The organism is Jiella sp. M17.18 (genome assembly GCF_041027365.1).
Taxonomy (GTDB): Bacteria; Pseudomonadota; Alphaproteobacteria; order Rhizobiales; family Rhizobiaceae; genus VKMB-3413.
Genome location: NZ_JBFTEH010000010.1, coordinates 57,115 through 111,261, shown reverse-complemented (window position 1 = coordinate 111,261; position 54,147 = coordinate 57,115). Strand labels below are relative to the sequence as shown.

58 protein-coding genes and 1 pseudogene (2 of these 59 cut by a window edge) are annotated in these 54,147 nt (G+C 68.6%); 14 read left to right on the top strand and 45 right to left on the bottom strand.

Annotated elements, in window-relative coordinates:
• Window positions 1–408: the beginning of a xanthine dehydrogenase accessory protein XdhC gene (gene xdhC / locus AB5S17_RS17910; protein ID WP_369241878.1), read on the bottom strand. Its footprint begins 486 nt before the window's first position; only the first 408 of its 894 coding nucleotides appear in the window; it begins with the start codon at window positions 406–408; the stop codon falls past the left edge of the window.
• A gap of 174 nt (window positions 409–582) precedes the next feature.
• On the opposite strand from xdhC, the gene AB5S17_RS17905 reads away from it, so the two are divergent.
• A complete protein-coding gene (locus tag AB5S17_RS17905) occupies window positions 583–1,527 on the top strand; it encodes a rhodanese-related sulfurtransferase (protein ID WP_369241876.1) in 945 nt (314 codons plus the stop codon).
• A gap of 16 nt (window positions 1,528–1,543) precedes the next feature.
• Here the strand turns inward: AB5S17_RS17905 and ald are convergent, their stop codons facing one another.
• Window positions 1,544–2,659, bottom strand: a complete 1,116-nt coding sequence (gene ald, locus AB5S17_RS17900) for an alanine dehydrogenase (RefSeq protein ID WP_369241874.1) — start codon at window positions 2,657–2,659, stop codon at window positions 1,544–1,546.
• 137 nt (window positions 2,660–2,796) lie between these two features.
• Between ald and AB5S17_RS17895 the strand changes: the two genes are divergently transcribed.
• Window positions 2,797–3,270 (top strand): Lrp/AsnC family transcriptional regulator, encoded by a 474-nt coding sequence (locus tag AB5S17_RS17895; RefSeq protein WP_369241872.1) that lies wholly within the window; start codon window positions 2,797–2,799, stop codon window positions 3,268–3,270.
• A 139-nt stretch (window positions 3,271–3,409) separates the two neighbouring features.
• Window positions 3,410–3,814 carry a DUF6496 domain-containing protein gene (locus AB5S17_RS17890; protein WP_369241870.1) on the top strand — a complete coding sequence of 135 codons (405 nt, stop codon included), beginning with the start codon at window positions 3,410–3,412 and terminating at the stop codon, window positions 3,812–3,814.
• 44 nt (window positions 3,815–3,858) lie between these two features.
• Here AB5S17_RS17890 and AB5S17_RS17885 read toward each other — a convergent pair whose 3' ends face one another.
• The 5 genes from AB5S17_RS17885 to AB5S17_RS17865 all read right to left on the bottom strand — a co-directional run bounded on the left by AB5S17_RS17885 (window position 3,859) and on the right by AB5S17_RS17865 (window position 8,134).
• Window positions 3,859–4,992 (bottom strand): diguanylate cyclase, encoded by a 1,134-nt coding sequence (locus AB5S17_RS17885; RefSeq protein WP_369241868.1) that lies wholly within the window; start codon window positions 4,990–4,992, stop codon window positions 3,859–3,861.
• 127 nt (window positions 4,993–5,119) lie between these two features.
• The gene (locus AB5S17_RS17880) at window positions 5,120–5,563 is read right to left on the bottom strand and encodes a DUF1810 domain-containing protein (protein ID WP_369241866.1); all 444 of its coding nucleotides are present in this window, start codon (window positions 5,561–5,563) and stop codon (window positions 5,120–5,122) included.
• A gap of 1 nt (window position 5,564) precedes the next feature.
• Window positions 5,565–6,398 carry an exodeoxyribonuclease III gene (xth, locus tag AB5S17_RS17875; protein WP_369241864.1) on the bottom strand — a complete coding sequence of 278 codons (834 nt, stop codon included), beginning with the start codon at window positions 6,396–6,398 and terminating at the stop codon, window positions 5,565–5,567.
• Entirely contained in the window at window positions 6,395–6,784 is a 390-nt protein-coding gene (locus AB5S17_RS17870) for a VOC family protein (RefSeq protein ID WP_369241862.1), read from the bottom strand. Before AB5S17_RS17870 ends, xth begins: the two co-directional genes overlap by 4 nt.
• A 111-nt stretch (window positions 6,785–6,895) precedes the next feature.
• A complete protein-coding gene (locus AB5S17_RS17865; protein WP_369241860.1) occupies window positions 6,896–8,134 on the bottom strand; it encodes an ROK family transcriptional regulator in 1,239 nt (412 codons plus the stop codon).
• 299 nt (window positions 8,135–8,433) lie between these two features.
• On the opposite strand from AB5S17_RS17865, the gene AB5S17_RS17860 reads away from it, so the two are divergent.
• The 3 genes from AB5S17_RS17860 to AB5S17_RS17850 all read left to right on the top strand — a co-directional run bounded on the left by AB5S17_RS17860 (window position 8,434) and on the right by AB5S17_RS17850 (window position 11,464).
• Complete coding sequence (locus AB5S17_RS17860; protein ID WP_369242032.1) at window positions 8,434–9,420, top strand: sugar ABC transporter substrate-binding protein; 987 nt, start codon at window positions 8,434–8,436, stop codon at window positions 9,418–9,420.
• Window positions 9,421–9,581: 161 nt separating this feature from the next.
• Window positions 9,582–10,679, top strand: a complete 1,098-nt coding sequence (locus AB5S17_RS17855; RefSeq protein WP_369241858.1) for an ABC transporter permease — start codon at window positions 9,582–9,584, stop codon at window positions 10,677–10,679.
• Entirely contained in the window at window positions 10,676–11,464 is a 789-nt protein-coding gene (locus AB5S17_RS17850; RefSeq protein ID WP_369241856.1) for an ATP-binding cassette domain-containing protein, read from the top strand. Before AB5S17_RS17855 ends, AB5S17_RS17850 begins: the two co-directional genes overlap by 4 nt.
• Before the next feature lie 111 nt (window positions 11,465–11,575).
• Here AB5S17_RS17850 and AB5S17_RS17845 read toward each other — a convergent pair whose 3' ends face one another.
• The 6 genes from AB5S17_RS17845 to AB5S17_RS17820 all read right to left on the bottom strand — a co-directional run bounded on the left by AB5S17_RS17845 (window position 11,576) and on the right by AB5S17_RS17820 (window position 18,940).
• Window positions 11,576–13,132, bottom strand: a complete 1,557-nt coding sequence (locus AB5S17_RS17845; protein ID WP_369241854.1) for a methyl-accepting chemotaxis protein — start codon at window positions 13,130–13,132, stop codon at window positions 11,576–11,578.
• A gap of 198 nt (window positions 13,133–13,330) precedes the next feature.
• Window positions 13,331–14,332 carry an ABC transporter ATP-binding protein gene (locus AB5S17_RS17840; RefSeq protein WP_369241852.1) on the bottom strand — a complete coding sequence of 334 codons (1,002 nt, stop codon included), beginning with the start codon at window positions 14,330–14,332 and terminating at the stop codon, window positions 13,331–13,333.
• Window positions 14,325–15,356: an ABC transporter ATP-binding protein gene (locus tag AB5S17_RS17835; RefSeq protein ID WP_369241850.1), complete on the bottom strand. Its 1,032-nt coding sequence runs from the start codon at window positions 15,354–15,356 to the stop codon at window positions 14,325–14,327. The genes AB5S17_RS17840 and AB5S17_RS17835 overlap by 8 nt, the downstream gene beginning before the upstream one ends.
• A 5-nt stretch (window positions 15,357–15,361) precedes the next feature.
• Window positions 15,362–16,291 carry an ABC transporter permease gene (locus tag AB5S17_RS17830; RefSeq protein ID WP_369241848.1) on the bottom strand — a complete coding sequence of 310 codons (930 nt, stop codon included), beginning with the start codon at window positions 16,289–16,291 and terminating at the stop codon, window positions 15,362–15,364.
• Window positions 16,288–17,211 carry an oligopeptide ABC transporter permease OppB gene (oppB, locus tag AB5S17_RS17825; RefSeq protein ID WP_369241846.1) on the bottom strand — a complete coding sequence of 308 codons (924 nt, stop codon included), beginning with the start codon at window positions 17,209–17,211 and terminating at the stop codon, window positions 16,288–16,290. The genes AB5S17_RS17830 and oppB overlap by 4 nt, the downstream gene beginning before the upstream one ends.
• Window positions 17,212–17,353: 142 nt before the next feature.
• Entirely contained in the window at window positions 17,354–18,940 is a 1,587-nt protein-coding gene (locus tag AB5S17_RS17820) for a peptide ABC transporter substrate-binding protein (RefSeq protein ID WP_369241844.1), read from the bottom strand.
• A gap of 371 nt (window positions 18,941–19,311) precedes the next feature.
• On the opposite strand from AB5S17_RS17820, the gene AB5S17_RS17815 reads away from it, so the two are divergent.
• Window positions 19,312–20,043 (top strand): glutathione S-transferase, encoded by a 732-nt coding sequence (locus AB5S17_RS17815; protein ID WP_369241842.1) that lies wholly within the window; start codon window positions 19,312–19,314, stop codon window positions 20,041–20,043.
• 97 nt (window positions 20,044–20,140) lie between these two features.
• Here AB5S17_RS17815 and AB5S17_RS17810 read toward each other — a convergent pair whose 3' ends face one another.
• The 4 genes and pseudogenes from AB5S17_RS17810 to AB5S17_RS17795 all read right to left on the bottom strand — a co-directional run.
• Window positions 20,141–20,968, bottom strand: a complete 828-nt coding sequence (locus AB5S17_RS17810) for a lytic transglycosylase domain-containing protein (protein WP_369241840.1) — start codon at window positions 20,966–20,968, stop codon at window positions 20,141–20,143.
• A gap of 211 nt (window positions 20,969–21,179) precedes the next feature.
• Window positions 21,180–21,530 (bottom strand): lipid-A-disaccharide synthase N-terminal domain-containing protein, encoded by a 351-nt coding sequence (locus AB5S17_RS17805; protein ID WP_369241838.1) that lies wholly within the window; start codon window positions 21,528–21,530, stop codon window positions 21,180–21,182.
• Window positions 21,527–22,243, bottom strand: coding sequence for a glycosyltransferase family 2 protein (locus AB5S17_RS17800; RefSeq protein ID WP_369242030.1), 717 nt, complete (start codon window positions 22,241–22,243; stop codon window positions 21,527–21,529). Before AB5S17_RS17800 ends, AB5S17_RS17805 begins: the two co-directional genes overlap by 4 nt.
• Before the next feature lie 267 nt (window positions 22,244–22,510).
• A pseudogene (locus tag AB5S17_RS17795) lies at window positions 22,511–23,182 on the bottom strand (phosphatase PAP2 family protein); the annotation flags it as partial.
• A gap of 188 nt (window positions 23,183–23,370) precedes the next feature.
• Between AB5S17_RS17795 and AB5S17_RS17790 the strand changes: the two are divergent.
• Window positions 23,371–24,825, top strand: a complete 1,455-nt coding sequence (locus AB5S17_RS17790; protein ID WP_369241836.1) for an ArnT family glycosyltransferase — start codon at window positions 23,371–23,373, stop codon at window positions 24,823–24,825.
• 284 nt (window positions 24,826–25,109) lie between these two features.
• On the opposite strand, the gene AB5S17_RS17785 is transcribed toward AB5S17_RS17790, so the two are convergent.
• From AB5S17_RS17785 to AB5S17_RS17710, 16 genes are all read right to left on the bottom strand, one after another.
• Window positions 25,110–25,499 carry a septal ring lytic transglycosylase RlpA family protein gene (locus tag AB5S17_RS17785; RefSeq protein ID WP_369241834.1) on the bottom strand — a complete coding sequence of 130 codons (390 nt, stop codon included), beginning with the start codon at window positions 25,497–25,499 and terminating at the stop codon, window positions 25,110–25,112.
• 276 nt (window positions 25,500–25,775) lie between these two features.
• Entirely contained in the window at window positions 25,776–27,233 is a 1,458-nt protein-coding gene (locus tag AB5S17_RS17780; RefSeq protein WP_369241832.1) for an alkaline phosphatase D family protein, read from the bottom strand.
• Between the two features lie 146 nt (window positions 27,234–27,379).
• Entirely contained in the window at window positions 27,380–28,273 is an 894-nt protein-coding gene (locus AB5S17_RS17775) for a cell wall hydrolase (RefSeq protein WP_369241830.1), read from the bottom strand.
• A 170-nt stretch (window positions 28,274–28,443) separates the two neighbouring features.
• Window positions 28,444–29,223 carry a succinate dehydrogenase iron-sulfur subunit gene (locus AB5S17_RS17770; protein WP_369241828.1) on the bottom strand — a complete coding sequence of 260 codons (780 nt, stop codon included), beginning with the start codon at window positions 29,221–29,223 and terminating at the stop codon, window positions 28,444–28,446.
• A gap of 154 nt (window positions 29,224–29,377) precedes the next feature.
• Window positions 29,378–30,157, bottom strand: coding sequence for a phosphatase domain-containing protein (locus AB5S17_RS17765; protein ID WP_369241826.1), 780 nt, complete (start codon window positions 30,155–30,157; stop codon window positions 29,378–29,380).
• A complete protein-coding gene (locus AB5S17_RS17760) occupies window positions 30,133–30,492 on the bottom strand; it encodes a hypothetical protein (protein WP_369241824.1) in 360 nt (119 codons plus the stop codon). The genes AB5S17_RS17765 and AB5S17_RS17760 overlap by 25 nt, the downstream gene beginning before the upstream one ends.
• An 89-nt stretch (window positions 30,493–30,581) precedes the next feature.
• Window positions 30,582–31,469 (bottom strand): hypothetical protein, encoded by an 888-nt coding sequence (locus tag AB5S17_RS17755; RefSeq protein WP_369241822.1) that lies wholly within the window; start codon window positions 31,467–31,469, stop codon window positions 30,582–30,584.
• Window positions 31,470–31,749: 280 nt separating this feature from the next.
• Window positions 31,750–31,899, bottom strand: coding sequence for a hypothetical protein (locus tag AB5S17_RS17750; RefSeq protein WP_369241820.1), 150 nt, complete (start codon window positions 31,897–31,899; stop codon window positions 31,750–31,752).
• A gap of 61 nt (window positions 31,900–31,960) precedes the next feature.
• A complete protein-coding gene (gene minE, locus AB5S17_RS17745; protein ID WP_369241818.1) occupies window positions 31,961–32,224 on the bottom strand; it encodes a cell division topological specificity factor MinE in 264 nt (87 codons plus the stop codon).
• A complete protein-coding gene (gene minD / locus AB5S17_RS17740; protein WP_369241816.1) occupies window positions 32,221–33,036 on the bottom strand; it encodes a septum site-determining protein MinD in 816 nt (271 codons plus the stop codon). Before minD ends, minE begins: the two co-directional genes overlap by 4 nt.
• 36 nt (window positions 33,037–33,072) lie before the next feature.
• Window positions 33,073–33,852, bottom strand: a complete 780-nt coding sequence (gene minC, locus AB5S17_RS17735; protein ID WP_369241814.1) for a septum site-determining protein MinC — start codon at window positions 33,850–33,852, stop codon at window positions 33,073–33,075.
• A 257-nt stretch (window positions 33,853–34,109) separates the two neighbouring features.
• Window positions 34,110–35,249 carry a CaiB/BaiF CoA transferase family protein gene (locus AB5S17_RS17730; protein ID WP_369241812.1) on the bottom strand — a complete coding sequence of 380 codons (1,140 nt, stop codon included), beginning with the start codon at window positions 35,247–35,249 and terminating at the stop codon, window positions 34,110–34,112.
• A gap of 116 nt (window positions 35,250–35,365) precedes the next feature.
• A complete protein-coding gene (locus AB5S17_RS17725; protein WP_369241810.1) occupies window positions 35,366–35,611 on the bottom strand; it encodes a CopG family antitoxin in 246 nt (81 codons plus the stop codon).
• Window positions 35,589–35,912, bottom strand: a complete 324-nt coding sequence (locus AB5S17_RS17720) for a BrnT family toxin (protein ID WP_369241808.1) — start codon at window positions 35,910–35,912, stop codon at window positions 35,589–35,591. Before AB5S17_RS17720 ends, AB5S17_RS17725 begins: the two co-directional genes overlap by 23 nt.
• Window positions 35,913–36,112: 200 nt before the next feature.
• Window positions 36,113–36,937: a ferredoxin--NADP reductase gene (locus tag AB5S17_RS17715; RefSeq protein WP_369241806.1), complete on the bottom strand. Its 825-nt coding sequence runs from the start codon at window positions 36,935–36,937 to the stop codon at window positions 36,113–36,115.
• Between the two features lie 587 nt (window positions 36,938–37,524).
• Window positions 37,525–38,103: an NADPH-dependent FMN reductase gene (locus AB5S17_RS17710; protein WP_369241804.1), complete on the bottom strand. Its 579-nt coding sequence runs from the start codon at window positions 38,101–38,103 to the stop codon at window positions 37,525–37,527.
• 95 nt (window positions 38,104–38,198) lie between these two features.
• Here AB5S17_RS17710 and AB5S17_RS17705 point away from each other — a divergent pair, with 95 nt between their 5' ends.
• Complete coding sequence (locus AB5S17_RS17705; protein WP_369241802.1) at window positions 38,199–38,594, top strand: winged helix-turn-helix transcriptional regulator; 396 nt, start codon at window positions 38,199–38,201, stop codon at window positions 38,592–38,594.
• A gap of 96 nt (window positions 38,595–38,690) precedes the next feature.
• On the opposite strand, the gene AB5S17_RS17700 is transcribed toward AB5S17_RS17705, so the two are convergent.
• The 8 genes from AB5S17_RS17700 to AB5S17_RS17665 form a co-directional block, all read right to left on the bottom strand.
• A complete protein-coding gene (locus AB5S17_RS17700) occupies window positions 38,691–38,942 on the bottom strand; it encodes a formate dehydrogenase subunit delta (protein ID WP_369241800.1) in 252 nt (83 codons plus the stop codon).
• Window positions 38,932–39,804, bottom strand: a complete 873-nt coding sequence (gene fdhD, locus AB5S17_RS17695; protein ID WP_369241798.1) for a formate dehydrogenase accessory sulfurtransferase FdhD — start codon at window positions 39,802–39,804, stop codon at window positions 38,932–38,934. Before fdhD ends, AB5S17_RS17700 begins: the two co-directional genes overlap by 11 nt.
• Window positions 39,805–39,816: 12 nt before the next feature.
• Complete coding sequence (fdhF, locus tag AB5S17_RS17690) at window positions 39,817–42,663, bottom strand: formate dehydrogenase subunit alpha (RefSeq protein WP_369241796.1); 2,847 nt, start codon at window positions 42,661–42,663, stop codon at window positions 39,817–39,819.
• A gap of 79 nt (window positions 42,664–42,742) precedes the next feature.
• Complete coding sequence (locus AB5S17_RS17685; RefSeq protein ID WP_369241794.1) at window positions 42,743–43,006, bottom strand: CopG family antitoxin; 264 nt, start codon at window positions 43,004–43,006, stop codon at window positions 42,743–42,745.
• Complete coding sequence (locus AB5S17_RS17680; RefSeq protein WP_369241792.1) at window positions 42,987–43,286, bottom strand: BrnT family toxin; 300 nt, start codon at window positions 43,284–43,286, stop codon at window positions 42,987–42,989. Before AB5S17_RS17680 ends, AB5S17_RS17685 begins: the two co-directional genes overlap by 20 nt.
• A gap of 18 nt (window positions 43,287–43,304) precedes the next feature.
• A complete protein-coding gene (locus tag AB5S17_RS17675; protein WP_369241790.1) occupies window positions 43,305–44,864 on the bottom strand; it encodes a formate dehydrogenase beta subunit in 1,560 nt (519 codons plus the stop codon).
• A complete protein-coding gene (locus AB5S17_RS17670; protein ID WP_369241788.1) occupies window positions 44,861–45,334 on the bottom strand; it encodes a formate dehydrogenase subunit gamma in 474 nt (157 codons plus the stop codon). Before AB5S17_RS17670 ends, AB5S17_RS17675 begins: the two co-directional genes overlap by 4 nt.
• A gap of 102 nt (window positions 45,335–45,436) precedes the next feature.
• Window positions 45,437–46,321: a LysR family transcriptional regulator gene (locus AB5S17_RS17665; RefSeq protein WP_369241786.1), complete on the bottom strand. Its 885-nt coding sequence runs from the start codon at window positions 46,319–46,321 to the stop codon at window positions 45,437–45,439.
• Window positions 46,322–46,505: 184 nt separating this feature from the next.
• Between AB5S17_RS17665 and queF the strand changes: the two genes are divergently transcribed.
• A complete protein-coding gene (gene queF / locus AB5S17_RS17660; protein ID WP_369241784.1) occupies window positions 46,506–46,964 on the top strand; it encodes a preQ(1) synthase in 459 nt (152 codons plus the stop codon).
• 153 nt (window positions 46,965–47,117) lie between these two features.
• Here queF and AB5S17_RS17655 read toward each other — a convergent pair whose 3' ends face one another.
• Window positions 47,118–47,378, bottom strand: a complete 261-nt coding sequence (locus AB5S17_RS17655; RefSeq protein WP_369241782.1) for a hypothetical protein — start codon at window positions 47,376–47,378, stop codon at window positions 47,118–47,120.
• On the opposite strand from AB5S17_RS17655, the gene AB5S17_RS17650 reads away from it, so the two are divergent.
• Both AB5S17_RS17650 and ribB read left to right on the top strand, forming a co-directional pair.
• Complete coding sequence (locus AB5S17_RS17650) at window positions 47,371–47,931, top strand: GNAT family N-acetyltransferase (RefSeq protein WP_369241780.1); 561 nt, start codon at window positions 47,371–47,373, stop codon at window positions 47,929–47,931. The two genes, AB5S17_RS17655 and AB5S17_RS17650, sit on opposite strands and share 8 nt — an antisense overlap.
• Window positions 47,932–47,986: 55 nt before the next feature.
• Window positions 47,987–49,093 carry a 3,4-dihydroxy-2-butanone-4-phosphate synthase gene (gene ribB / locus AB5S17_RS17645; protein WP_369241778.1) on the top strand — a complete coding sequence of 369 codons (1,107 nt, stop codon included), beginning with the start codon at window positions 47,987–47,989 and terminating at the stop codon, window positions 49,091–49,093.
• 84 nt (window positions 49,094–49,177) lie between these two features.
• On the opposite strand, the gene AB5S17_RS17640 is transcribed toward ribB, so the two are convergent.
• Window positions 49,178–50,536: an Nramp family divalent metal transporter gene (locus AB5S17_RS17640; RefSeq protein ID WP_369241776.1), complete on the bottom strand. Its 1,359-nt coding sequence runs from the start codon at window positions 50,534–50,536 to the stop codon at window positions 49,178–49,180.
• A gap of 233 nt (window positions 50,537–50,769) precedes the next feature.
• On the opposite strand from AB5S17_RS17640, the gene mntR reads away from it, so the two are divergent.
• Window positions 50,770–51,225 (top strand): manganese-binding transcriptional regulator MntR, encoded by a 456-nt coding sequence (mntR, locus tag AB5S17_RS17635; RefSeq protein ID WP_369241774.1) that lies wholly within the window; start codon window positions 50,770–50,772, stop codon window positions 51,223–51,225.
• Between the two features lie 53 nt (window positions 51,226–51,278).
• Here mntR and AB5S17_RS17630 read toward each other — a convergent pair whose 3' ends face one another.
• Together AB5S17_RS17630 and AB5S17_RS17625 are read right to left on the bottom strand one after the other, a co-directional pair.
• Window positions 51,279–52,754, bottom strand: a complete 1,476-nt coding sequence (locus AB5S17_RS17630) for a TrkH family potassium uptake protein (RefSeq protein WP_369241772.1) — start codon at window positions 52,752–52,754, stop codon at window positions 51,279–51,281.
• A gap of 130 nt (window positions 52,755–52,884) precedes the next feature.
• Entirely contained in the window at window positions 52,885–53,472 is a 588-nt protein-coding gene (locus AB5S17_RS17625) for a TetR/AcrR family transcriptional regulator (RefSeq protein WP_369241770.1), read from the bottom strand.
• A gap of 186 nt (window positions 53,473–53,658) precedes the next feature.
• Between AB5S17_RS17625 and AB5S17_RS17620 the strand changes: the two genes are divergently transcribed.
• On the top strand, window positions 53,659–54,147 hold the 5' portion of the coding sequence (locus tag AB5S17_RS17620) for a (2Fe-2S)-binding protein (protein ID WP_369241768.1). Its footprint extends 9 nt past the window's final position; 489 of the gene's 498 nt are visible here — the first part of the coding sequence; it begins with the start codon at window positions 53,659–53,661; the stop codon falls past the right edge of the window.

Below are 54,147 nucleotides of genomic sequence, written 5' to 3'. Positions count from 1 at the left end.
CAGCGCGGCGGCAAGCGCCCGGCCGGTATGGCCGGCGCCGAAGACGAGGACGCCCGGCTGCCGCGCCATCTCGGCCGCCGCCTCGCTCTCCAGCCGGTCCAGCAAGGCGGCATCCACGCGCTCCAGCGTGAGCAGCACCCGGCCGCCGCAGCACTGGCCGATCTCGGGGCCGAGCGGCACGTCCATCGAAGATGATGGCGCGTCGCCGACGATCATGTCGCGGGCCCGGGCGATCGCGTCGAATTCCAGCCGGCCGCCGCCGATCGTGCCGGCGACATCGGCGGCCGTCACCAGCATCCGCGCCCCCGCCTCGCGCGGCGTCGAGCCCAGGGCCTTCGCGACGGTGACGAGCACGGCAGGCTCCCGCGTGCCGGAGACCCGGCGAAGAGGCTCGCCGAAACCGCTCACGCCGACGCGTCCGCGGCCGCAGGGGTGAGCGCCGGGCTGCGCGCGATCCGTTCGCCGATGCCGTCTCTCAGCCCGCTCATCCCGCCTGCGATCCTTGTCCGGAGAGCCCGTCCCCTCAGCCCGCATTGTTCATGAGCGTCTGGCCCCGCGCAAGCGCTCCCGCGGGAAAAGCCAATGCCGTCCGCGCCCTGCGCCTTGCGAATTGTCAGTGCGGCGGCGGCTCGCTATGTCACGGCGATGCCGCTCACCGTCGCCGCCTTCTACCGCTTCCTGCCGCTCCACGACCTGCCGCGCCTGCGGGACGACCTCCTCGCCTTCTGCCGCGAGAGGTCGCTGCGCGGCACCATCCTGATCGCGCCCGAAGGCGTCAACGGCACCGTCGCCGGCACTCCGGCGGAAGTCGACGCGCTGGCCGGCGAACTCGATCGCCGCTTCGCCCTGCCGCCGGGCGAGATCAAGTTCTCCGGCGCTTCGGGCTGGCCGTTCGCGCGGATGAAGGTGCGCATCCGGCCGGAGATCATCACCATGCGCGCGGCGGAGGCCGATCCGAGCGCCCGGGTCGGCACCTATGTCGCCCCCGCCGACTGGAACGCCGTCATCGACGATCCGGACGTGCTCGTGCTCGACACCCGCAACGTCTACGAGACCAAGGTCGGCAGCTTCGCGCGCGCTGTCGACCCCGGCATCGACAGCTTCACCGCATTCAAGGACTACGTCGCCGGACACCTCGACCCGGCGCGCCACCGCAAGGTGGCGATGTTCTGCACCGGCGGCATCCGCTGCGAGAAGGCTTCGGCCTTCATGCTCGCGGCGGGGTTCGAGACGGTCTACCACCTCAAGGGCGGCATCCTGAAATATCTGGAGGAGGTGCCGGCGGAGGAGAGCCGCTGGCAGGGCGACTGCTACGTCTTCGACGGCCGCGTCGCCGTCGGTCACGGGCTTGCCGCCACCGGGTGGAGCGCCTGCTACGGCTGCGGCGCGCCGCTGTCGGAGGCGGATCGCGCCTCGCCGCTCTACGAGGAGGGCGTCGCCTGCCCGCACTGCGCGGCGACGCTGACCGAGGACAAGGCCGCGGCGCTGCGGGAGCGCCAGCGGCAGATCGTCAGCGCGCGGGGCTGAGACCGCGCCCGGCGCGTCAGCCGGAGATCGCTTCCCGCGCGTCCACCATCTCGCGCCCCAGCGACTGCGCCACGGCGCGGTTGGTGACATGGCCGCGGTGGACGTTGAGGCCGGCCAGCAGATGCGGATCTGCCTTCAGCGCCTCCAGGCCGCGGTCGGCGAGCGCCAGACCGAAGGGGAGCGTCGCGTTGTTCAGGGCATGCGCCGAGGTGATCGGCACGGCGCCCGGCATGTTGGCGACGCAGTAGTGCACGACTCCGTCCACCTCGAAGGTCGGCTCGGCATGGGTCGTCGCATGCGAAGTCTCGAAGCAGCCGCCCTGGTCGATCGCGACGTCGACGAGGACGGCGCCCTTCTTCATGCCGGACAGCATCTTCCGCGTCACCAGCTTCGGTGCCGAGGCGCCGGGGATCAGCACCGCGCCAATCACCGCATCGGCGGAGAATACCGCCTCCTCGACCGCCGTCGGCGTGGAGTAGCGGGTCTCGACCCGGCCGGCGAAGAGGTCGTCGAGCTCGCGCAGCCGCGGGATCGAGCGGTCGAGGATGGTGACGTCAGCGCCGAGGCCGATCGCCATCTTCGCCGCCTCCTTGCCGACGACGCCGCCGCCGAGAATCACCACTCGGCCCGGCGCAACGCCCGGCACGCCGCCGAGCAGCACGCCGCGCCCGCCATAGGCCTTTTCCAGCGCATGCGCCGCCGCCTGGATCGACAGCCGGCCGGCGACCTCGGACATCGGCGCGAGCAGCGGCAGGCCGCCGCGCGCGTCGGTCACGGTCTCATAGGCGACGGCGGTGACGCCGGAGGCGATCAGCCCCTCGGTCTGCTTCGGATCCGGCGCCAGATGCAGATAGGTATAGAGGATCTGCCCCTCGCGCAGCTGCGCCCATTCGGCCGGCTGCGGCTCCTTGACCTTCACCACCATGTCGGCGCGCGAGAAGATCTCGCCCGCGTTGCCGACGACCTTCGCGCCCGCGGCGGCATAGGCCTCGTCCGAGGCGTCGATGCCGGCGCCGGCGCCGGTCTCGACCAGCACCTCGTGGCCATGCGCGACATATTCGCGGGCCGCCGCCGGGGTCAGTCCGACGCGGTATTCGTGGTTCTTGATTTCCTTGGGGCATCCGACGCGCATGAGCTTCCTCCGAGAGCAGGCGAGAGCCTGGAGGAGACGACGGGGCCGGCGCAAAGTCCTCGCGCGCTGCCCCTCTTCTGGACGCTGGTGCGCAAGCATCTTGCGCGGCCTAGCCGCGTCAGGCAAAAATCCCGCGCATGGAGCCGCTCGACCGTTTCGACATCGCCATCATGCGCGCCCTGGAGCGCGAGGGCCGGCTGTCGAACAACGCGCTGGCGGAAAAGGTCGGCCTCTCGCCTTCGGCCTGCTCGCGCCGGCTCGACCGGCTGGAGGCGGCGGGCGCGATCGCCGGCTATCACGCCCGCCTGTCGAACCGGGCGCTCGGCCACCCGATCACGGTGATGGTGCATATCGGCCTGTCCGGCCAGAGCGAGCGCCAGCTCTCCGAATTCGAGGCGGCGGTGCGGCGCTGTCCGAACGTCCTCGTCTGCTTCCTGATGTCCGGCGAATACGACTATCTTCTCCGGGTCGTGGCGCGCGACCTCGCCGACTTCGAGCGCATCCACAAGACGCATCTGTCGGCCTTTCCGCATGTCGTGCGGATCAACACCTCCTTCGCCCTCAGGGAAGTGCTGGATCGGCCGGCCGTCTCGCTCGATCCCGGCTGCTGAACAGCCTGATGGCGCCACGGCGGCGGCGCTGAAGCGTCCTGCCGCCGGCGCGGATGCAACTTCGCGCCCGGCGCCGGGACTTCCCAGAACTTCCCGCGCCCTTCGACGTTTCCGCGAAAAGAGGAAACGGAGATCGGCCATGGCCAAGCAGTCGAATAAGCAGAAGGAAACCGTCTCGCGCGTGATGCACGAATACAAGCACGGCGAGCTTCGCATCAACGGCGACGGTCCGAAGGTGAAGAGCCAGAAGCAGGCGGTCGCGATCGCCCTGCACGAAGCGGGCGCGACCAATCAGGAAAGCCCGAAGAAGAACAGGGAGAACCTCTCCCGCACCAAGGCGAAGGAGCGAAAGGGCGAGACCGCCGAGGCCGAAAAGGAAGGCAAGAAGGCGCAGGACCGCACGAAACGGGAAGCCACGGGCGGCAAGGGCTCGGGCGGCGGCTCGCAGAAGACCAAGGCGGAACTCTACGACGAGGCGAAGAAGCAGGACATCTCCGGCCGCTCGAAGATGTCGAAGCGCGAGCTGGAGAAGGCGCTGCACTGAGCCGAACGCGAGAGCTCGCCCGGGTCGGCAGGCCGCCGGGCGACTTACTCGGCGGCGGCGAGAACCGCCGTCCCGGCAAAGCCGATCGATCCCCTGTGGCTCCGCTTCGCGGCGTAGAGAGCGGCATCTGCCTTGTCGACGAGCGTGCCGGGATCATTCGCGTCATCCGGGGCGAAGGCGATGCCCACCGTCGTGCCGATGCGGATCACCCGGCCGCCGACCGCGATCGGCTCCTCCAGGGAGCGCACGATCCGGGCCGCCAGACGTTCCGCCTCGCTCCGATCCGTGAGCCGCGGCTGCAAGACGACGAACTCGTCGCCGCCGAAGCGCGCGACGACATCGCTCATGCGCACCAGCCCCAGCAGCCGTTCCCCGACGATCCGCAGGACGTCGTCGCCCGCCCCGTGACCGAACTGGTCGTTGGCTTCCTTGAAGTGGTCGAGATCGAGAAAGTGGACCGCGACGACTTCGCCGGGCGCCCGCCGCTGCAGCGCCTCGCGCAGATGGCTCTCCAGCGCGAGGCGGTTCGGCAGCTGCGTCAGGCGGTCCCGCCTGGCCAGATCCGAAAGGCGCCGCTGCAGTTCGAGGCCGCGGCCGACATAGCCGTGAACGTGATGGATGGTCTCCAGGCTGCCGGCGAGCATGATGACCGACAGCAGCACCACGCCGACATAGGCGGGCTCCCACTGCGTCGCCAGCGCGAGGGCGAACGGCAGGTTGGCCAGCAGCAGGCTTCCCTTGCAGATCCAGGGGCGAACCGAAAGGCGCGCGACGACCCCGGCGCAATAAGCGTAGACCAGCGCGACGCCGACGATCTGCGCCGAGGAATCGGGCTGCAGCAGGATGAGCGCGGACGTGATGCCGACGATCGCCGCGAAGACGAAGCTCCCGGCCGCATAGACCTGTTCGCCCCAGCGCGGGTCGCGCAGAGCGCGGGCCTGCATCGGGGCGCTCAAGGTTGCGAGCCGCCCGAGACCGACGACCGGCCCGAGAACGGCGAGGACGACGAGCAGGCCGCCCCCCGCCTGGACAGCAGCCGGGACGGCGACGGCGGCCTGGGCCAGCGTGACGGCAACGACGGCGGCGCGATTCTTGGTCAGAAGCGTCGCCATCTCCTGCTCAGTCTGGTGCGACAGCGGCTCGGTGCCGGCATCGTGCTGGAGGCGTTGCATGAACATGGACCGGGGATAGCCCCCAATCCTTCACCATCCCCTAAGAACCTGCCAGCAAACCGAAGCAAATCGCCGTGATGACGCCGCTTTTGATAGTAAGCCCTCTTTACGCTCCGACGCAATTCACCCAGAATTACTGGGTTGCAAGTCCAAGCAACTTGAGGGTGCCGGCATCCTCCCTGCCGTCGCAGTAGCGTTCGAGAGCGTTTCGGAACGCCGTCTCCTCCCCGCCCGATGCCTGCCGGAACAGCGTCATCGACGAGTGGAATTTCAGGTCGTCGGGCGAGCCGAAGATTTCCTGCAACGACCGGCCCGTCACGCCGAGAACCGCGTCGGTGGCCTCGATCAGGCGGGGCCCGAGAACGGGATGGGCGAGATAGGCCCGCGCCTCCTCTAGCGAGACGATGCCGTAGTACTGGGCGGTTGAGGAGCGCCCCAGCCCACGCAACTGCGGGAAGACGAACCACATCCAGTGGCTCTCCTTGCGGCCGGCCCGCAGTTCCGCCAGCGCCGTCCGGTAGATGCCGTCCTGCGCCGTGACGAAGCGGTCGAGGTCGAAGCGGTCGCCGTCTGCCATCTCATCCCTCCTTCGGCTTGCGCCGGCGCGTGGTTCGCCGGTCTGCCGCAGGGGCAATGCCGGGCTCGGCCAGTTCGATCCATGCCGGGGCGTGATCGCTGGCCTTGTCGAAGCCGCGAACTGTCCGGTCGACGCCGCCGGCGGCGAGCCGGTCGCGGATCGAAGGGCTCAGGAGCAGGTGGTCGATCCTCAGCCCGGCGTCGCGGCCGAAAGCATTCCGGAAATAGTCCCAGAAGGTGTAGATCCGCTCCTCCGGATGCAGCGTCCGGATCGCGTCCGTCCAGCCGTCGGCGAGGAGCGCCGCGAACGCCGCCCGGACCTCCGAGCGGAACAGCGCGTCGTCCTGCCAGCGCTCCGGCTTGTAGACGTCGATGTCGGCCGGCATGACGTTGTAATCGCCGGCGAGCACGACCGGGGCGCCGGCGTCGAGAAGCGCTCGCGCATGGGCCCGCAGCCGCTCCAGCCAGCGGAGCTTGTAGTCGAATTTCGACCCCGGCGCCGGATTGCCGTTGGGGACGTAGAGGCAGCCGATCAGGACGCCGCGGACGGCCGCTTCGAGATAGCGGCTCTGCGCATCCTCCGGATCCCCCGGCAGGCCGCGCCGCGTCTCCAGCGGCTCGCCTTCGCGGGCGAGGATCGCGACGCCGTTCCAGCGGGGCTGCCCGTGCCAGATCGCGCGGTAGCCGGCCTTCTCGATCGCGGCAGCGGGAAACTTTCCGTCCGGCGCCTTCAGCTCCTGCAGGCAGACGACGTCGGGCCTCGCCTCGTCCAGCCAGCGCAAGAGGACGGGCAGGCGGCCGTTGATGCCGTTGACGTTGAAGGTCGCGATCCTCATGCGGTCTCGGTGCCGCCGGTTGCGGTGCCGGAACCCCGCTGGTGGCAGAGGATGTTGACCAAGCGGCCGAACGGGTCGCGGACGAAGAAGCGCCGGACGCCCCACGGCTCCTCCGCCGGGCCGTATTCGACGGCGAAGCCCGCCGCCGCCATCCGATCGCGCGCTGCGCCGAGATCGTCCACCTCGATCGAAAGGTCGGGGACCGGCGCGCCGGAACCGCCCTCAGCGGCGAAGCTGATCTGGACCGGTGCCGCCTGCCGCGACCCATAGGTGGCGATCCACCCGAAATCCATCAGAAGGTCGAGGCCGAGCACGTCGCCGTAGAACCGCTTCGCCTCCCCCGGTCTGTCTGTCGCGATATTGGTGACGATCCTGCGGACCTGCATGCGGCTGCCTCCTCTTTTGCAGGCTGAACGCCCCGGCCCGCTCGTGGGTTCTGCACACCGCACGCAAGCGCTCCGGCCGGCGGCGTCACCCGAAGCAGGAACCGCCGCGGCTCATCCGCCGTCGGTCAGGAGGACGCGGTGATCGAGGAGATAATGCGCGAAGAAGGGCAGGCTGGCCGCGCCGATCTCGCGCGCCGAGGCGCCGATCGTGCCGGCCCGAACGGCGATCGGCGACAGGCCCTGCCGCTTCAGCCGGCCGAGCGCGCGCTCGGTAGCCGCCACCAGGCCCTCGCGCACCTGCGGCGGAAAGCTGCCGTCGACCATGGCGCATTCGAAGTCGTAGACCGAGCTCGCCGCGACGATCGCGAAGGCGAGCCCTTTCGCCGCGATCTCCAGCCAACGCTCGACCGCCGGCCGGAACGTGCCCCAGGGGGCCTCGTCGCGCCACAGGTCCAGCGGATCGCCGCCCTCCGCCTCGATCATCTTTTCGAGGACGTGGATCGAGGCGAAGTTGATCAGCTGGTCGATGCCGCCGTCGGCGGAAGGGATCGGCATCGAGCCGAGCGCGCCGGCATTGCCCGTGCGCCCCTGGACGAGGTCGCCGTTCATGACGATGCCGCCCCCCGCGAAGGCACCGACATAGAAATAGACGAAGTCCGACGAGCGGTCGGTGCCGAAGACGTTTTCCGCCGCGCAGGCCGCGGTCGCGTCGTTGGCGAGATGGATCGAGCGGCCGGTGAGATCGGTGAGATCGGCGAGGGCCGCGACGATGTCGAGCGTGCGCCAGGCCTCCATCGCCTCCGGAGCGGCGCCGATCTCCTCGGCCCAGGACCACAGTTCGAACGGCATGGCGACGCCGAGACCGGCGATGCGGGGCCTCAGATTCTCCGGCAGCGCCGCGCTGACGCGCGTCTCGGCGGCCTTCACGAAGTCGAGGATCGGCTGGACTTGGGGGAAGCCGTAGGTCTCGCGCTCGCGCGCACGGATCGCGCCGACGAAATCCATCAGCACCAGTTCGACGGAGCGGCGGCCGATCTTCAGCCCGAGCGAGAACGCGCCGTCCGGGTTCAGCCGCATCGGGACCGAAGGCTGGCCGACGCGGCCGCGGCGCGGCTTGCCGCGCAGGACGAGCTCCTCCTTCTCCAGCGCCCGCATGATCACCGACGCCGTCTGCGGCGAAAGGCCCGTCCGCCGCGCGATGTCCGCCTTGGCGAGGTGGCCGTGCCGGCGGATCAGCGTCAGCACGGCGCGCTTGTTGTGGCTGCGCAGGGAGGACTGGTTGGAGCCGCGCATGCGGCTTTCCCCCGGAAAATCGTCGCCGTCGGCATCCGCCGCTGTCATGTGGTCCATCGCATTCTCCCTCGCGGGGACCCGGTAAAGCCTCGCCTGCAAGGACGCCAGAGGATTTGACGCCGGCTGCCGGGCCAAGGCAGAGTGGCTGATGATCGGCGGTGACGTCAATAAATAAATCCTTTTGATTTACATACGTTGACAAGCGGTCGCCGCTGGTGTTCGATCGGCTTCGTCGGGACGGTGTGGAGGCCGCCCCACCCGCAGCGGCGGCACGCCTGTGCGCCGGCGGGAGAACAGTTCTGGGAGGACTACACGTGACATTCCGTACGCTGCTCGCATCCTCGGCGCTGGCCGCCATGACCGCCTTTGCCGCGCCCGCTTTCGCCCAGTCCGGCGGCGACACCGTCTGCCTGATCACCAAGACCGACACCAACCCGTTCTTCGTCAAGATGAAGGAGGGCGCGGAGGCCAAGGCGAAGGAACTCGGCATCAACCTGCAGTCCTATGCCGGGCGCATCGACGGCGATGTCGAGAGCCAGGTCGCGGCGATCGAGAGCTGCATCGCCGGCCGGGCGAAGGGCATCCTGATCACGCCTGTCGACACCAAGGGCGAGGTCCCGATCATCAAGAAGGCGCGCGACGCCGGCCTCCTGGTGATCGCGCTCGACACCGCCTTCGATCCGATCGACACGGCCGACGCCACCTTCGCCACCGACAATTTCGAGGCCGGCAAGCTGATCGGCCAGTGGGCCAAGGGCACGCTCGGCGACAAGGCGAAGGACGCCCATATCGCCTTCCTCGACCTGATCCCGGCGCAGCCCTCGGTCGACGTCATGCGCGACCAGGGCTTCATGCAGGGCTTCGGCATCGACGTGAAGAACAAGAACGTCATCGGCGACGAGAACGACCCGCGCATCTCCGGCCACGACATCACCAACGGCAACGAGGAAGGCGGCCGGCAGGCGATGGAGAACCTTCTGCAGAAGGATCCGAACATCAACGTCGTCTACACGATCAACGAGCCGGCGGCGGCCGGCGCCTACCAGACGCTGAAGTCGCTCGGCAAGGACTCCGACACGCTGCTGGTCTCGATCGACGGCGGCTGCCCGGGCGTCCAGAACGTCAAGGAAGGCATCATCGGCGCGACCTCGATGCAGTATCCGCTGAAGATGGCGGCGCTCGGCGTCGAGGCGATCGCCCACTACGTCAAGACCGGCGAAAAGCCGAAGAAGACCGAAGGCCTCGACTTCACCAACACCGGCGTCGATCTCATCACCGATAAGCCGGTGGACGGCGTGCCGTCGAAGGACACGGCCTACGGCGCCAAGGCCTGCTGGGGCTGATCGACAGACAGCACCGGCAGAGAGGCGGCGGAGGCCGCCCGGCCGGGACGCGTGAGGGCGGCCGGCACGATTGATGCGCGGCCGCCGCAGGCGACGGACGGAGTTTCGCCCGTCGCTCCAGTGTATCTGAATGCCATGGCCGCCTCGGGAGGAGGAAGACGATGAGCCAGCCGACGGAAACGGCACCCCCGGCCCGGTCGCGCCGGACGGGCGAGGACTTCGAGGCGGACCTGTCGAAGAGCGACGCGAGCGTCGCGAGCTTCACCGGCCATCGCAGCGCGCTCGGCGGGCTGCAGCACGTCCTGCACGGCAATCCGACGCTGGTGCCGGTGATCGTGCTGGCCGCAGCCATCATCTTCTTCGGCGTCGTCGTCGGAAGCCGCTTCTTCAATCCGCTGACGATGACCCTGATCCTGCAGCAGGTGACGATCGTCGGCATCGTCGGCATCGCCCAGACGCTGGTGATCCTCACCGCCGGCATCGACCTCTCCGTCGGCGCGATCATGGTCCTGTCCTCGGTGATCATGGGCCAGCTGGCGATCACCCACGGCCTGCCCGGGCCGCTGGCGCTGGTCATCGGCCTGTGCGTCGGCATGCTGTGCGGCCTGATCAACGGCGCCCTCGTCGCGCTCGTCCGCCTGCCGCCCTTCATCGTGACCCTCGGCACCTGGTTCGTCTTCGAGGCGGCGAACTTCATCTATTCCGCCAACGAGACGATCCGGGCGCAGGACGTCTCGTCCGGCGCGCCGATCCTACAGTTCCTCGGCACCACCTTCCGCTTCGGCGGCGCGATCTTCACCTATGGCGCGGTGTTCATGGTGCTGCTCGTGGCCGTGTTCTGGTACATCCTCGCCAACACCGCCTGGGGTCGCCACGTCTACGCCGTCGGCGACGACCAGGACGCCGCACGGCTCTCGGGCATCAGCCTCTCCGGCACGCTGATCTCGGTCTACGTCGCCGCCGGCTTCGTCTGCGCGCTCGCCGGCTGGGCGATCATCGGCAGGCTCGGCTCGATCTCCCCCACCTCCGGCTACGAGGCCAACATCCAGGCGATCACCGCGGTGGTCATCGGCGGCACCTCGCTGTTCGGCGGCCGCGGCTCGGTGGTCGGAACGCTGGTCGGCGCCCTGATCGTCGGCGTCTTCGCCATGGGCCTCAGGATCTGGGGCACCGACCCGCAGTGGACGCGGCTCACCGTCGGCGCCCTCATCATCGCGGCCGTCGCGGCCGACCAGTGGATCCGAAAGGTCTCGGCATGAGCCCCGTGTCCGGCAAGCAACCGATCCTGTCCGCCCGCAACCTCGTCAAGCGCTACGGCCGGGTCGTCGCGATGGACCATTGCGACTTCGACCTCTATCCCGGCGAGATCCTGGCGGTGATCGGCGACAACGGCGCCGGCAAGTCGACCATGATCAAGGCGCTGACCGGCGCGGTGCGCCCCGACTCCGGCTCGATCACCCTCGACGGCGCCCCGGTCGCCTTCGAGCATCCGCTGGCGGCGCGGGATGCCGGCATCGAGACCGTCTACCAGCAGCTGGCGCTCTCCCCGGCCCTGTCGATCGCCGACAACATGTTCCTCGGCCGCGAGATCCGCCGCTCGGGCTTCGCCGGCAAGTATCTGCGCATGCTGGACAAGCCGGCGATGCGCAAGATGGCCCGCGAGAAGCTGTCCGACCTCGGCCTGATGACCATCCAGAACATCGACCAGGCGGTGGAGACGCTGTCGGGCGGCCAGCGCCAGGGCGTCGCGGTGGCACGGGCCGCCGCCTTCGGCTCCAAGGTGCTGATGCTCGACGAGCCGACAGCCGCGCTCGGCGTGAAGGAGTCGCGCAAGGTGCTGGACCTCATCCTCGAGGTCCGCTCGCGCGGCCTGCCGATCGTGCTGATCTCGCACAACATGCCGCATGTCTTCGAGGTCGCCGACCGGATCCACATCCACCGGCTCGGCCGGCGGCTCTGCGTCATCGACCCGAAGACCGCGACGATGAACGACGCGGTCGCGCTGATGACCGGCGCCAAGGCACCGGAGCAGATGGCGGCCTGACCGGCGCCCCAAGCGCAGGTTCTGAGCGGGCCGCGGCCCCGAAGCCGCGGACTCATCGCGGGCCGGAAAGTCGCAGCATCCCTTTGTGGCTGCGACTGCGGCTCGCGCGCTTTACGCCGCGATCATGCCGTTGCGGCGAAGTCCCGCCTGCAGGGCCGCCGCACGCTGGCGCGCCGGGCCTTGCGATGCCGTGCCCTGTGCCGCCGAAGCGGCGGTGCGGATCGCCGCCATCGCCTGCAGGAGCTCGGCCGCCGCGTCCTTGAGGCCGGCGGAGACGGCCGCGGCCTCTTCCACCATGGCGGCGTTCTGCTGCGTCGTCTGGTCCATCTGGCCGATCGCCGTCGAGACCTCGGCGATGGCGCTCGCCTGCTGCGTCGCGGTCGCGGCGATCTCGGAGACGCTGGCGGTGATCTCGCCCGAGCGCGAGACGATCTTCTCCAGCGCGGTGCCGGTGCCGGCGACGAGTTCCACGCCGGTCTCGATCTCTTCCGAGCTCTGCGTGATCAGCTGCTTGATCTCCTTGGCGGCTTCCGCCGAGCGTTGGGCAAGGCCGCGAACCTCCTGCGCCACCACGGCGAAGCCCTTGCCCGCCTCGCCGGCGCGGGCGGCCTCGACGCCGGCGTTCAGCGCGAGCAGGTTGGTCTGGAAGGCGATCTCGTCGATGACGCCGATGATCATGCCGATCTTGTTCGACGACTGCTCGATCCGGCCCATGGCCTCGATCGCCTGCTTGACGATCGCCTCCACGGCCTGAGCTTCGCGCATCGAGCCCGCCACCGTCTCGGATGCCTGGGTGGCGCGCCGCGAGGCGGTCTGGACCGTGGCGGAAAGCTCCTGCAGCGCCGCCGTCGTCTGTTCGAGGCTGGCCGCCTGCTGTTCGGTGCGCCGCGCGAGGTCGTCGGCGGCGACCGAGATCTCGCCGGCCCCGTTGCCGACCGTCTCGGCCGAGCCGCGCGCCTGGCCGACCATCTCGCCGAAGGCGGAGACGGCCTTGTTGAAATTGTCCTTCAGGGTCTGGAATTCCGGCGGGAAGTCCGCGGTGATCGGCTGCGAGAGGTCGCCCTTGGCGAGCCGCTCCAGCGCAGCGCCGACCTCGCCCATGACGCCCTTGCGCACCGCCTCGGCCCGCTCCTTCTCTGCCTCGAGGCTTTTCTGGGCGGCCTCGCGGGTCAGGATGTCGAGGTAGTTCGAGATCGACAGCTCCATGTCGATCAGGCCGACGCGGACAAGGGCCTCCAGCGAGGCCGCGATGTCCTCCGCCTTGCCCTTGCCGAACAGGCCCTTCGGCCAGAGCGCCACCGTCGCCTTGTGGACCAGCGCGCCGAGCAGCGCGCCATAGCCGGCGACGAAGAACTTCGGCTCCAGCCCGATCCGGGCATGCGCCGCGCCGATCCGGCGCGTGCGCTCGGCATGGGCCGCATCGACCGCGCCGCGGGCCAGCGCCTGCCAATGCGCCCGCTGCTTGCCGTGCGCCATCTTTAGATGCTGCTCGTCGGCAAAGAAGCTCTTCATCTGCGGATGAGCCCGAATCACCGCGTAGAAGTCGTCGAGGGCGCCGTCGAGCGAGGCTTCGACCACAGGCGTGATTCGGGCCAGGGCCGCGGCTTCGGCGGCGCCGATCTGCCCGATGGCGACGGGCGTGCTGTCGGCGGAGTGGGTGGCGGCCATGGCGTTCCTCGGCAGGTCGGTGTCACGGAGCGCGCGGTGGAACCATGACCAATCAGAATGAGCGGGTTGCGGCCGCCATTCATGCCTTTCGAGGATTACCAATGAGTTGATCTTGTCTAAATTATTTCTCACGCAGGTTGCAAGGCCGCCTGACCTTAACGTTTGAAGATCATACGGGAGGCGGACGCTTCCCGCGCCTCATGGCTCGCCGGTCCGCACGACGTCCTCGGCGAACAGGCAGGCGGCGCGGTGCCCTTCGCCGACCGGGATCAGCGGCGGCGGCTCGCTGGCGCAGACGTCCTGGGCGATCGGGCAGCGGGTGCGGAAGGCGCAGCCGGAGGGCGGGTTGATCGGCGACGGCGGATCGCCCTCGAGCACCGTGCGCTCGCGCGTCCGAGCGACTTCCGGATCGGGAATCGGCGCGGCGGAGAGCAGCGCCTTCGTATAGGGATGGCCGGGGCGCCGGAAGACGTCGCGGCGCGGCCCGATCTCGACGACCCGGCCGAGATAGAGGACGAGGATCCGGTCGGAGACGAGGCGCACGACGGAGAGATCGTGGCTGATGAAGATCAGCGTCAGCCCCATCCGCTCCTTCAGCGCCTTCAGGAGGTTGACGATCTGCGCCTGGATCGAGACGTCGAGCGCGGAGACCGGCTCGTCGCAGACGATCAGCTTCGGCTCGGTCACGATCGCCCGGGCGATGCCGATGCGCTGGGCCTGGCCGCCGGAGAATTCGTGCGGGTAGCGGTTCGCCATCTCCGGGGCGAGACCGACCTCCTCCATCACCTTCTCGACCCGTTCGCGCCGCGCCGCCCGGCCGAGCGAGGGCTCGGCGACCTTCAGCGGCTCGGCGATGATCTGGCCGACCGTCATGCGCGGGTCGAGCGAGGCGATCGGGTCTTGGAAGATGATCGAGAGGTCCCGCCGCGCCTTGCGCATGTCGGCGTCGGAGAGATCGGTCAGCGAGCGCCCCTGCCAGACGATCTTGCCGTCCGTCGGCTCGATCAGCCGCAGGATGGAACGGCCGAGGGTCGACTTGCCGCAGCCGGATTCCCCGACGATGCCGAGCGTCTCGCCCGCCTCCAGCGTGAAGGAGACGTCGTTGACGGCGGTCAGATGCACCGGCCGCGCGAAGGGCGTCTTGCCGCGCAGCGAGAAGACGGTCGACAGATGCTCGACCTTCAGAAGCGGCTCAGCCATGGGCGGCCTCCTTCGCAGCGTCCGCCCGCGTCCCGGCCTTCGCGTCGGCGAAGGGGAACCAGCAGGCCGCGAGCCGGCCGGGCGCGACCTCGCCGAGCGGCGGGCGCTCGCGCCGGCACTTGTCCTCGGCAAAGCGGCAGCGCGGGTGGAACGGGCAGCCGGACGGCGGGTGGATGAGGTTGGGCGGGCGACCCGGAATCGGCTCCACCGCCTCGACCTCGCGGTCAGGCCGCGGGATCGAGCGGATCAGCGCGGCGGTATAGGGCATCGCCGGCCGCGCGAAGAGCGCCTCCACCGGCGCCTCCTCGACCACCCGGCCCGCATACATGACGACCACCCGGTCGGCGATGCCGGCGACGACGCCGAGATCATGGGTGATCATCACCAGCGCCGTGCCGAGATCCGCCGTCAGTTCGCGGAAGAGGTCGAGGATCTGCGCCTGGATGGTGACGTCCAGCGCGGTCGTCGGCTCGTCGGCGACGATCAGCTTCGGCCGGCATAGCAGCGCCATAGCGATGACGACGCGCTGGCGCATGCCGCCGGAGAGCTCGTGCGGATACTGCTCGATGCGCCGCTCGGCCTCGGGGATGCCGACCGCCTTCAGCATCTTCAGCGCCTCGGCCTCCGCGTCGCGGCGCTTCATGCCGCGATGGATGGTCAGCGTCTCGGACAGCTGCCGCTTGATCTTCATCGCCGGGTTGAGCGCGGTCATCGGGTCCTGGAAGACCATGGCCATGTCGGCGCCGCGCACGGCGTCGAGCTGGCGCGGCGACATCGCCAGGAGATCGCGGCCCTCGAACAGCGCCTGGCCGGACGTCTTCGCATTGCCGGCGAGGAGGCCGAAGACGCCGTTGAAGGTCTGGCTCTTGCCGGAGCCGGATTCGCCGACGACGGCCAGCGTCTCCCCCGGCCGCACGGCGACGTCGAGGCCGTTGACGGCCTGCACCGCGCCGTCCGGGGTGGCGAAGGCGATGCGGTAGTCGGCGAGCTGGAGGAGCGGCTGCGTGTCTTGCGTGTCGGACATGGCCATCACCGGTCCTTCGGGTCGAAGGCGTCGCGCAGGCCGTCGCCGACGAAGGCGAAGGACAGGAGCAGCGTGACGAGGATTGCGCCGGGGAAGAGCAGCAGCCAGTCAGACGCGCCGATCGCCTTGGTGCCCTCGGAGATCAGCGTGCCGAGCGAGGTCAGCGGCTCCTGCACGCCGAAGCCGAGATAGGACAGGAAGCTCTCGGTGATGACGATCTCCGGGATGGTCAGCGTCGCATAGATCACCACCGGGCCGACCAGGTTCGGCACGATGTGCCTGAGGATGATCGGGAAGCTGGAGACGCCGGCGGCGCGCGCGGCTTCCACGAACTCCTTCTCCTTCAGGGACAGCGTCTGGCCGCGCACGATGCGCGCCATGGTCAGCCATTCGAGGAGCCCGATCGCGGCGAAGAGCAGGAAGACGTCGCGGCCGAACATCACCATCAGAAGGATGACGAACAGGATGTAGGGCAGCGCGTACATCACATCGACGAAGCGCATCATCGCGGAATCGACGACGCCGCCGGCAAAGCCCGAAACCGCGCCGTAGAGAACGCCGACGCAGACCGAGACCGTCGTCGCGATGATCGCGACGAGCAGCGAGACGCGCGTGCCGTAGAAGCAGCGCGCGAGGAGGTCGCGGCCGTTCTGGTCGGTGCCGAAATAGTGGCCGGAGGCAAGCGAGGGCGGCGCGGTGAAGGCCGACCAGTCCGGCGTCTCGTAGTCGAAGGGGATGAGGTACGGCCCGAAGATCGCGGCCAGCACGATGAAGACGAGGACGACGAGCGCCGCCATCGCGGCCTTGTTGGAGCGGAAGCGGCGGATCGCGTCGCGGGTCAGCGAGCGCGGCTTGCCACGCGGCAGGCCGGCCTCCTCCTCGCGGTCGATGAAGGCGTCTTCGAGCGCCTGTCGCTTGTCGGCGTATAGGGTCATCGGCGCCGCACCTTCGGGTCGAGCCAGGCATAGGCGAGATCGACGATCAGGTTCAGGAGCACGATCAGCGCCATGTAGAAGATCACCGTGCCGAGCACCATGCCGTAGTCCCGGTTGAGGGCGGCGTTGACGAAGTAGCGGCCGATGCCGGGGATCCCGAAGATCTGCTCCACCACGATCGAGCCGGTGAGGAGATAGCCGGCGGCGGGTCCGAGATAGGACACGACCGGGGTCAGCGCCGGGCGCAGCGCGTGGCCGAGGATGACGCGCCGCCCGCCGATGCCCTTGGCGCGCGCCGTCTTGATGAAGTTGGCGTTCAACGTCTCGATCAGCGAGCCGCGCATCAGCCGCGAGATGCGCGCGATGTGCGGCAGGGCGAGCACGATCACCGGCATCAGCAGGAAGCGGATCGAGCCGTCGCCCCAGCCCCCGACCGGCAGCCAGGCGAGATGGACGCCGAAGACCAGCTGCAGGATCGGCGCGACGAGGAAGTTCGGCACCACCAGCCCGGCCATCGCGACGGCGGCGATCAGGTAGTCCATCGAGCGGTTCTGGTAGAGCGCGCCGTAGATGCCGGCGGCGGTGCCGAGGACGACGGCGACCAGGAACGCCGAGCCGCCGAGGATCAGCGTATAGGGCAGGCCGATGGCGATCTGCTGGCCGACGGTGAAGTCCTTGGTCACGAAGGACGGCCCGAGGTCGAGATGGATCAGCCGGCCGAGATAGCGCAGGTACTGCACCACCAGCGGATCGTTGAGATGGTAGTAGGCGCGCAGGTTCGCCATCACCTCGGGCGGCAATGCGCGTTCCTGATCGAACGGGCCGCCGGGAGCGAGCCGCAGGATGAAGAAGCAGGCGGTGATCGCGATCAGGATGACCGGGATCGTCGAGGCCAGCCGCTTCAGGACGAAGATCAGCATGTCAGGTCGGCTTCTGTTGATGCCCGGGGCTCGTTTTGTGGCCCCGTTGCAATGCGGATGCGTCTGCGGGCGGCCAAGCGCCCCGCCCGCAGACGGTCCCGGTGCGCGGCGAAAAGAGCGATGCTCCCCGCCGCCGGATGGATCAGTCCGACAGCGACATGTAGCGCGTGCGGTGCTTGTCGAAGACGTTGTCGACGAAGCCGTGCAGCTTCGGCGAGACGACGTCCGAGGTGAGGTAGTAGTAGATCGGCAGGGCCGCGTCGTCCTCGAGCGCGATGCCCTCCGCCTGCTTCAGCACATCCGCGCGCGCCTTCAGGTCGAGCATGGTCGACGCCTTGTCGAGCAGCGCGTCGTACTTCTGGTTCGACCAGCGGCCGTAGTTCATCTCGACGCCGGTCTTCAGGAGGTCGAGGAAGTTCACCGGGTCGTTGAAGTCGGCGATCCAGGCGGCGCGGGCGACCTGGAAGTCGCCTTCCCTGAGCGCCGCGTAGTGCACCTTCACCTCGGAATTCATCAGCTCGACATTGACGCCGAGCGGCTTCCACATGGCGGCGATCGCGACGGCGATGCGCTTGTGGTTGTCCGAGGTGTTGTAGCGCAGCGTGACGTTCAGCGGATGATCCGGGCCGTAGCCGGCCTCCTTCAGGAGCTTCTTCGCCTCCTCGACGCGCTGCGGATAGGGCTCCTTCGCCCAGGACAGCTCCGCGCCCTTGTCCGGATAGTTGTTCATGCCCGGCGGCACCCAGCCGAAGGCGGCCGGCTCGCCGCTGGAGAGCACCTTCGGACCGATGACCTCGCGATAGACCGCCATGGAAAGGGCCTGGCGCACCTTCGCATTGTCGAAGGGCGGCTTGGTCGTGTTGAACACGTAGTAGTAGAGGCCGGCATAGGGGGTGAAATGCCCCTGCCCCGGCATATTCTTCTGGATGTAGGCGAACTGGTCGTGCGGATAGTCGGCCATCCAGTCGATCTCGCCGGCCTGATAGCGGCGGAAGCCGGCCGAGACGTCCTCCATCGAGAGGAAGCGCACGCCGTCGATCTTCAGATCCTTGACGTCGTACCACTGGTCGTTCTTGGCGGTCAGCACATGGCTGCCCGGCACCCACTCGACCGGCTTGTACGGTCCGTCGGTGACGATGTTGTCGATCTTCACCCAGTCGTCGCCGACCTTGTCGATGAGGTGCTTCGGCAGCGGATAGGCGGTGTAGTGGGTGAGCAGGCCGAGGAAATAGGGCGTCGGGTGCTCGAGCGTGATCTTCACCGTCTTGTCGTCCGGCGCGGTGACGCCGAGCTGCGAGAAGTCCTTGATCTTGCCCTTGTTGATCGCCTCGGCATTCTTGATCGGGTACTGGATGTAGGCGTATTCGGCCGCCGTCTTCGGGTCCATCAGCCGCCGGAAGGCGTAGACGAAATCGCCCGCCGTCACCGGCACGCCGTCCGACCACTTGGCATCGTCGCGCAGGTGGAAGGTGTAGGTGAGGCCGTCGTCGGAGACGTCGTAGCTCTTGGCGATGCCGAGCACGGGCTTGGCCGCCGCGTCCTCCGTCATCAGCCCCTCGAAAATGTCGCCCTCCACCCGGTCTTCCCAGGTGCCGGACACCTTCTGCGGATCGAGCGAGGTGACGTCGCCAGCGTTGTAGACGACGAGGGTCTTGGCCTGCACGGCGCCGAGGCCGAGCAGCGTCGACAGCGCCAGCGCGCCGGTGAAGGTCTTGAACGAAAACGTCATTGTCAGGACTCCCGCGGATCAGGACGGCGCGCCGACCGGCGCAACCCAGCGTGCATGTGTCTTTAACAGCAACGCTCTGTCCAGAGGGAGGCTGATCTTTTTCCGGGCATGCCCATTCCTGCGGCGCAGCATGCCCGAACGGCATCTTACGTCAAAGTCCAAGTCGCGTCCGCGCCGACGGACCTGTAGGCCGGGCTTGGCGCCGCTTCTCTCCCAGCGGCAGATCGGGGATCGGATCCCATGTGAATAGCGGGGAAAATCTCGCTTCGCGGGCGCGGACCCGGTTCGGCGACCGCGGATCGGACGGGCGGCCCTGGATCGCGCTGCGCCGCGGCACATTCTTCCCCTTCACGAAGCCCACGGAGACACGCATGAACTACGACCTCTATTACTGGCCGATGATCCCCGGCCGCGGCGAATATCCCCGCCTGGTCCTCGAAGCGGCGGAGGCGCATTATCGCGACGTCGCCCGGCTCCCGGAAAGCGAGGGCGGCGGCATGAAGGCGATGAAGGCCTTCCTCTCCGGCGAGCGCGGCCACCTCGCCCCCTTCGCCCCGCCCTTCCTCGTCGACGGCGACATCATCGTCTCGCAGGCCGCGGAAATCGCTGCCTATGTCGGCGAGAAGCATGGGCTGGCGCCGCTGATGGAGGCCGACCGGCAGTTCGCCCGCTCGATCGCCTTCACCACCGCCGACCTCGTCAAGGAGGTGCACGACGTCCACCACCCGCTCGGCAGCGGCCTCTACTACGAAGATCAGAAGCCGGAGGCGAAGCGCTATGCGGAGGGGTTCCGCAACGAGCGCATCCCGAAATTCCTGGGCTGGTACGAGCGCCTGCTGACGAGCAATCCCGAGGAGCCGGACTTCCTGGTCGGCGACCGCCTGACCTATGCCGATCTCGGCCTGTTCCAGACCTGGCTCGGGCTCGAATACGCCTTCCCGAAGCGCATGGGGAACATCGCCGGCGACTATCCGAAGATCCGCGCGCTGGTGGAGCAGGTCTCGCGGCACGGGCCGGTCGCCGCCTATCTCGCCAGCGACCGCCGAATGGCGTTCAACGAGGACGGCATCTTCCGCCACTATCGCGAACTCGACGCGGAATAGGCGCCGAAACGACGACGCCCCGGCCAGAGGGCCGGGGCGTCGAACATCTCGAAGAGGAGGCGGGCGGCCGCCGGATATGGCCTCCGCCCCTCAGCCCTTAGTGCGCGAGCTTGCTCGCGAAGAGCGCCAGCGCCTTCTGGTAGACGCCGGCCTTGTTCCAATCCTTCAGCACCGAGAAGTTCGGCTCGCCCGGCATGTAGCCGGCGCCGGGCCGCCAGCCGTGCTGACGCAGATAGTTCGCGGTGGAAGCCAGGACGTCGGCCTTGGAATGGATCAGGTCGCGGCGGCCGTCGCCGTCGCCGTCGACGGCGAAGCGCAGGTAGTTCTTGGCCATGAACTGCGTCTGGCCGATCTCGCCGGCCCAGGCGCCTCGCATCTGGTCGGCCCGCATGTCGCCGCGGTCGACGACGGCGAGCGCCGCGAGAAGCTCCTCGGTGAAGAAGTCCGAGCGGCGGCAGTCATAGGCGAGCGTCGCCAGCGAATCGAAGGCGGGCATGTTGCCGGAATTGGCGCCGAAGCCGGTCTCCATGCCCCAGATCGCGACGAGGATCTCCTTCTGCACGCCGTAGCGCTGCTCGATCGAATCGAGCAGGCGGCGGTTCTGCGCGATGATCCGCTTGCCCTTGGTGACGAAGGAGGCCGGGGCACGCCGCGCCATGAAGGCGTCGAGCGACAGGTTCATGGAGTGCTGGTTGCGATCGAGGCTGATCACCCGGCTGGAATAGTGGGTCGGCATCAGCGCCGACTGGATCGTGCGCTGGGAAATGCCCGCGCGCGCGGCCTCCTGCGCCATCTGCTGCTTCCACTGGTCGAAGCCGGCGGCCGAGTTGCCGCATTGCGCGGCGAGCGCCGGCGCGGCCGCAAGGCCGAGTGCGAGGGCCGCCGCGGCGGCGATGCTCTTCATGAAGGTCGGTCTCGAATGCATTACGCGTTCCTTGTTCAGCCTGGTCCGCCCGGCCAGGCGGACGATCGTCTCGAAAGTTCGGGCTCGCTTCGCAGGGGCGATCTGCAGCCCCGGGCCCTATTGGCAACCATCGGACGACGGATTTCCGAATAGGACCGCCGAAATCGGCGGGTTTTTCCGGGCGGCGGGCGTCATTCGACGCCCGGGTCGCTCCCGCGCGGGCGGGAAGCCGTCACCGCTGCGCGGTCGCCGGAAGGTCCATCGCAGCGGTCGCGGCCAAATTTCGCTTCTTCTCCCCCGCGATCAGGAAGAGGTTGCGGGCGTAGATGAACAGGCCGGCCGCCTGGCCGAGGATGAAGACCGGGTCCTTGCGGTGCAGCGCATAAACCAGGAGCAGCGCGCCGCCGGCGAGCGAGAAGGTCCAGAAGGCCACCGGCACGACCGAGCGCTTGGCGCGCTCCGAGGCGATCCACTGCACCAGGAAGCGGCCGGTGAACATCGCCTGGGCGACGAAACCGAGCAGGACCCAGAGGTCCAGCCGTTCGATGAAGACATGATTGAGGAAGGTCAGAAGTGCGTTCACTGTTCGCTCTCCAGGCTGTGCTCCTCGACCCGGCCGGGGCTTCGCCGTCCCCGGCGCATGAGCCACCATACGCCGAAGAGGTCGAGCACCCCGCGCATCCCGCGATCGAGAATGCCGTAATTGGAGCGGCCGAAGCGCCGCTCGCGATCCTTCACGTCCAGATGCAGGACGTCGTATCCCTCGCGCAGGACCAGGGCCGGCAGATAGCGGTGCCAGCCGTCGAAAAAGGGCAGCGTGCGGAAGAGGTCGGTCGGCATGGCCTTCAGGCCGCAGCCGGTGTCGCGCGTCGCGTCCTTCAGGATGGCTGTGCGCAGATTGTTGGCGAAGCGCGAGGACAGCCGCTTCATCCGCGTGTCGGTGCGCCCGACGCGCTGGCCCGCGACGAGCCCGGCGCGCACGCCCGCCTTCTCCAGCACCTCCACCAGGGCCGGGATGAAGGCCGGATCGTTCTGGCCGTCGCCGTCGATGGTGATGACGACGTCGCCGTGGGCGGCCATCATGCCGCTGCGCACGGCCCGGCTCTGGCCGGCGGAGCGCTCGTGGCGGATGTGGCGGACCGGCAGTCCCTCGGCGCGCAGTTCCGCCAGAACGGCGCCGGTCGCGTCGGTCGAGCCGTCGTCGACGACCACCACCTCGAAGGTCCTCGCCGAGAGGGCCGCACCGATCTCGCGCACCAGGATGCGCAGGTTCTCCGCCTCGTTGCGCGCCGGCACGACGACGCTGAGACAGGCGAAGCGGCGGCCCGGGAGCTGCCGCTGCGAAAGCGCGTCCTCCGGCCGGTGCCGCGCATCGGCGGATGGTGCCCCGCCTAGACTGCCGTCCATGCCGGCCTCTCCTTCCGTCGGTTCGTTGTGGGCGCGCCGCTGCAGCGCCGCAGGCCCGGTCTTCTCCCGCCGCCGCCAGAGCCGCTCGCCGGCCGCGACGAAGGCGCGGTCCAGCGCCGCGCCGCGCTTGCCGAAGAACAGCGGCCGCAGCGCCATGACGACGCAGAGGACGATGACCCAGGCGAGCAGGACGTCGGACAGGAAATGCCCGCCGAAGGCGATGCGATTCGCCGAGATCGCCGCGGCGATCGCGGTCAGGCCGAGGCCGATCGGCAGCCGGTCCTGCCGCGGCACGACGAAGACCAGCGCGAGCAGCGCCGCGGCCGCCGCCCCCTCGCCCGAGACGAAGGAACAGTTGCCGGAGCAGCCGCCCTCCACCGCCCAGACCGAGGTGAAGATGTGGTCGCCGCCGAAGGCGAAGATGTCGCGCGGGCGGGCTCTTCCGAAGACGTTCTTGAAGATGCCGTTGACGAGGAGGCCGGGTCCCAGGAGATAGACGCCAAGGAGGTAGAGCGCCTGATGCGGCTTCAGGAAGGCCGGCAGGCGGCGCGCGATCAGCGGCACGGCCAGCGCGGCGAGGCTGCCCGCGACGACGGCGACCGTCAGATAGGTGCCGAAGTCGCGCACGAGGTCGAGCGTTTCGTCGTGCGCAAGCACGAACCCTTTGCCGCGCAGGTAAAATTCGCCGCTCACCGTCAGGTCGAGCCCCGGAAACAGCAGGAACACCGCGCTGATCGCCAGGAGCGATCCGACGAGGGTGCGGCCCGGCCGGCGCAGGATGGCCCGGACGATCCTCGTCGCCGACGCTCCCCCGGGGGTGGTGGTCATGTCAATGCTCATGGCGTAAGCCCATCGCGCCGCACTGTCCGCTGGCGCTCAATCCTTGCATCTCGTCGTCCGGGTCGCTTTGCCAGGGGCTGAAGAACCAGGGCGAAGGCCTCAATTTGCGGCGACTAGTCCGGGCTTATGGGCAAAAGATGACACTGGCTACAACCGAGTTCCGAAATTATCGTCCTGTGGCACAACGGCTGCAGGATCAGGATCCAGGCTGGCCGCTGCTGCTGACGGTGCTCGGCCTCCTCACCCTGGCGCGGCTGATCGCGCTCGTCGTCTCGCCGAGCGAACTCGGCTTCGATGAGGCGCAGTACTGGGCCTGGTCGCGCGAGCTCGCCTGGGGCTATTTCACCAAGCCGCCGCTGATCGGCTGGGTCATCGCCGGCGAGACCCGCGTCTGCGGGACGGGCGCGGCCTGCATCCGCGCCGCCTCGCCGCTCTTCCACTTCGGCACCGCGCTCGTCCTAGCCGCCCTGGCGCGCCGGCTCTACGGCCCGGCGACCGGCTTCTGGACCGGCATCTTCTACGCGATCATGCCGGGGATCGCCGTCTCCTCTTTCCTGATCACCACCGACGTCTTTCTGCTGTTCTTCTGGTCGGCCGCGCTGCTGGCACTGCTCGTCTATCTGGAGCGGCCGCGCCTCGGCCCCGCCCTCCTCTTCGCGCTCGCGACGGGCCTCGGGCTCTATGCCAAATATGCGATGATCTATCTGCCGGTGCTGGCGCTCGTCGCCGGGATCGGCATGCGCCGCTACCGCCCGGCGGTCTTCAACTGGCGGGCGCTGGTCGCCTTCCTGGTCATCCTGCTCCTGATTGCGCCGAACCTTCTCTGGAACGCCGAAAACGGCTTTGCGACCTTCGAGCACACCGCGCACGACAACATCGGCTGGAGCCTGTCGCGCATCAACGCCGTCGGCGGCCTGGAATTCCTCGGCGCGCAGTTCGGCGTCGCGGGTCCGGTGGTGTTCGGCGCCATGCTGAACGCCCTGTTCCTCGGCGCGCGCAGCGAGAAGCCGGGAATCGACCGGCTGCTGATGGTCCTGTCCTGGCCGATCCTCGCCGCGATCACCGTCCAGGGCTTCCTCGCCCAGGCCAACCTCAACTGGGGCGCCACCGCCTATCCCGCCGGCGTCATCCTGGCGACCACGCTGATCATCCGGCACCGCTGGGGCTTCTTCTTCTGGTGCAACCTCGTCGTCTGCGGGCTGGCCAGCCTGGTGATGATCGCCGGCACCGCCTTCTACGATCCGCGCAACGCCGCCGGTCCGGCGCATCAGATGCGCCAGCTCGCCGGCTGGGAAGAGACGGCCGACAATCTCACGGCCGTGGGTATCAGGACGCGGGCGCGCCGGGTGGTGGTGGACGGGCGCGGCCTGGCCGCCGGCATGATCTACGCGCTGCGCGACAAGCCGCTCCCCGTCCGCGCCTATCTCGGGCCGGGCGAAGCACCGCGCGACCAGTTCGAGCTTCAGGTTCCGTGGACCGACGGCGATGCGACGGCCGGCACCCTGCTCTTCGGCTTCAGCGCCGACAAGGCGCAGGCGCTCGGCGCGCACTTGGTCGCGACGATCGACGCGCCGCTCTACCTGTCGCACTCGGGAAAGATGACGGTCTACGGCTTCGGCGACGCGCAATAGGCGGGGCGTCCTGGACCGATCGGCGAGGGTCGGCGTCCCGCGAAAGCCGGTCGGCGCGCGAAGGCGACGGCGATCGCGCATGCGTCTATCCCCGGCGACGCGGAGGTCTGCCGAAGGCGAACGGGCTCGATTGTCTGGAAGAAGAATCTGCGGCTGCGGCCGCTGGAATGTCGGAAGGGAGAGCCCCGGCTCACCCTTCCCCCTCTCGTATCGTCTGCGACGCCGGCTGGGTGCCTCGCGTCTCCCCCGAACCCTTCCGGGTTCCTGCAGTCTCGTCCGATCCTTTAAAGGATGTCGAGGCGCACCTTTGCGGTGCCGGAATTGATCATGCCGATGCGCTTGGCCGCGGCCCGCGACAGGTCGATGATCCGGCCGCCGTGATAGGGCCCGCGGTCGTTGATGCGAACCACGACCGACCGGCCGTTGCGCTCGTTGGTGACCTTCACCTTGGTCCCGAAGGGCAGCGTCTTGTGCGCCGCGGTCATGGCGTTCATGTTGAAGCGTTCGCCATCCGCCGTGCGGCGGCCGTGAAAGTCTCTTCCGTAGTAGGAGGCGGAACCTACCAGCGTGTGCCTCGTTCCGGCTTCCGCTTGATGTGCGTCGACCACGACGCCGGCCGTGAGAGAACTCGCGAAGAGAGCCGCCGCGAGGGCGACGTTCGTCAGAAGTTTCATTAGGCTTCCTGTGCTGCGTTGCGTTTCAAGAGCAGCGGCTCAATCGGCGACAAGCTTGACCAAAGCGTGATGACACGCGGGCGTGAGGAAGGTTTTTCCGCGACGAGGGAACTTTTTCCAGCCTCGACCCAGCTGGCGCCGCCCGCAGGAGAAAACTTCTCTCAGGGATGGCCGGGCTGCGACGTGCGACGTCGTTTTCCCGCCGGCCGCCCGGCCCCTTGCCGCGGAGGCTTGCGGCGGTCGCGCCGGACGCCCTTCGGTCCGGAATGCCTCGGCTCAGATCGCCAGGGCCGGCGAGCGCCCCGTCTCTTCCAGCTCCCACTCGGCCGTCCAGCGTCCGGCGGTTCGCGAGAGGACGAGGTAGTTGCGCTCGTTGGTGTAGGTCCCTTTCGCCCCCGGCAACGGCAAGAGGTCGATGCTGGCGCCCGCCAGCGGACAGTCGCCGAAGCGGGCGAGAACGCTCAGCATCAGCGGATAGCCGGGCGTCTGCGGCGGATGCGCGATGCCGGAGGCGACGAGCTGGTGGATCGTCGGGCCCTTGGCTGGGCGCATCTCGCCGCGGGTCGCCAGATGGATTTCGCCGGAAACGACGGTGAGCCCCTTGGCGGAGACCGCCGCGCGGTCGGCAAGCACTTTGAGGAACCGGCGCCATTCCTTCCGGTGGGCCCGGCTCTGCCACTGATCGCGCAGATCGTCCTTGAGGCCGCCGGAGCCCGGCCTGAGGCTCAGCGCCGCCTCGGCCCAGCTGAGCCGGGGGCCGAGCGCCGGCACGCTGGACATCACGATCAGCCGGGCCTCGGGCGACACGTCGGCGACGGCCTGCTCGAACCCCGCCCAGCCAGGCCCCGCCATCACGCGGTCGGGCCGCCGCTCGCTCCTCAGATCCGGCGCGACCACGGAAAGGCCGGGATAGGACAGCGCGACGCCGAGCGAGTGCGCGCCCCGATCGAGGCAGATTGCCGGCAGGTCCGCCTCGGTCGCCGCCAACTGGAAGAGCAGGAACATCTCGCGCGAGGCCCGGAACATCGCCTGGCCGATCGGCGAATCGAGCATGCCCGGCGGATGGCTGCCCCAGCCGTCGACGATGTCGTGGTCGTCCCACATCATCACCGAGGGTACGCGCGCGGCGAGGAAGGCGTAGGGCGTCCGTGAGAAGACCGCGAGATAGTGGTCGAAATAGAAGCGGTGGAGCGCCTCGTCCGCCTCCGGCCGCAGCGCGACCGTGCCCTGCCGGTCCGGCGGCAGCTTCGCCCAAGCTTCCACATCCGGATGGCAGGAGAGCACGTCGTCGGCATAGAGCTGGTCGCCGCCCTGCAGCATCAGCGCGAAGGGATCGCCCTCATGCTCCTCGCGGAGCCGCGTCCACATCGCGTCGCGTTCCGCCGGGTCGCGCTCGAGGTCGCCATGTTCCTTGCCGTTGCAGGAGACATAGGCGATGCGCAGCGCCTCGCGATCCGGCGGCAGCACGTCGAAGGCGTCTGCGCCGACCGTGTAGCGGCCGGTCTCGCCCGGCGCGAAGGCGAAGTCGTAGCGCCAGAGGGTTGCGCCGAAGACGTCGGCGAGACGGCGTGGCTCGACCGGCGCCCCCGCCGCCGTCAGCTGCGGTGGCGGCTCGCCCGCCGGACGCACGAGAAGCGCCGCGACGGCGTTGCCTTCGCGCGTGGCGCCGCGGGCGTAGAGGATCGGGCCGAGCATCGGACGCCCGGATTCGCTGCCGCGTTCGTCCGAAGCCATGCTGATCCCCGCCCTCTTCCGAATCGTCCCCGGCGTCTCCCGCGCGCGAGCGACCGGCACCCCCGCATCGCCCGGTCGAAAATCCGGCGGTGCGGCTTCCCCCGGGAATTTGGTGCCTCAGGGAAATCGTAAAGAGGTGGCGGCGATCAATCCGCGCTGCGGGGCGCCGAATTGTCGATCGCGCCGCGCACGCCGTCCTGGACGCCGGGAAGACCAGCGGAACCGTCGCCCGATCCGGCATTCCCGGACGACGCTGTCGCGGCGACGACGCGACCGCCCTTGCCGTCTTTGGCGCCGGCGTCCGCCGTCGGTGCACGCTCGGCTGCCGCCGCCTGCCGCGGGCGGGTGATGTTCTGCCACAGCGCCAGGAACGGGCTCTTCTCCGCGGCCCTTTCCGGCCGGGCAGCGGTCAGGGCGACGGCGGCCGGAGCGGGGGCTGCGGCCTTGCCGTCGCGCATGGCGTCGATCGCCGAGCCGGCATTTCCGGCCGCCTGCGCGGCGCGCACGTCGGCCTGGCTGGAGAAGTCGAAGTCCGGGTTCATCCGGCGCGACACCTTCTCGTAGAAGGCGTTGCCGCCGGCGATCGCCGTGTAGTTCATGTTGCGATAGGGGAAATGCATGCCGGCGGTGTGGAAGTACATGGCGTCCTTCACCCCCGGATGCCGCTTGCCGGAGAGCACCTCCTCGGCGGTCCGCATGGCGAGCTCCTTGCCGGCCCCCATGTCGCGGGTCATCAGCCCCGGCGCGAACTGGCCGGGCTCCGACACGACGCTGCAGACGTCCGAGGGATACTCACCCGACTTCACCCGGTTCATCACCACCGTGCCGACGGCCAGCATGCCGTCCTCGCTCGACCGGTTCGATTCGAAATACATCGCCCGCGCCAGGCACTCCTGCGCCGGGCCGAAATCCGTCACCTTCTGGAAGGCCTCGTCGGCGCCGGGCGCACCGACGCAGCCGGCGGCCGGCAGGAGCACCAACAGGAGGGGAACGGCCGGGGATCGGCCGAGGCGGCGGGTCGAGGAGCGAAGCGTCGTCATGACGCTGTCGTGATGACGAAACATGTCGGGATGCGGGCCGAATGTGATCGACCCGTGTCGAAGCGTGCTTTCGTCTCGAGCTGTTGCGGCAGAGCCGCAGCGCGCCCGGGTCGCAGCCTATCCGGCAGCAACCCTGAAGCGCCGCGAACACGTTGCAGCGGCGGCCGCCCTCACACCCGCCGTTCGACCATCATCTTGCGGATCTCGGCGATCGCCTTGGCCGGATTCAGGCCCTTCGGGCAGGCCTGGGTGCAGTTCATGATGGTGTGGCAGCGATAGAGCTTGAACGGGTCTTCGAGATTGTCGAGTCGCTCGCCGGTCGCCTCGTCGCGGGAATCGATCAGCCAGCGATAGGCCTGCAGCAGCACCGCCGGGCCGAGATAGCGCTCGCCGTTCCACCAGTAGGACGGGCACGAGGTCTGGCAGCAGAAGCACAGGATGCACTCGTAGAGGCCGTCGAGCTTCTCGCGGTCGTCATGGCTCTGGCGCCACTCGTGCTCGGGCTCCGGCGTCTCGGTCTTCAGCCAGGGCTCGATCGAGCGCAGCTGCGCATAGGGCAGCGTCAGGTCGGGCACGAGGTCCTTGATCACCGGCATGTGCGGCAGCGGATAGACCTTCACCGCGCCCTTGATCTCGTCCATGCCCTTGGTGCAGGCGAGCGTGTTCGAGCCGTCGATGTTCATCGCGCAGGAGCCGCAGATCCCCTCGCGGCAGGAGCGGCGCAGCGTCAGGGTCGAATCGACCTTGTTCTTGATCCAGAGCAGCGCGTCCAGCACCATCGGGCCGCAATCGTCGGTGTCGACGTAATAGGTGTCGATCGCCGGGTTCTTGTCGTCGTCCGGCGACCAGCGGTAGATCTTGAATTCGCGGACGTTCTTCGCCCCGGCCGGCCTGTCCCAGGTCTTGCCCTTGGTGAGGGTGGAGTTCTTCGGGAGCGCGAGTTCGACCATGGTCAATCGTCCGGTGCCAGTTTGGAATCGGTCGCAACATACTGCGTGCGCTGCAAAACGGAAGAGACGAAGCGGGACGCGGCCGGATCGAATCGTTTGAATGTGCGGCGATATCGTCGCAGCCGGGGCCCGTCGGCCGGTAACGGCTGCGATTCTAGCGTTCCCGCAGGGCCGCCAGCACCGCTTCATAGGCCGCCGCATCGATCAGTCCTGCGGCGAGCGCCTGCGCGGCGCCGGGCGCCAGCGTTTCGGCGAGGGTCACCGGAATGCCGCGTTCCGCGAGCGCGGCGAGCGCCGCTTCCGCCTCCGCCGCGAGCAGGCCGCCCGTCACGTCGCGGATGTGGACGGCGAGGACCCGGCCCGGATGGCGCCGCTCGGCCACCTCGTAGATCACCGCGTCGCGCTGGCCGCTGTCGCCGATCATCACGAAGGGAAGTTGCGGGAAGGCCGCCATCACCCGCTCGATCCGCGCCAGCTTGTATTCCTCGTGGCCCCCCGTCAGCCATTTCGTCTCGTCGAGCCCGAAGTCCTTCAGGAGGATGGGCCCGAGCGGAATGTCGTGCAGCACCATGAACCGCTCGAACAGGTCGAAGAGGTTCCAGGGGCTGGACGAGACGTAGAAGACCGGGTTCGTCTCCGGGCCGCCCGCCCCGGCGGCCAGCCCGCGATAGAAGGCGGAGACGCCGGGAAAGGCGGTGCGGCTCTGGGCGGAATTGGCGACGACCGTCCGCCAGTGCTTCAGGAAGTTCGTCGCGCCGGTCTGGATGATCGTGTCGTCGATGTCGGAGATGATCCCGAAGCGCGCCAGCGGCGAGACGACGCGCGCCTGAGCCTTGGCGACCAGCGGCTGCAGCCGGTAGCCGGGCGCCGCGTCGAGCGACAGATCGACCTCGAGCCAGGGCGCCGCGCCTAGCTCCGCCGCGACGGGAAGCACGGCGTCGAAATAGCCTTCCTCGTCGGTAGAGAGGGTCCCGTGCCGGCCGCCGGTCCGCCAGGAGAGAGGCTGGCGCCGCCGACCTCGTCGGTCTCGTAGCGCTTCAGCGTCAGCCAGATGTTGCGCAGCGTCGAATCCGAATGCGGGGCGGTGACGACGCCCTGGTCCTCGAGCACCCGGCCGCGGAGCCAGACGCCGTCTGCCGCGGCGAAGCCGCGATAGGTCATGACGGTCGGCGTGCCGAGCAGGCCGGCGCGCCGCTTCACCGCAAAGCGCGTCCGGTCCCAGAGACGCTCGGCGCGGTGCACGCCGCGGCGAAGGGCCGGCACGATCATTCCACCAGTTCCCGCCGGGGCAGCACCGTCATGCGAGGCAGTCGCGGGCCGGCCGGGCCAGGCTCGGCCCGGCAGGTCCCGTCATCGTCTCATTTCGCCGGCGCATCCGGCGCAGCCGCGCCGTCATTGCCGGGCGCCGCGGGAGCCGACGGCGCCGGGGACGCCGCCGCGCCGCCGGAGCCGGCCGCGCCCTGTTCGGCCTTGACGCAGGAATCCGACGTCGAATTCAGGAAGGCGAAGATCGTCTTCTGGTCTTCCTTGCCGACCTTGTTGTCCTTGACGAGCCGCGCGGCGACCGGCGGGGCGACGGCGGCGGCGATGAGATAGTCGCGCTGCGGCGGGGTCAGCGCGGTCATCGACTGCTCGGCGAGGCACTGGCAGGCGGCCCGGTCCATATTCTTCATCTGCGTGCCGCAGATGTCGGTGATCATCCGGATCTGGTTCTCCGGCGTCAGATGCGGCAGCTCGAACTTGTCGCCGACCGCGTTGCGCGGCTGGTCGAGTTTCTGCTGGTCCGACATGTCCTGAGGCCCCGCCGATCCCGCGGGGCCGCCGGAGCGCGTCGCATCGCTCGCCTCGCCGCCGGCCGCCGCCGGCTTGCGCGGCGTCTCCGTCGCAGCCGGTTCGGTGGGGGTCGGCGCGGCCGCGGCCGGCTGTCCCTGATCCGACGAAGAGGACGACGAACCGGTGGCCGGCTGGTCCGAGCCGGCCGCGGCGGGGCTGGACGACGCTGCGCCGGACATCTCGGCCGGCCCGGCCGAACTCGCGGGACCGCCGGACCTGGTCGCGTCGCTCGCGTCCCCGTCGGCTGCCGCCGGCTGCTGCGGCGTCTCCGTCGCGGCGGGGTTCGTCGCGTTGGGCGCTCCGGCGGCCGGCTCGTCGCCGGTCGTGGACGTGCCGGACTGGGCGAAGGCCGGCCCGGCGAGGAGCGCCAGGGCGGCGGCGCCCGCCAGGGCGGCGCGTTTGAGATCGATCATGCGTTTCCTCCGAACGTATCTGTTCCGGCGCCTGTGCGGGAGCCGGCGCAACGGTGTCCCGGACCCACACCTAACGCGAAACGCTCGCCGGGGCGACCGGTTCGGCGCGGCCATCTCCTTACAAAGCGGACACGGTCCGCGACGCAGCAGGAGACGGGCGGGCGCGGACGCAGCGCGACGCGGCAGACGGTTCGGAAGCGTCGCCGGCCGGCGGAAACGAAAGAGGGCTCCGCAGCGTCGCCGCCGCGGAGCCCCGTTCATCGTCGGTGATGGTCGGTGGTCAGCGCGCGGCGCTTTCCTCGCAGACCGCCACGTGCTTCGCCAGCGCCTCGGTCGAGAGGATCGCGGCGATCGTCCTGATGTCGCGCTTCTCGAACTTCGGATGCTTCTGCAGTTCCTGCAGGCGCTCCAGGAGCGTCGCTCTGCTCATTCCGGCTCTCCTTCACATGCGGCCGGCGACGGCAGAATCGCCGGCCTCTCCGGCGGGCGCCTCAGGCGGCCCGCACACTCGCGGTCGCGGGGATCTCGATGTCGACCTCAAGGGTCGAGACCTGCTCGCCGCGATCCATCTTGACGTGGACCTTGTCCCGGTCGACCTGCACGTGCCTGGCGATGACGGCGAGGATTTCCTCGCGCAGGAGACCGACGAGATCCGAATGGCCCACCGCCGCCCGTTCGTGGGCGAGGAGCACCTGCAGTCTCTCGCGCGCCGTGGGCGCGGAGCTGCGCTTCTGAAACAGGTTGAACAAGGTCATGCCGCCTTCCGACCGAAGAGCTTGTTGAACAGGCCGCGCCGCTCGCCCGGAATGGTCATCGGGACCTGTTCGCCGGCCAGGCGCCGGGCAGCGTCCAGATAAGCCTGGGCAGGCGCGCTCTGGCCTTCGCACAGGGTGACCGGAGTGCCGAGGTTCGAGGCCCTGAGCACGTCCATCGATTCCGGAATGATGCCGATCAGCGGGATCGACAGGATCTCCAGGACGTCCTCGACCTTCAGCATGTCGCCGCGCTCGGCCCGGTTGGGGTCGTAGCGGGTGAGGAGCAGGTGCTTCTCGATCCGCTCGCCACGCTCGGCCTTCGCGGTCTTGGCGTCCAAGAGGCCGATGATGCGATCGGAATCGCGCACCGAGGAGACTTCCGGATTGGTGACGACGACGGCCGTGTCGGCATGGCGCATGGCGAGGGTGGCGCCGCGCTCGATGCCGGCCGGGCTGTCGCAGACGATCCAGTCGAAGCTCTTCCTGAGCTCGTCCATCACCTGCTCGACGCCCTCGGCCGTGAGGTTGTCCTTGTCGCGCGTCTGCGAGGCCGGCAGGAGATGCAGCGTCTCCAGCCGCTTGTCGCGGATCAGCGCCTGGGAGAGCTTGGCGTCGCCCTGGACGACGTTGATGAGGTCGTAGACCACCCGGCGCTCGGCGCCCATGACGAGGTCGAGATTGCGCAGGCCGACATCGAAGTCGACCACGACCGTCTTCTCGCCCCGCTGCGCCAGCGCGGCGCCGAGCGCTGCGGTCGAGGTGGTCTTGCCGACGCCTCCCTTGCCGGAGGTCACCACGATCACTTTTGCCATTTCGTTCTCCTGCATCCAGCCGTGCTGCTTTGCGCCTCAGGCCAGCTTTTCAGCCTTGATGGTGTCGCCTTCGAGCCAGACCTGCACGGCCTGTCCCTTGAATTTCGGATCCATGTCGTCCGGCATCTTGTAGAGGCCGTCGATCGCGAGGAGCTCGGCCTCGAGCTTGGAGCAGAAGATTCGCGCCTTGGCGTTGCCGACCGAGCCGGCCAGCGCGCGGCCGCGCAGCGTGCCGTAGATGTGGATGGAGCCGCCCGCGACGATCTCCGCGCCGGAGGCGACCGAGCCGAGCACTGTGACGTCGCCTTCCGGGAAGATGACGGACTGGCCGGAGCGCACCGGCGCGTCGATGACGATCGAGGCGACGTTGCGGGCCGTCTGCGGCTCGGCCCGCACCACCGCGTCGGCCGCCTCCTTCTTCTTTGCGGCCTTGCCGGCAGCGGGCGCCGCCGACGGCGCGGCGGGCGCGGCCTCCTCCTCCTCCGGCGGCTCGATGTCGCCGGCGGGACGGCCGCCCTTCATGGCGGGCGGCATGCCGAAGCCGAGGATCGACGGCCGCGCGCCCTCGATGCCCATGATCCGGACACTGCGCTCGCCGAGTTCGCCGAGCAGTTCCTTCAGCTGCGCCTGCGTGATGTCGAGGCCTTCGACGTCGAGGACGATCGGGCGGCCGAGGAAGAAGCCGGTGGAGCGGGAGGCGAGATCGTCGAGGCGCGCGAGCCAGTTGTCGAACGGCAGTTCCGGGGAAAGCACGATCGCCAGGAACGACCGGCCTTTGAGGCGGATGGGGCGGGTGTCGGTGAGCGTCTTGGTCATGGCCTATGTGAGCTTGGGGCTGGCAACGTCCGGTTAAGCGATGGTTAACGCCCGGAGCCTGCGCAAGGCTGACGCCCGCAAGCCTCCATGACCTTTCGACTGCCCTTGCCGACGCGCCCGGCCCTGATGCCGCTTACGGCCGCAGCCGGCTCAGGCCGCCGGCGAAGATCGGCTCGAACGGCGATCGAATGCTGGCCATCTGGCACAGGGGGCCACCCTGCCGCAGTTCCCCTGCGTCCCGGAGGACGCGCCCCGCTCTAGCGCGCGGCCTCGAACGAGGCGCCCTGGTGCTCGCCGAGCTTCGGCGCCGGACGGGCATTCGCGACCGCCTCGCCCGACAGGACGATCGGCGTGCGGACGCCCGGCATCCCGCCGGGCGAAATCTGCATGCCGCGGTGGACGATCTGCGGATCGGCGAAGACCTCGCCGACGGTGTTGATCGGCCCGGCCGGCACGCCGAGGACTTCCAGCCGCGCCAGGAGATCGTCGCGCGAAAAGCCCGCGGTCGCCGCTTCCAGAAGCGGCACAAGAACCGCCCGGTTCGCCACCCGCGCCTCGTTGGTCCGGTAGCGGGTGTCGTTTGCGAGATCCGGTAGGCCGAGCACCTCGGCGAGGCGCGAAAACTGCCGGTCGTTGCCGCAGGCGACGATGAGGAAGCCGTCGCTCGCCGGGAACACCTGATAGGGCACGATGTTCGGATGGGCGTTGCCGAGCCGGGTCGGCGCGACGCCGGTGGCGAAATAGTTCAGCGCCTGGTTGGCGAGCACGCCCGCCATGCAGTCGTAGAGCGCCATGTCGACATGGGCGCCGCGGCCGGTCCGCTCCCGCTCGGCGAGCGCGGCCTGGACGGCGATGGTGCCGTAGAGCCCGGTGAAGATGTCGGCGAAGGCGACGCCGATCTTCTGCGGCTCGCCGGCGGGATCGCCGGTCAGGCTCATGATCCCGCCCATGCCCTGGATCATGAAGTCGTAGCCGGCGCGGCCGGCATAGGGCCCGTCCTGGCCGAAGCCGGTGACCGAGCAATAGACGAGCCGCGGATTGGTGGCCGAGAGGCTCTCGTAATCGAGACCGAACTTCTTCAGGCCGCCGACCTTGAAGTTCTCGATCAGGACGTCGGCTTCCGCCGCCAGCGCCACGACCCGCGCCCGGTCCTCCTTCTTGGCGAAGTCGGCGACGATCGACCGCTTGCCGCGGTTGCAGGCGTGGAAATAGGCCGCGGTCCGCTCGCCGTCCCGCTCGACGAAGGGCGGGCCCCATCCGCGCGTGTCGTCGCCTTGCGGGCTCTCGACCTTGATGACGTCGGCACCGAGATCGGCGAGCGTCTGGCCGATCCAGGGGCCGGCGAGGATGCGGGCGAGTTCGAGGACCTTCAGGCCGGCATGGGGAGCATGGGTCATGAGGGTTCGGTGGCGCAGCGCCAGCCGTCTGTCAACGGACGATACCGCGGCGAGCGGCGCACATCCCAAGAGACACGGCGTGCCACGGCATCATGCGGCGGACATCAGGCTGCCGCTCACCCTTTCGACGACTGCAGGCCCTGCTCGATGAACTGCCGAACCAGCCGGGTGTAGGGCACCCCCCGCCGGACGGCGAGCGCCTTGAGCTCTTCGAGCTGCTCCCTTGGCAGTCGCACGTTCAACCGCCCGTCGCTTCTCGGAAACTCGAATTGCATGGGCCGGAAACCCGAAAGGTCGTATTCCGTCAGATCCGCATTCGCGACGAAGTCCTCCGCCTCCTCATCCGTCAGCAGAGCCGGCATCTTCTTCGGAGCTTTGCTGCCGCTCATAGTAGGCAACCTCCTTCTTGTGCATGTAGCGTGCGCTGACCGGCCGGATCAGGGTCGTGTCGCCATTCTCTCGATAGGTGAACGCCACGAGAAGCCAACGTCCCGAGATCGTCTGCCCGACCGCCCGCAAACGTTGTTCGCTCTGGGAATGGAGAGGGTCGGCATAGACGTTCGGCCCCTTCCGGAATAAGGCCTCTATCTCGTCCCGGCTCGCGCCGTGGCGACCGCATTTCGGCCAGTTCCCAGCATCCCAGTCGAAGCCGTCGATCTTCACCGACTGAGGGTGCAGGATAGCGAGCCGGATTTCAACGGCCGCCTCCGATCGTGAACAAGCGGAATCATCGGGGCGACCGACGGAAGGGTCATCCGCAGCGCCGGGTCCAAACACTGTCTGCGAGCGCTCCTCACAAGCTAGACAGTTCGGATCGGCCCTCGGCCGATCCGTCCGGCTCCTGCTTCATCGACCGCATGGAATCAATCCACGAAGGCCCGCTCCACGACATAGGTGTCCGGCTTGCTGTTGGCGCCCTCGACGAAGCCGCGGGAGTCGAGCAGCGCCTCCACCTCCTTCAGCATCGCCATCGAGCCGCAGATCATCGCGCGGTCGGTCTCAGGGTCGAGCGGGGCGATGCCGAGATCCTCGAACAGCTTGCCGTTCTCGATCAGCGCGGTGACGCGGTGGCCGCGGGTTTCGCCCTCGCGGGTGGCGCTCGCATGGAACAGCAGCTTGTCGCCGACGAACTCGCTCATCAGCTCGTCCGCCTTGGTGTTCTCCACCAGCTGCCGGCCATATTCGAGTTCGGCGAGCTGGCGGCAGGTCTGGGTGAGGATCACCTGCTCGAACTTCTCGTAGGTCTCGGGGTCGCGGATGACCGAGGCGAAGGGCGCGATGCCGGTGCCGGTCGAGAACAGGAACAGCCGCTTGCCGGGCTTCAGCGCGTCGAGGACGAGCGTGCCCGTCGGCTTCTTGCGCATCAGCACGGTGTCGCCCGGCTGGATCTTCTGCAGGTGCTCGGTCAGCGGCCCGCCCGGCACCTTGATCGAGAAGAATTCCAGCTCCTCGTCCCAGGACGGGCTGGCGATGGAATAGGCGCGGAACACCGGCTTCTCGGCGTTCGGCAGGCCGATCATGACGAACTCGCCCGAGCGGAAGCGGAAGCTCTGCGGCCGCGTCATCCGGAAGGAGAACAGCCGGTCGGTGTAGTGCTTCACGGCGGTCACGGTCTCAGCGAAGACGCCGGCCGGGATCGGGAACTGCGTGTCCGGCTTCTGCTCCGTATCGACGGCGAGAGAGTTCATCAGGCCTTCCTTTCCGTTCGCCTCGATGCGCGCGATCCAGGTTCGGCGAACGTTCGGCGGCAGTGCCGGTCGTTCGACCGACGGCTCGTCATCCCAGCCATCCGGAGAGGCGTCGCGTTCGCAAGATCGCGCCGTCAGCGCGGCGTATATGATGGTCGGTAGCGAACATAGAACCCCTGCGGCCGTTCTGCAGCGTCGCCAATTCCAATTCTTCCGCCTCGCGCGAGATTTTTTCCGCGTCGCATCGTGCTCGGCAGGAAGGTCACGGCCCGCGGGACGGGAGGTGCCAGCCTCCGAAGCCGCCCCGCCGCTGCTCCGGCTTCGCCATTCCCTGCGCTGAAGCCGCGTGGACCGCCTCGCGCAGGAGGCTGGCGAACTCGCCCCATCGGCCGCGCGGCGGACGGGCAGAGGCTCGCGCTCAAGCTGGCAACGCCAACCGAGCGAATATTCACAGGCAGCTTCCCCTGACGAGGAGGTGCGACGGGAAGCTTCCGGGAACCTCGAGGCCCGCCGCCGCCGAGAAGGGGCGCGCCTTCCGCGGCGCGCCCCTTCATCGTGAACGGATCAGGGTGTGGGGGCAGCGGCCGTCAGCGCGGGCCGGCCTGCGCCGTCGTCTTCGGCTCCGAGGTCCGCTCGATCCACTTGGCGAAGCGGTCGATCCAGCGGTTCAGGAACGCCTTGGTCGACTCGTCGGCGACGTTGTTCTCGGCGTCGAACAGTTCGGGCTTGTAGGTGAAGTACACCTCGGGCTGGCCCATCAGCACCGTGTCGACCACCGTGAGCAGACCCTTCAGCGCGTTCTGGCCGGCCGCCGTTCCGGTCGTGCCGGGCGTCGCGCCGATGATCGCCGAGGGCTTGGCCTCCCAGGAGTTCTTGCCCCAGGGCCGCGTGCCCCAGTCGATGGCGTTCTTGATCGCCGGCGTATAGGAGCGATTGTATTCCGGCGTCACGAACAGCACCGCATCGGCGGCCTCGATCTCCCGCTTCATGCGCAGCACCGAGGCCGGCGGGTCCTGCCAGAGGTCGTCGTTGTAGAGCGGCAGGTCGCCGATCTCGACGAAGCGGAAGGTCAGGCGGTCGCCGGCGAGCTTGGCGATGCTCTCGGCGAATTTGCGGTTGATCGAGTCGCGGCGAAGCGAACCGTTGAAGACGGCGACAGTGGGCATGGATGAGCCTTTCGTTTACAAAAGTGACCGGCTCACCATTTGATACCATTATGCTGCAGCGCAAGACCGCACGTTGAGGAACCTAAGGCACTTTTATGAAACCGAGTGACTCCCGTGATCCCGGCCGCTGCCAGCAGGCGAACGAGGTGATCTCGCTGGTCGGCGACAAATGGAGCGTCCAGATCGTGGTGCTGCTCGGCACCGGCACCAAGCGCTTCATGGAATTGAAGCGTGCGGTGGACGGTGTGTCGCAGAAAATGCTGACGGTGACGCTCCGCGGCCTGGAGCGCGACGGCTATGTCACCCGCACCGTCTATGCGACGGTGCCGCCGAAGGTGGAATACCAGCTGACCGATCTCGGCCGCGAACTGCTCGTGCCGCTGCAGGCGCTCGGCGCCTGGGCGCTGGAGAACCATGCCCGGGTGGTCGCGGCGCGAATCGCCTACGACACCCGCGACGCGGTGGACACGCGTCCTGCATTGTCGGCGTGACGCCGCCGCCGGCAGGGACCCGCTCGCGGTTTCCGCATCCTGCCGCGGTGCGAGGGAGCGGAGGTCGATCGCGCCCCGCAAGCTCGGCGCGGCGCGTCAGCCCTGCTTCGTCGCCCGTTCCGACAGCGGCGCTTCCGGCCGGCGGATCGTCGGCAGCGCTTCCAGCACCAGCGGGTGCAGGTCGGACGTCTTGCCGGCGTCGACTCGCTCGAACAGCTGGGTGCGCATGCGCGGCTCCCAGAACATGTTGATGTGGTCGGCGACGCCGTCCGAGCGCGCCCCTTCCGGCGCCGACTCGAAGAAGGTGGCGATCTGGTTCGCCATATAGGCCAGCTTGTCACGTTCCATGGCGTACGCCCTCCCCGGCATTGTGGTCCGCCGCGCCCGCCTCGCCGTCCGCGCCAGGGGCGCCGGCGATCCGCTGCGGATGGGTGAAGATCTCGAATTCGTCGCCGCGCACCACGGCGACGAGGGTGATGCCCGCTGCCTCGGCCTCCGCGACGGCGAGCGCCGTCGGCGCGGAGACCGCGGCGATGAGGCCGCAGCCCATGACCGCCGCCTTCTGGATCAGCTCGACCGAAACGCGGCTGGTGATCGTCAGGAAGCCGGTGGCCGGATCGATGCCGCGCGCCGCCAGATGCCCGAACACCTTGTCCAGCGCGTTGTGCCGGCCGACGTCCTCGCGCGTGACGACCAGCCCCTCGCTCGGCCGATGGAAGGCCGCGGCATGGACCGCCCGCGTCAGCCGGCTGAGATCCTGCTCGCGCGCCATCGCCCGCACCGCATCCGTCAGTTCGGCCGGCGACAGGCGCAAAGCGGTGTCTGGAACGGCCGGCAGGTCGCGCCCCGCGAGTTCCAGGGATTCGACGCCGCAGAGGCCGCAGCCGACCGGCCCCGTCATCTGCCGCCGCCGCGCCGTATAGGTCGCGGCCTTCTCGTCCGTCAGCCAGAGCCGACAGTCGATGCCGAGGCCGGTCTCCTCGATCTCGATGCGCTCGATCTCGCTCGGCGCCGAGACGATCCGCTCGGTCAGCGCCAGGCCGGGGCCCAGATCGCGGATGTCCGCGGGCGTCGCCATCATCACCGCATGCGTCGATCCATTGACGGAAATCGCCACGGCGACCTCCGCCGGGACGTTGCGCCTCTCCGACGCGAAAGCCCCGCCCTTGTAGGCGAGGCTCCGTATCTGCATCGACGTCGCGTCGGTCATGCCGCGTCCAGCCTACTCCGCCGGCTCGGCCGGGGCGATGCGGCGGCTGTCCATAGTCAGCTCGCGATACTCCTCCTGCCACTCGGTCGGGCCGTTGGAGGGCGAGATCTGCACCGCCGTCACCTTGTATTCCGGGCAGTTGGTGGCCCAGTCGGAGAAGTCGGTGGTGATGACGTTCGCCTGGGTCATCGGGTGGTGGAACGTGGTGTAGACGACGCCCGGCGCGACGCGGTCGGTGATCTTGGCGCGCAGCGTCGTCGAGCCGGCCCGGCTGTCGAGCTTGACCCAGTCCCGGTCGCGGATGCCGCGCTGCTCGGCGTCGTGCGGATGGATCTCGAGGAGATCCTCGTCGTGCCAGACGACGTTCTGCGTGCGCCGGGTCTGCGCGCCGACATTGTACTGCGACAGGATGCGGCCGGTGGTCAGCAGCAGCGGGAAGCGCGGGCCGACCTTCTCGTCGGTCGCGACATATTCGGTGTTGATGAACTTGCCCTTGCCGCGCATGAACTCGCCGACATGCATGACCGGCGTTCCTTCCGGATGCGCCTCGTTGCAGGGCCACTGCACCGAGCCCTTCTCCTCCAGCAGCTCGTAGGTGACGCCGGCGAAGGACGGCGTCGTCTGGGCGATCTCGGCCATGATCTCGGAGGGATGCGCGTAGTTCATGTCCATGCCGATCGCCCTTGCGAGCATCTGGGTGACCTCCCAGTCGGCATAGCCGTTCTTCGGCGCCATGACGCGGCGGACGCGGTTGATGCGCCGCTCGGCATTGGTGAAGGTGCCGTCCTTCTCCAGGAAGGACGAGCCCGGCAGGAAGACGTTGGCGTAGTTCGCCGTCTCGTTCAGGAACAGGTCGTGGACGATGAGGAGTTCGAGGGCTTCCAGGCCCGCCGAGACATGCTTGGTGTCGGGGTCGGACTGCAGGATGTCCTCGCCCTGGACGTAGAGGCCCTTGAACGAGCCCTCCACCGCGGCGTCGAACATGTTCGGGATGCGAAGGCCCGGCTCGTTGTCGATCTTGACGCCCCACAGGTCCTCGAAGGTCTCGCGCACGGCGTCGATCGAGATGTGGCGATAGCCGGGCAGCTCGTGCGGGAAGGAGCCCATGTCGCAGGAGCCCTGCACGTTGTTCTGGCCGCGCAGCGGGTTCACGCCGACGCCCTCGCGGCCGATATTGCCGGTCGCCATGGCGAGGTTCGCCAGCGCGATGACGGCCGTCGAGCCCTGGCTGTGCTCGGTGACGCCGAGGCCGTAATAGATCGCGCCGTTGCCGCCGGTCGCATAAAGCCGCGCCGCCTTGCGCACCAGCTCGGCCGGAACACCGGTGACGCTCTCGACCGCTTCCGGCGAATGGCGCGCTTCGGAGACATGCGCCGCCCAGTCGTGGAACTCGTCGGTCTCGCAGCGCTCGCGCACGAAGGCCTCGTCGACGAGGCCTTCCGTCACGATGACATGGGCGAGCGCCGTCAGCATGGCGACGTTGGTGCCGGGCTTCAGCGGCAGGTGATAGTCCGCCTTGATGTGCGGGGACTTCACGAGGTCGATGCGGCGGGGATCGATGACGATCAGCCGCGCGCCCTCGCGCAGGCGCTTCTTCATGCGCGAGGCGAAGACGGGGTGGCCGTCGGTCGGGTTGGCGCCGCAGACGAGGATGACGTCCGCCTTCTCGACGCTGTCGAAGTCCTGCGTGCCGGCCGACGTGCCGAAGGTCGAGCGCAGGCCGTAGCCCGTCGGCGAGTGGCAGACTCTGGCGCAGGTGTCGATGTTGTTGTTGCCGAAGCCGGCGCGCACCAGCTTCTGGACGAGGTAGACCTCCTCGTTGGTGCAGCGCGAGGAGGAGATGCCGCCGACCGAGCCGCGGCCGTATTTCGCCTGGATCTCCTTGATCTTCGCCGCCGAGAAGGACAGCGCCTCTTCCCATGAGACCTCCCGCCAGGGCTGAGTGTAGTGGTCGCGGATCATCGGATTGAGGATGCGGTCCTTGTGCGTGGCGTAGCCGAGCGCGAAGCGGCCCTTCACGCAGCTATGGCCGCGATTGGCCTTGCCGTCCTTGTAGGGCACCATGCGCACGAGTTCCTCGCCACGCATCTCGGCCTTGAAGGAGCAGCCGACGCCGCAATAGGCGCAGGTGGTGACGACCGAGTGCTCGGGCGTGCCGATCTCGATGACCGACTTCTCCTCCAGCGTCGCGGTCGGGCAGGCCTGGACGCAGGCGCCGCAGGAGACGCATTCCGACGACATGAAGTTGTCGAAGTTGGTGCCCGCCGAGATCATCGAGTCGAAGCCGCGGCCCTCGACGGTCAGCGCGAAGGTGCCCTGCACCTCGTTGCAGGCCCGCACGCAGCGCGAACACACGATGCATTTGGCCGGATCGAACTGGAAGTAGGGGTTGGACTGGTCCTTTTCCTTGGCGAGGTGGTTCTCGCCGTCATAGCCGTAGCGCACGTCGCGCAGGCCGACCGCGCCCGCCATGTCCTGCAGCTCGCAGTCGCCGTTCGCCGCGCAGGTCAGGCAGTCGAGCGGGTGGTCGGAGATGTAGAGCTCCATCACGCCCTTGCGGATGCGCTTCAGCCGCTCGTTCTGGGTCGTGACCTTCAGTCCCTCGGCGACCGGCGTGGTGCAGGACGCGGGCGTGCCGTTGCGGCCCTCGATCTCGACGACGCAGAGCCGGCAGGAGCCGAAGGCGTCGAGCATGTCGGTGGCGCAGAGCTTCGGCACCTGGATGCCCGCATCCATCGCCGCCCGCATCAGCGACGTGCCCTCCGGCACCGTCACCTCGTGGCCGTCGATGGTCAGGGTCACCAGTTTCTCGGCCTTCGAGGCCGGCGTGCCGTAGTCGATTTCGCGGATGAGGCTCATGGGTTCCTCCCTGACGGGCATTCGGACGGAATGGCTTTGGCCGCTTGGCTACGGCGATGATTCTGACAGGAGGCCGCGGTCAGGCGGCTCCGAGATCTTTCCGGACGAGATCCAGGATGTAGTCGTCGATCGAGATGTTCCGCTCCCGCGCGCGATCGTCGATCTTATAGAGCAGTTCGCTGGGCATCGAGATGCTGTAGGTGCTGTTGTCGCCGCGGCGGTTCATCTTCACCGGCTTGAATCCCGAAAGGTCGTATTCCGACAGGTCGGCCTCGTCGACGAAGCGCTCGGCTTCCTCGTCGGTCGCGAAATGCGGCATCGGCTTAAGCTTCGTCCTGCTCATATGTCCGCACCTCCTTTGCATGCATGTACCGGGCGCTGATCGGCCGGGCCAGGAACTGGTCGCCACGTCGGCGGACCGTGAAGACCACGAATATAGATCGTCCTGCATCGTTCTGCCCGATCGCCCGGAAGCGAGGCTCGTGCACCGAGTGCGTCGGGTCGTCGACGATCCGCGGGTTCGTCCGCAGAGCATGTTCGATCTCACTGATCGACACGCCGTGCTTCCGGCATTTCTCCCGGTTGCCGACGTCCCACTCGATCTCGTCGAAGGTCGCAGCCACGCGCCCGTCCGTCGTCCGCTACTCCGCCGCTTCCCTCATGATCTCGCGCCCGCCGTGGAAATCCTCCGGGAAGTGCCGGATCGCGCTCATCACCGGGTAGGGCGTGAAGCCGCCGAGTGCGCAGAGCGAGCCGAACTTCATCGTGTTGCAGAGATCCTCGACCAGCGCGATGTTCTCGGCCACGCGCTCGCCGTCGATGATCTTCTTCACCGTCTCGTAGCCGCGCACGGCGCCCACCCGGCAGGGCGTGCACTTGCCGCAGCTCTCGATCGCGCAGAACTCGAAGGCGAAGCGGGCCTGCCCCATCATATCGACCGTGTCGTCGAAGATCACGATACCGGCATGGCCGATCAGCCCGTCCTTCGCCGCGAAGGCCTCGTAGTCGAAGGGCGTGTCGAACAGCGAGACAGGGAAATAGGCGCCGAGCGGTCCGCCGACCTGCACCGCGCGCACCGGACGCCCGCTCGCCGTCCCGCCGCACACGTCTTCGACGATCTCGCCGAGCGTCATGCCGAAGGCCGCCTCGAACAGGCCGCCATGCCTGACATTGCCGCCGATCTGGATCGGGATCGTGCCGCGCGAGCGGCCCATGCCGAAGTCCTTGTAGAAGGCGCCGCCCTTGGCGAGGATTTCCGGCGTGGAGGCGAGCGTGATGACGTTGTTGATCACGGTCGGCTTGCCGAAGAGCCCCTTATGGGCCGGCAGCGGCGGCTTGAACCGCACCTGGCCGCGCTTGCCCTCGAGGCTGTCGAGCAGCGAGGTCTCTTCGCCGCAGACATAGGCGCCGGCGCCGACGCGCACTTCGAGGTCGAAGGCCTTGCCGGAGCCGAGCACCGACGGCCCGAGAATCCCGGCCTCCTCGGCGCGGTGGATCGCCTTCTTCATCACCTCGATCGCGACCGGATATTCCGAGCGCAGATAGATGAAGCCCTTGGTCGCATGCGTCGCGAGGCCCGCGATCGCCATGCCTTCGATCAGGCAGAACGGGTCGCCTTCCATGATCATCCGGTCGGCGAAGGTGCCCGAATCGCCCTCGTCGGCATTGGCGACGATGTACTTCCGGTCGGCCCCGGTCTGGCGGACGGTGTTCCACTTGATGCCGGTCGGGAAACCCGCGCCGCCGCGCCCGCGCAGGCCGGAGTCGGTCACTTCGGCGACGATCTTCTCGGCCCCGAGTTCGATCGCCCGCTTCAGGCCGTCGAGGCCGCCATGCGCCTTGTAGTCGTCGAGCGACAGCGGGTCGGTGATGCCGCAGCGCTTGAAGGTCAGCCGCGTCTGCTTCGCGAGGAAGGGATGCTCCTCCGGCCGGCCGATGCGCTTGGCATGCTCACGCCCTTCGAGGAAGCCCGCGTCGAGCAGCCCGGCGACGTCGCCGGGTTCGATCGGACCGTAGGCGATGCGGCCTTCGATGGTCTCGACCTCGAGCATCGGCTCCAGCCAGGCCATGCCGCGCGAGCCGTTGCGGATGATCGCGACGTCGAGGCCGCGCTCGTTGGCGAGACGCTTCAGCTCGTCGGCGATCTCGTCGGCACCGCAGGCGACGGCAAAGGAATCGAGCGGGACATAGACGCGGGTCACAGCCGGATCTCCTCGACGATCGGGGCGATCTTCGCCTCGCTCATCCGGCCGATGATCCGCCGGTCGAGCATGGCGGACGGCGCGGTCGCGCAGAGGCCGAGGCAGTAGACCGCCTCCAGCGTCACCTGCCCGTCGGACGAAGTCTCGCCGAACTTGATGCCGAGCGCCGCCTCGATCGCATCGGCGACCTTGTCGCCGCCGGCCGCCTGGCAGGCCTCGGCGCGGCAGACCTTCAGCACGTGCCGGCCCTGCGGCGCCTTGTGGTAGTCATGGTAGAAGGACACGACGCCGTAGACCTCGGCCCGCGACAGGTTGAGCGCGGCGGAAATCTGCCGCACCGCCTCGTCGCCGACATGGCCGTAGCGCTCCTGGAACGCGTTGAGGATCGGCAGGAGCGGGCCCTCCAGATCCTTCAGCTCGTCGATGATGCTGGCTGCTTCCTCGGCATCGAATGCCGCCCTGTAAGCCACCGTGCCGCCTCCCGAATTGCCCTTTGAACGGTTCCAAAAAGCACACACCGGACACGCGAAAAGATCAATGCGCGAAACTCGTTTCGCAATAGCAAATTTCTATCAAAGTTCCGTCTGCAACCGCGCCTCCTCCCAGAAGGCGGCGACGATCGGCGGGCGCATGTCGCGCCGGGCGGTGACGAGGCCGATGCGATAGCTGACGTCGGGCGCGGTGATCGGGATCGCCACCATGGGTTCGGCGAGACCCAGCACGGCGGCGGAGCGGAACGGCATGATGGTTGCAAGGTTCGCCGCCCGGGTCTGCGACAGGAGCGCGATCATCGAGTTCGACTCCATCACCGCGGTGAAGCGCCGGCCGTTGGCGCCGAGATGACGGTTGAGGATCTGGCGGTTCTGCATGGTGCCGCTGAGCAGGCACAGCGGCAGCGTGGCCACCTCCTCCCAGGTTACCGTCTCATAGTCCGAGAAACGGCTGCCCCGCGTCGTGACCAGGCAGTAGCGTTCGGCATAGAGCGAATAGGCGTCGAGCCGGCGCAGGCGCTCGTCGTCGAGATAGGTGAGGCCGACGTCCAGCTCGAAATTCTCGACGCCGGAGACGATCTCCGCCGAGGTGTGGGACGTCACCTCGAAGGTCACGTTCTCGTGACGCGCCCGGAACGGCGTCGTCAGCTTGGCGACGATGGCGAGCGCCGTCGGGATGGCGCCGATTCGCAGATGGCCGGAGAGGCCGCGGCGGACATTGTGGACCTCCTCGCGCATGGTGCGCACGTCGTCGGAGATGCGCCGCGCCCAGGCGAGCACCCGCTCGCCCTCCTCCGTCATGCCCTGGAAGCGCGAGCCGCGGTTGACGAGCGTCGCCCCCAGCCGCTCCTCCAGCTGCCTTATGCCGGCCGACAGCGTCGGCTGGGTGATGCCGAGCCGCTCGGCGGCGCGGCCGAAATGACGCTCGGCGGCCAGCACGATCAGATATTCCAGCTTGTCCAGCATGCGCCGCCTCCCTCCCGCCTGGCGCCGGCGGACCGGCGCCGCCTGCGTCGGGCAACCCTCGCCTCCCGCAAGCTCCGGTCTTCCATAACATTTCGCCGGTCGCTACAGACAAGCCACGCGCCGACCCCGCCCTTGGCGGGCCCGCGGCGCGATCGACCCCACAGACATGCGAAAGGAGAGCCCGATGAACACGGAGGGCCTCACCCAGCTCGGCCACGGCAGCCGCCCGGCCGCCTCGCCGGACGAAGCCGTGCTCGAAACCGTGCCGTACACCCGCGGCGACGGGCCGCCGGCGATCGTGCGCTTCACCTGCCCGGAATTCACCTCGCTCTGCCCGGTGACCGGCCAGCCCGACTTCGCCCACATCGTCATCGACTATGCCCCGGACCGGCGCCTGGTCGAATCGAAGTCGCTGAAGCTGTTCATGACGAGCTTCCGCAACCATGGCGCCTTCCACGAGGACTGCACGGTGACGATCGCGCGCCGCGTCGTCGAAGCGACGCAGCCGCTGTGGCTGAGGATCGGCGGCTACTGGTATCCGCGCGGCGGCATCCCGATCGATGTCTTCTGGCAGACCGGCCCGGTGCCCGAAGGCGTCTACCTGCCGGACCAGGGCGTCCCGCCCTATCGCGGGAGGGGGTGATGCGGCTGGGCATTCGCCCCGGCGTGCAATAGACTTGCGCGACGATAAACCGGAGGCGGTATCCGCAGCCCTGTCGTGATCGAAGACGAACCGATATCCGGCCCGTCCGGAACCGCACCTGCTGCGCCGGAGGCTGGGCGCCCTGCGACAGACTCAGCCGGTGCAGTTGCCGTGGACGCGGCCGGCGGTTCGTCGGCGCTCGCCCACTATGCCGGGCCGAGCATCCTGGACATCCTTTGGATGCAAGGCCTGTCGGACATTGAGATCGAGTCGAACCGGGTCGTTGCGATCACGCGGACGGTCGATCTCGGCTAATGTTCGCCTCGACCGCAAAAGCGCTGGGAAAAGCAGCAGGGTGTAGTCCTTGGCGAGGTAGCGCTGCGCGTTGGGCCCGGCCTTGGTCGAGATGAGCAAGCTCGACCTTCGCCCCGCCCGCCGTGCCGACGCCGGCGACCTCATTGCAGCCAACCGCGACAGCCGTGCCCATCATCGCCCCTTCGTCGAGCCGTTTACCGACGAGGCCGGCTTCGACGCCTGGTTCGACGGGCTCGTCACCGGCGCGAATGTCGGCCTCGTCGCACGGGACGCGGAGAGCGGCCGCATCGTCGGCGTCGTCAACCTCAGCCAGATCTTCCTGAAAGGCTTCCGGAGCGCCTATCTCGGCTATTACGGCATGCGCGGCTTTTCCGGCCGCGGCCTGATGACCGAGGCGGTGCGCCTCGCGACGCGCTTCGCCTTCGACGCGGTCGGCCTGCACCGGGTGGAGGCGAACATCCAGCCGGACAACCATCGCTCGATCGCGCTGGTGAAGCGGCTCGGCTTCCGGCTCGAGGGCTTCTCGCCGCGCTATCTCATGGTCGGTGGCGCCTGGCGCGACCACGAGCGCTGGGCGCTCCTGTCCGACGAGGTCACGGCCGCGACAGAAGCGCGGTCCGTCCCGTCTGCGGCGACCGACCGTCTCGATTGATCGCCTGCCGCAAAGCGACTAAGCCGACGCGACGTTTGGCAAGGGTGACTGTTCCATGGAACTCGACAGGATCGAGGACGCGATCGCAGCGATCGCCAATGGCGAGCTCGTCGTCGTCGTCGACGACACCGACCGCGAGAACGAGGGCGACCTGATCATGGCGGCGTCGAAAGCGACGCCGGAAAAGATGGCCTTCATGATCCGCCACACGAGCGGCATCATCTGCGTGCCGATGACCGGCGAACGCGCCGAGACCCTGAACCTGCCGCCGATGGTCGCGAACAATCTCGACCCGATGCGCACCGCCTTCACCGTCTCGGTCGACTACAAGGTCGGCATGACCACCGGCATCTCCGCCGAGGAGCGCTCGAACACCGCCCGGGCGCTCGCCAACCACAACTGCTCCGGCGCCGATTTCCTGCGGCCCGGCCACATCTTTCCGCTGATCGCGCGCGACGGCGGCGTGCTCACCCGCTCCGGCCACACCGAGGCGGGCACCGACCTCGCCAAGCTCGCGGGGCTGGAGCCCGCCGGCGTGCTCGCCGAGATCGTCAACGACGACGGCACGGTGAAGCGGCTGCCCGAGCTGATCCCCTTCGCCCGCGAGCACGGGCTGAAGATCATCTCGATCGAGGACCTGATCTCCTACCGCATCCGGCGCGAATCCTTCGTGCGCTGCGTGAAGGAAGAGCCGCTGACCGTCGCGGGCCTCGCCGGCACGATCCGCATCTACGAGACGCCCTTCGACCAGATGCAGCACGTCGTCGCGATCTTCGGCGACGTGCGCGGCCGCGAGGACGTGCCGACCCGCATCCACCGCGAGCAGCCGGTGGTCGACCTCTTCGGCCGCGGCCAGGACGCCCGCACGTGGGTGGAGATCGCCGTCGACACGATCAAGCGCGAGGGCCACGGCGTCCTGATGCTGCTGAGGACGCCCCAGGTCGACGATTTCGAGCCGCAGGCGGCCGACCACCAGGACGGGGAGCGCCACCAGAGCGCGCTGAAGCGCCGCCAGCGCTGGCGGGAGATCGGCGTCGGCGCGCAGATCCTGCGCGATCTGGCGCTGCGCTCGATCCGGGTGATCGCGACGCACGAGCGCGCCTATGTCGGCCTCACCGGCTTCGGCATCGAGGTCACCGGCACCATCCTCGTCGAGGACTGAGCGCGCCGGCAGCGCTCCAGGGGCCGGAGGGCCGGGATCAAGGCCTGGGCGAACGCCCGCGCTCGCGCCTCACCTTGTCGCATCTCAGCCGGCGAAGGTGTCGTAGAGCAGCTTGAAGTTCAGGATGAGGATGATCCCCGCGACCAGCCAGGCGAGGAGCGCCACCGGCCGCGGCACGACGAAGCGGCCCATCTTCTCCCGGTCCGTGACGAACTGCACCAGCGGCACCACGGCGAAGGGCAGTTGCATCGACAGGATCACCTGCGAGAGCACCAAGAGCTCCGCCGTGCCGCGCTCGCCGTAGATCCAGGTGACGACCACCACCGGGATGATCGCAAGGCCCCGCGTCAGGAGCCGGCGCGCCCAGTGCGGGATCGTCAGGCGCAGAAAGCCCTCCATGACGATCTGGCCGGCCAGCGTCGCCGTCACCGTCGAGTTGATGCCGGAGGCGAGCAGCGCGACGGCAAAGAGCGTCGAGGCGATCGACAGGCCGAGCAGCGGCGAGAGCAGCCGGTGGGCGTCGCTGATCTCCGCGACGTCCTGATGGCCCGTGCCGTGGAAGGCGGCGGCCGCGACGATGAGGATCGCGGCGTTGACGAACAGCGCCAGCATCAGCGCGATGGTCGAATCCGCCGTCGCCCACCTGATCGCGTCGCGCCGGCCTCCGTCGGTGCGCTCGTAGGCCCGGGTCTGCACGATCGAGGAGTGGAGGTAGAGGTTGTGGGGCATGACCGTCGCCCCGATGATGCCCATGGCGATGTAGAGCATCTGCGGATTGGTCACGACCGCGCTGGAGGGGACGAAGCCGCCGAGCACCGCCGCGACGTCGGGCGAGGCTGCGGCGAGCTGGATGGCGAAGCAGACCGCGATGACGGTCAGGAGCGCGATCACGAAGGCTTCGAGATAGCGGAATCCCCGCGTCATCAGGAAGAGCAGCAGGAAGGTGTCGAGCGCGGCGATCAGCGCGCCGGCGATCAGCGGGATGCCGAACAGGAGCTGCAGCGCGATCGCCGTACCGATCACCTCGGCAAGGTCGCAGGCGACGATGGCAACTTCGCAGGCGACCCAGAGCATCAGGTTCACCGGCCGGGGATAGTGCGCCCGACAGGCCTGGGCAAGGTCGCGCCCGGTGGCGATGCCGAGCCGCGCCGACAGCGCCTGCAGGAGGATCGCCATCAGGTTGGAGAGCATGATGACCGAGAGCAGCGTGTAGCCGAACTGCGCGCCGCCGGCGATGTCGGTCGCCCAGTTGCCGGGGTCCATGTAGCCGACCGAGATCATGTAGCCCGGCCCGGCGAAGGCGATCAGCCGCCGGAACCACGAGCCGCCGCGCGGCACCTTCACGGAGGCGTTGACCTCGGCCAGGGAGGGATTGGCGTCGTCCTCCGGCGCGGCGAACCGCCAGCCCCGCCGCGGCAGCGCCATCCCCTTCGCATTCGACATTCGCAGAACCTCTCGCAGACGAGAAAAATGGTCGCGTCGCATAATCTGCGACCGTTCTAATCATTATGCAAGAGGCTATATTTTGGGGTGAGGATTCCGGTCCAACTCGCTGCGCGGGCCGGCGCCCGATGACGGATGCGGGCCCGGACCGGATCGCGCGAAATGTGCTAAGGCTGGACCGGAGCGGACGATTCATGCGGAAGCGCCCGCCGCCGCCGGGGAGAGAGACGCATTTGCCTGCCGCACGCCGAGCCAAGAAGCGCGACGAACCGCTGCCTGCGGCGGAAATCCACTCGGAGGGATTCCGGCAGACGCGGCAGGCCCGGCGCGACGCGCTGGTGGAGGACTATGTCGAGCTGATCGCCGACCTCATCGAGGACGGCAACGAGGCGCGCCAGGTCGACATCGCCGCGCGGCTCGGCGTCTCGCAGCCGACCGTCGCCAAGATGCTGGCGCGGCTGACGGCGGAGGGGCTGGTCTCGCGCCGGCCCTATCGCGGCGTGTTCCTGACCGAGGCGGGGCGCAAGGTCGCCTACGAGTGCCGCGAGCGTCACCAGACGGTGGAGAGCTTCCTGCGCTGGCTCGGCGTCAGCCCGGAAACCGCCCGCATCGACGCCGAAGGCCTGGAGCACCACGTCAGCACCGAGACGCTCGACGCGTTCCGCAAGGTGATGCAGTCGGGCTCCTGATCCGGCGCCGCCTGGGGCCTGCAGCTGCCCGGCTGACGCTTGGCGCCCGCCGCCTACCGCTCCCAAAAATCCGGCAAGAGCACGACATAGACCGTCGCGAGCTCCAGGCGGCCGAGGATCATCGCCGCCATCACCACCCATTTGGCGAGTTCCGGCACATGGCCGAAATTCGTCGCCGGACCGACGAGCGGCCCGAGGCCGGGCCCCGCATTCGCCATCCCCTGCGCCACGGCCGAGGTCGAGGACAGGAAGTCGAGGCCGCTCGCCATGGCGAGCATCGAGAGCACGACGAAGGTGACGAGATACATGAAGAAGAAGTTGCGCACCGCCGAGACGGTGTCGTCGTCGAGCCGGCGCTGCTGGTAGGTCAGCACCATGACCCGGCTCGGCGACAGCGTCCGGCGCAGATGGCGCAGCGCGCTGGCGAACAGGATCTGCCAGCGGAACACCTTGATCGCGCCGGCGGTCGAGCCGGCGCAGCCGCCGATGAAATACAGCATGAAGAACAGGCCGATGGCGAAGCTGCCCCAGGTCGAGAAATCGGTCGTCGCAAAGCCGGTGTCGGTGAGGATCGAGGTGACGTTGAAGGCCGAGACCCGCAGCGCATGGTAGGGCTGCATGCCCTCCGAGATGTTCCAGACGGTGGCGGCGAGGATCGCGGCGGCGAGGATGCCGAGAAAGCCGATGATCTGCTCGTCCTCCAGCAGCGCCCGGCGCCCCCGCATCAGGAAGCTGGCGTAGAACACCAGCGGCAGCGCGCCGGCGGTCATGAAGACGATCAGCACCACCTCGATGCCGACCGAATTGTAGAAGCCGACCGAGGCGTCCTTGGTCGAGAAGCCGCCGGTGGCGATCGCCGCCATGGCATGGTTGATCGCGTCGAAGGCATTCATGCCGGCCGCCATCAGGCCGATCGTGCAGGCGAGCGTCAGCCCGACATAGACCGCGCCGATCGCCCGGGCGAACTGGCCGACGCGGGGGAAGGTCTTGCCGGAGACGTCGGAGGATTCCGACAGGAACAGCTGCATGCCGCCGACATGCAGGAGCGGCAGCATGGCGAGCGCCATCACGACGATGCCGATGCCGCCGATCCACTGCAGCAGCGAGCGCCACAGGAGCAGGCCGGGCGCCATGGTGTCGAGGCCGGAAAGCACCGTCGCGCCGGTCGTCGTCAGGCCGGAGACGGTCTCGAACAGCGCGTCCGTCATCGAGATGTGGATCGAGGCGACCGCCAGCGGGATCGAGCCGAAGAAGCTGACCGACAGCCAGGCCGAGAGCGTGATGAGGTAGCCGGTGCGCCGGTCGAGCGTGCCGGTGCGCTCCTGCCGGAAGGCGGCGGCGAGCAGGCTGCCGACGCCGCCGACGAGCACGGCGCAGATCAGGAAGTGCTCGGCGTCCCGGTTGTTGGTGCCGAAGTCGACCAGCGCCGGCACCAGCATCGCGACGCCGAGCCCCATCAGGAGGAGCCCGTTGACGAAGACCGCGAACTGGACGTGCGAGCGGAAGAAGGTCGAGGATGCGGATTGCATGTCGGGCGGCCTCAAGGTCCTTCCAGCCGGGCACCGGGGTGCCCGAAACACGGCGTGGTGCTTCTAGAGCGGGGCGCCCGCCCTGTCACACGAAAAATCGCCGGCGGACGGCCGCCGCCGGCAGAGCCGCCTATCGATCGCGCTTCGCGGCGAGCCCGTCGACGAAGACGTCGACCAGCCGCGTCACCCCGGGCACCCAGTCCGGCTCCTGGCCCATCAGGCACATGCCGATCAGCGCATGCAGGAGGTCCTCGGCGGTGATGTCGTCGCGGATCTCGCCGGCCGCGACGGCGCGTGCCAGCAGCACCCCGACCGCCCGCGTCAGGTGATGGAAGGAGAAGGCGTAGAGATCGCAGGAATTGTCGATCGCGAGCGCCAGCGCGGTCAGCATGCCGCGCTTGGTCGCGATCATCCGGATGTCGGCGTGCAGCCATTGCCGCAGCGCGGCGACCGGCGGCTCGCTCTCGGCCAGCGTCTCCGCCAGCTCCGCCAGCTGCTCGACCTCGCGCCGGTACACCGCCTCGAACAGCGCCTCGCGGGTCGGAAAGTGCCGGTAGAGCGTGCCGATGCCGACCTCGGCGCGCCGCGCGACCGCCTCGAGGCTCGCGTCGCGGCTGCCGGAACGGAAAACCTCGGCAGCGGCCGTCAGAAGCCGCTCGCGGTTGCGGACGAAATCAGCCCTCGGCTTGCGCGTTGCCTTTTTGGGTGCTGCTCCCATGTCGCGAATTTAGAACCTCTGCAGACTTGAAAACGGAGGGGCCCTCCGTATAATTGGCGATGCGGCGGCCGGAGCCATCCCCTGGCTTTCGTCGACCCGCCCCGACTGCTCCCGCGCTTTCGCCCCCGAGACCTGGGCGACGCGCCGGCACTTCCGGTTCGACATATCACTGAAACGGGTGAAGGCATGAACCATTCCATCAGCCTGACGATCAATGGCGCACGGCGAAAGGTCGAGCTCGACGATCCGCGCGTGACGCTCCTCGACCTCCTGCGCGAGCGGCTGGACCTCACCGGCACCAAGAAGGGCTGCGACCGCGGCCAGTGCGGCGCCTGCACCATCCTCGTCGACGGCCGGCGCATCAATTCGTGCCTGGCTCTGGCGGTGAGCTTCGACGGCGCCGAGATCACCACGATCGAGGGCCTCGCCAGGGGCGACGAGCTGCACCCCGTCCAGGCGGCCTTCATCGCCCATGACGGCTTCCAGTGCGGCTACTGCACGCCCGGCCAGATCATGAGCGCCGTCGGCCTCATCGCGGAGGGCCAGGCCGGCGACGATCCGGAGCGGGTCCGCGAGGCGATGAGCGGCAATATCTGCCGCTGCGGCGCCTACAAGGGCATCACCGAGGCGGTGATCGAGGCACAGGCCCATATGACGGGCGCCAAGCGCGGAGAA

What these genes read in the sequence shown, in the direction of transcription:
- AB5S17_RS17905 (WP_369241876.1), top strand. Translation starts at nt 583, where the DNA reads ATGCCGTCCGCGCCCTGCGCCTTGCGAATTGTCAGTGCGGCGGCGGCT.
- ald (WP_369241874.1), bottom strand. Translation starts at nt 2,659, where the DNA reads ATGCGCGTCGGATGCCCCAAGGAAATCAAGAACCACGAATACCGCGTC.
- AB5S17_RS17895 (WP_369241872.1), top strand. Translation starts at nt 2,797, where the DNA reads ATGGAGCCGCTCGACCGTTTCGACATCGCCATCATGCGCGCCCTGGAG.
- AB5S17_RS17890 (WP_369241870.1), top strand. Translation starts at nt 3,410, where the DNA reads ATGGCCAAGCAGTCGAATAAGCAGAAGGAAACCGTCTCGCGCGTGATG.
- AB5S17_RS17885 (WP_369241868.1), bottom strand. Translation starts at nt 4,992, where the DNA reads ATGTTCATGCAACGCCTCCAGCACGATGCCGGCACCGAGCCGCTGTCG.
- AB5S17_RS17880 (WP_369241866.1), bottom strand. Translation starts at nt 5,563, where the DNA reads ATGGCAGACGGCGACCGCTTCGACCTCGACCGCTTCGTCACGGCGCAG.
- xth (WP_369241864.1), bottom strand. Translation starts at nt 6,398, where the DNA reads ATGAGGATCGCGACCTTCAACGTCAACGGCATCAACGGCCGCCTGCCC.
- AB5S17_RS17870 (WP_369241862.1), bottom strand. Translation starts at nt 6,784, where the DNA reads ATGCAGGTCCGCAGGATCGTCACCAATATCGCGACAGACAGACCGGGG.
- AB5S17_RS17865 (WP_369241860.1), bottom strand. Translation starts at nt 8,134, where the DNA reads ATGGACCACATGACAGCGGCGGATGCCGACGGCGACGATTTTCCGGGG.
- AB5S17_RS17860 (WP_369242032.1), top strand. Translation starts at nt 8,434, where the DNA reads ATGACCGCCTTTGCCGCGCCCGCTTTCGCCCAGTCCGGCGGCGACACC.
- AB5S17_RS17855 (WP_369241858.1), top strand. Translation starts at nt 9,582, where the DNA reads ATGAGCCAGCCGACGGAAACGGCACCCCCGGCCCGGTCGCGCCGGACG.
- AB5S17_RS17850 (WP_369241856.1), top strand. Translation starts at nt 10,676, where the DNA reads ATGAGCCCCGTGTCCGGCAAGCAACCGATCCTGTCCGCCCGCAACCTC.
- AB5S17_RS17845 (WP_369241854.1), bottom strand. Translation starts at nt 13,132, where the DNA reads ATGGCCGCCACCCACTCCGCCGACAGCACGCCCGTCGCCATCGGGCAG.
- AB5S17_RS17840 (WP_369241852.1), bottom strand. Translation starts at nt 14,332, where the DNA reads ATGGCTGAGCCGCTTCTGAAGGTCGAGCATCTGTCGACCGTCTTCTCG.
- AB5S17_RS17835 (WP_369241850.1), bottom strand. Translation starts at nt 15,356, where the DNA reads ATGTCCGACACGCAAGACACGCAGCCGCTCCTCCAGCTCGCCGACTAC.
- AB5S17_RS17830 (WP_369241848.1), bottom strand. Translation starts at nt 16,291, where the DNA reads ATGACCCTATACGCCGACAAGCGACAGGCGCTCGAAGACGCCTTCATC.
- oppB (WP_369241846.1), bottom strand. Translation starts at nt 17,211, where the DNA reads ATGCTGATCTTCGTCCTGAAGCGGCTGGCCTCGACGATCCCGGTCATC.
- AB5S17_RS17820 (WP_369241844.1), bottom strand. Translation starts at nt 18,940, where the DNA reads ATGACGTTTTCGTTCAAGACCTTCACCGGCGCGCTGGCGCTGTCGACG.
- AB5S17_RS17815 (WP_369241842.1), top strand. Translation starts at nt 19,312, where the DNA reads ATGAACTACGACCTCTATTACTGGCCGATGATCCCCGGCCGCGGCGAA.
- AB5S17_RS17810 (WP_369241840.1), bottom strand. Translation starts at nt 20,968, where the DNA reads ATGCATTCGAGACCGACCTTCATGAAGAGCATCGCCGCCGCGGCGGCC.
- AB5S17_RS17785 (WP_369241834.1), bottom strand. Translation starts at nt 25,499, where the DNA reads ATGAAACTTCTGACGAACGTCGCCCTCGCGGCGGCTCTCTTCGCGAGT.
- AB5S17_RS17780 (WP_369241832.1), bottom strand. Translation starts at nt 27,233, where the DNA reads ATGGCTTCGGACGAACGCGGCAGCGAATCCGGGCGTCCGATGCTCGGC.
- AB5S17_RS17775 (WP_369241830.1), bottom strand. Translation starts at nt 28,273, where the DNA reads ATGACGACGCTTCGCTCCTCGACCCGCCGCCTCGGCCGATCCCCGGCC.
- AB5S17_RS17770 (WP_369241828.1), bottom strand. Translation starts at nt 29,223, where the DNA reads ATGGTCGAACTCGCGCTCCCGAAGAACTCCACCCTCACCAAGGGCAAG.
- AB5S17_RS17760 (WP_369241824.1), bottom strand. Translation starts at nt 30,492, where the DNA reads ATGATCGTGCCGGCCCTTCGCCGCGGCGTGCACCGCGCCGAGCGTCTC.
- AB5S17_RS17755 (WP_369241822.1), bottom strand. Translation starts at nt 31,469, where the DNA reads ATGATCGATCTCAAACGCGCCGCCCTGGCGGGCGCCGCCGCCCTGGCG.
- AB5S17_RS17750 (WP_369241820.1), bottom strand. Translation starts at nt 31,899, where the DNA reads ATGAGCAGAGCGACGCTCCTGGAGCGCCTGCAGGAACTGCAGAAGCAT.
- minE (WP_369241818.1), bottom strand. Translation starts at nt 32,224, where the DNA reads ATGACCTTGTTCAACCTGTTTCAGAAGCGCAGCTCCGCGCCCACGGCG.
- minD (WP_369241816.1), bottom strand. Translation starts at nt 33,036, where the DNA reads ATGGCAAAAGTGATCGTGGTGACCTCCGGCAAGGGAGGCGTCGGCAAG.
- minC (WP_369241814.1), bottom strand. Translation starts at nt 33,852, where the DNA reads ATGACCAAGACGCTCACCGACACCCGCCCCATCCGCCTCAAAGGCCGG.
- AB5S17_RS17730 (WP_369241812.1), bottom strand. Translation starts at nt 35,249, where the DNA reads ATGACCCATGCTCCCCATGCCGGCCTGAAGGTCCTCGAACTCGCCCGC.
- AB5S17_RS17725 (WP_369241810.1), bottom strand. Translation starts at nt 35,611, where the DNA reads ATGCCGGCTCTGCTGACGGATGAGGAGGCGGAGGACTTCGTCGCGAAT.
- AB5S17_RS17715 (WP_369241806.1), bottom strand. Translation starts at nt 36,937, where the DNA reads ATGAACTCTCTCGCCGTCGATACGGAGCAGAAGCCGGACACGCAGTTC.
- AB5S17_RS17710 (WP_369241804.1), bottom strand. Translation starts at nt 38,103, where the DNA reads ATGCCCACTGTCGCCGTCTTCAACGGTTCGCTTCGCCGCGACTCGATC.
- AB5S17_RS17705 (WP_369241802.1), top strand. Translation starts at nt 38,199, where the DNA reads ATGAAACCGAGTGACTCCCGTGATCCCGGCCGCTGCCAGCAGGCGAAC.
- AB5S17_RS17700 (WP_369241800.1), bottom strand. Translation starts at nt 38,942, where the DNA reads ATGGAACGTGACAAGCTGGCCTATATGGCGAACCAGATCGCCACCTTC.
- fdhD (WP_369241798.1), bottom strand. Translation starts at nt 39,804, where the DNA reads ATGACCGACGCGACGTCGATGCAGATACGGAGCCTCGCCTACAAGGGC.
- fdhF (WP_369241796.1), bottom strand. Translation starts at nt 42,663, where the DNA reads ATGAGCCTCATCCGCGAAATCGACTACGGCACGCCGGCCTCGAAGGCC.
- AB5S17_RS17685 (WP_369241794.1), bottom strand. Translation starts at nt 43,006, where the DNA reads ATGAGCAGGACGAAGCTTAAGCCGATGCCGCATTTCGCGACCGACGAG.
- AB5S17_RS17665 (WP_369241786.1), bottom strand. Translation starts at nt 46,321, where the DNA reads ATGCTGGACAAGCTGGAATATCTGATCGTGCTGGCCGCCGAGCGTCAT.
- queF (WP_369241784.1), top strand. Translation starts at nt 46,506, where the DNA reads ATGAACACGGAGGGCCTCACCCAGCTCGGCCACGGCAGCCGCCCGGCC.
- AB5S17_RS17650 (WP_369241780.1), top strand. Translation starts at nt 47,371, where the DNA reads ATGAGCAAGCTCGACCTTCGCCCCGCCCGCCGTGCCGACGCCGGCGAC.
- ribB (WP_369241778.1), top strand. Translation starts at nt 47,987, where the DNA reads ATGGAACTCGACAGGATCGAGGACGCGATCGCAGCGATCGCCAATGGC.
- AB5S17_RS17640 (WP_369241776.1), bottom strand. Translation starts at nt 50,536, where the DNA reads ATGTCGAATGCGAAGGGGATGGCGCTGCCGCGGCGGGGCTGGCGGTTC.
- AB5S17_RS17630 (WP_369241772.1), bottom strand. Translation starts at nt 52,754, where the DNA reads ATGCAATCCGCATCCTCGACCTTCTTCCGCTCGCACGTCCAGTTCGCG.
- AB5S17_RS17625 (WP_369241770.1), bottom strand. Translation starts at nt 53,472, where the DNA reads ATGGGAGCAGCACCCAAAAAGGCAACGCGCAAGCCGAGGGCTGATTTC.